Source organism: Streptosporangium sp. NPDC048047, from assembly GCF_040653115.1.
In the GTDB taxonomy this organism is placed as follows: Bacteria; Actinomycetota; Actinomycetes; order Streptosporangiales; family Streptosporangiaceae; genus Streptosporangium.
Genome location: NZ_JBEZNH010000051.1, coordinates 1 through 57671, shown reverse-complemented (window position 1 = coordinate 57671; position 57671 = coordinate 1). Strand labels below are relative to the sequence as shown.

General features: G+C 72.1%; 46 protein-coding genes. 28 read left to right on the top strand and 18 right to left on the bottom strand.

From position 1 onward, the window contains the following. Nucleotides 1–64: 64 nt before the first annotated feature. Entirely contained in the window at nt 65–1099 is a 1035-nt protein-coding gene (gene glpX, locus AB0D67_RS31030) for a class II fructose-bisphosphatase (RefSeq protein ID WP_362943932.1), read from the bottom strand. Nucleotides 1100–1230: 131 nt separating this feature from the next. Between glpX and AB0D67_RS31025 the strand changes: the two genes are divergently transcribed. The 3 genes from AB0D67_RS31025 to AB0D67_RS31015 all read left to right on the top strand — a co-directional run bounded on the left by AB0D67_RS31025 (nt 1231) and on the right by AB0D67_RS31015 (nt 4047). Beyond that, nucleotides 1231–1848: a TetR/AcrR family transcriptional regulator gene (locus AB0D67_RS31025; protein ID WP_362943930.1), complete on the top strand. Its 618-nt coding sequence runs from the start codon at nt 1231–1233 to the stop codon at nt 1846–1848. A 172-nt stretch (nt 1849–2020) separates the two neighbouring features. After that, nucleotides 2021–2554, top strand: coding sequence for a DUF4245 domain-containing protein (locus AB0D67_RS31020; RefSeq protein WP_362943928.1), 534 nt, complete (start codon nt 2021–2023; stop codon nt 2552–2554). 170 nt (nt 2555–2724) lie between these two features. Then, entirely contained in the window at nt 2725–4047 is a 1323-nt protein-coding gene (locus tag AB0D67_RS31015; RefSeq protein WP_362943926.1) for an MFS transporter, read from the top strand. 131 nt (nt 4048–4178) lie between these two features. Here the strand turns inward: AB0D67_RS31015 and AB0D67_RS31010 are convergent, their stop codons facing one another. The 3 genes from AB0D67_RS31010 to AB0D67_RS31000 all read right to left on the bottom strand — a co-directional run bounded on the left by AB0D67_RS31010 (nt 4179) and on the right by AB0D67_RS31000 (nt 6962). After that, nucleotides 4179–4409, bottom strand: coding sequence for an exodeoxyribonuclease VII small subunit (locus AB0D67_RS31010; protein ID WP_179825432.1), 231 nt, complete (start codon nt 4407–4409; stop codon nt 4179–4181). A 133-nt stretch (nt 4410–4542) separates the two neighbouring features. Next, nucleotides 4543–5757, bottom strand: a complete 1215-nt coding sequence (gene xseA, locus AB0D67_RS31005) for an exodeoxyribonuclease VII large subunit (RefSeq protein WP_362943923.1) — start codon at nt 5755–5757, stop codon at nt 4543–4545. Between the two features lie 26 nt (nt 5758–5783). After that, nucleotides 5784–6962: a hypothetical protein gene (locus tag AB0D67_RS31000; RefSeq protein WP_362943921.1), complete on the bottom strand. Its 1179-nt coding sequence runs from the start codon at nt 6960–6962 to the stop codon at nt 5784–5786. Nucleotides 6963–7072: 110 nt separating this feature from the next. On the opposite strand from AB0D67_RS31000, the gene AB0D67_RS30995 reads away from it, so the two are divergent. Further along, nucleotides 7073–8041, top strand: a complete 969-nt coding sequence (locus AB0D67_RS30995; RefSeq protein WP_362943919.1) for a 4-hydroxy-3-methylbut-2-enyl diphosphate reductase — start codon at nt 7073–7075, stop codon at nt 8039–8041. A gap of 170 nt (nt 8042–8211) precedes the next feature. Here AB0D67_RS30995 and AB0D67_RS30990 read toward each other — a convergent pair whose 3' ends face one another. Further along, complete coding sequence (locus AB0D67_RS30990; RefSeq protein WP_362943917.1) at nt 8212–8739, bottom strand: DUF6542 domain-containing protein; 528 nt, start codon at nt 8737–8739, stop codon at nt 8212–8214. Nucleotides 8740–8861: 122 nt separating this feature from the next. After that, entirely contained in the window at nt 8862–10175 is a 1314-nt protein-coding gene (locus AB0D67_RS30985; protein WP_362943915.1) for a DNA recombination protein RmuC, read from the bottom strand. Nucleotides 10176–10304: 129 nt separating this feature from the next. On the opposite strand from AB0D67_RS30985, the gene AB0D67_RS30980 reads away from it, so the two are divergent. The 5 genes from AB0D67_RS30980 (at nt 10305) to AB0D67_RS30960 (ending at nt 13584) form a co-directional block, all read left to right on the top strand. After that, complete coding sequence (locus AB0D67_RS30980; protein WP_362943913.1) at nt 10305–11204, top strand: hypothetical protein; 900 nt, start codon at nt 10305–10307, stop codon at nt 11202–11204. Nucleotides 11205–11215: 11 nt separating this feature from the next. Continuing rightward, the gene (gene ychF, locus AB0D67_RS30975) at nt 11216–12304 is read left to right on the top strand and encodes a redox-regulated ATPase YchF (RefSeq protein ID WP_362943911.1); all 1089 of its coding nucleotides are present in this window, start codon (nt 11216–11218) and stop codon (nt 12302–12304) included. A gap of 231 nt (nt 12305–12535) precedes the next feature. After that, a complete protein-coding gene (locus tag AB0D67_RS30970) occupies nt 12536–12811 on the top strand; it encodes a hypothetical protein (protein ID WP_362943909.1) in 276 nt (91 codons plus the stop codon). A 15-nt stretch (nt 12812–12826) separates the two neighbouring features. After that, nucleotides 12827–13291, top strand: coding sequence for a hypothetical protein (locus AB0D67_RS30965; protein WP_362943907.1), 465 nt, complete (start codon nt 12827–12829; stop codon nt 13289–13291). Beyond that, complete coding sequence (locus AB0D67_RS30960; RefSeq protein ID WP_362943905.1) at nt 13273–13584, top strand: hypothetical protein; 312 nt, start codon at nt 13273–13275, stop codon at nt 13582–13584. Before AB0D67_RS30965 ends, AB0D67_RS30960 begins: the two co-directional genes overlap by 19 nt. A 189-nt stretch (nt 13585–13773) precedes the next feature. On the opposite strand, the gene AB0D67_RS30955 is transcribed toward AB0D67_RS30960, so the two are convergent. Further along, nucleotides 13774–14376, bottom strand: coding sequence for a class I SAM-dependent methyltransferase (locus AB0D67_RS30955; RefSeq protein ID WP_362943903.1), 603 nt, complete (start codon nt 14374–14376; stop codon nt 13774–13776). A gap of 267 nt (nt 14377–14643) precedes the next feature. On the opposite strand from AB0D67_RS30955, the gene AB0D67_RS30950 reads away from it, so the two are divergent. Next, nucleotides 14644–15237, top strand: a complete 594-nt coding sequence (locus AB0D67_RS30950; RefSeq protein ID WP_362943902.1) for an XRE family transcriptional regulator — start codon at nt 14644–14646, stop codon at nt 15235–15237. 128 nt (nt 15238–15365) lie between these two features. Here AB0D67_RS30950 and AB0D67_RS30945 read toward each other — a convergent pair whose 3' ends face one another. Both AB0D67_RS30945 and AB0D67_RS30940 read right to left on the bottom strand, forming a co-directional pair. After that, nucleotides 15366–16346, bottom strand: a complete 981-nt coding sequence (locus AB0D67_RS30945; protein ID WP_362943899.1) for an alpha/beta hydrolase — start codon at nt 16344–16346, stop codon at nt 15366–15368. A gap of 282 nt (nt 16347–16628) precedes the next feature. Next, a complete protein-coding gene (locus AB0D67_RS30940) occupies nt 16629–17219 on the bottom strand; it encodes a TetR family transcriptional regulator (RefSeq protein ID WP_362943897.1) in 591 nt (196 codons plus the stop codon). A 100-nt stretch (nt 17220–17319) separates the two neighbouring features. On the opposite strand from AB0D67_RS30940, the gene AB0D67_RS30935 reads away from it, so the two are divergent. The 12 genes from AB0D67_RS30935 (at nt 17320) to AB0D67_RS30880 (ending at nt 35398) form a co-directional block, all read left to right on the top strand. After that, entirely contained in the window at nt 17320–18123 is an 804-nt protein-coding gene (locus tag AB0D67_RS30935; protein WP_362943894.1) for an SDR family NAD(P)-dependent oxidoreductase, read from the top strand. Between the two features lie 540 nt (nt 18124–18663). Continuing rightward, nucleotides 18664–19701 (top strand): conjugal transfer protein, encoded by a 1038-nt coding sequence (locus AB0D67_RS30930; protein ID WP_362943892.1) that lies wholly within the window; start codon nt 18664–18666, stop codon nt 19699–19701. A 150-nt stretch (nt 19702–19851) separates the two neighbouring features. Further along, nucleotides 19852–20121, top strand: coding sequence for a hypothetical protein (locus AB0D67_RS30925; RefSeq protein WP_362943940.1), 270 nt, complete (start codon nt 19852–19854; stop codon nt 20119–20121). Between the two features lie 46 nt (nt 20122–20167). Then, nucleotides 20168–22450: a TcpE family conjugal transfer membrane protein gene (locus tag AB0D67_RS30920; RefSeq protein ID WP_362943890.1), complete on the top strand. Its 2283-nt coding sequence runs from the start codon at nt 20168–20170 to the stop codon at nt 22448–22450. A 168-nt stretch (nt 22451–22618) separates the two neighbouring features. Continuing rightward, nucleotides 22619–25111, top strand: a complete 2493-nt coding sequence (locus AB0D67_RS30915) for an ATP-binding protein (RefSeq protein WP_362943888.1) — start codon at nt 22619–22621, stop codon at nt 25109–25111. Next, a complete protein-coding gene (locus AB0D67_RS30910) occupies nt 25108–27561 on the top strand; it encodes a type IV secretion system protein (RefSeq protein WP_362943886.1) in 2454 nt (817 codons plus the stop codon). The genes AB0D67_RS30915 and AB0D67_RS30910 overlap by 4 nt, the downstream gene beginning before the upstream one ends. 2 nt (nt 27562–27563) lie before the next feature. Next, complete coding sequence (locus tag AB0D67_RS30905) at nt 27564–28235, top strand: hypothetical protein (RefSeq protein WP_362943883.1); 672 nt, start codon at nt 27564–27566, stop codon at nt 28233–28235. 13 nt (nt 28236–28248) lie between these two features. Beyond that, nucleotides 28249–29337: a bifunctional lytic transglycosylase/C40 family peptidase gene (locus tag AB0D67_RS30900; protein WP_362943881.1), complete on the top strand. Its 1089-nt coding sequence runs from the start codon at nt 28249–28251 to the stop codon at nt 29335–29337. An 11-nt stretch (nt 29338–29348) separates the two neighbouring features. Then, nucleotides 29349–29741, top strand: coding sequence for a (deoxy)nucleoside triphosphate pyrophosphohydrolase (locus tag AB0D67_RS30895; protein WP_362943879.1), 393 nt, complete (start codon nt 29349–29351; stop codon nt 29739–29741). A 77-nt stretch (nt 29742–29818) separates the two neighbouring features. Then, nucleotides 29819–32338, top strand: a complete 2520-nt coding sequence (locus tag AB0D67_RS30890) for a hypothetical protein (RefSeq protein WP_362943877.1) — start codon at nt 29819–29821, stop codon at nt 32336–32338. A gap of 143 nt (nt 32339–32481) precedes the next feature. Then, nucleotides 32482–34086 (top strand): hypothetical protein, encoded by a 1605-nt coding sequence (locus AB0D67_RS30885; RefSeq protein WP_362943875.1) that lies wholly within the window; start codon nt 32482–32484, stop codon nt 34084–34086. Nucleotides 34087–34288: 202 nt separating this feature from the next. Then, entirely contained in the window at nt 34289–35398 is a 1110-nt protein-coding gene (locus tag AB0D67_RS30880; protein WP_362943873.1) for a CU044_5270 family protein, read from the top strand. A 261-nt stretch (nt 35399–35659) separates the two neighbouring features. On the opposite strand, the gene AB0D67_RS30875 is transcribed toward AB0D67_RS30880, so the two are convergent. From AB0D67_RS30875 to AB0D67_RS30845, 7 genes are all read right to left on the bottom strand, one after another. Beyond that, entirely contained in the window at nt 35660–36421 is a 762-nt protein-coding gene (locus AB0D67_RS30875; RefSeq protein ID WP_362943871.1) for a succinate dehydrogenase/fumarate reductase iron-sulfur subunit, read from the bottom strand. Between the two features lies 1 nt (nt 36422). Next, entirely contained in the window at nt 36423–38312 is a 1890-nt protein-coding gene (locus AB0D67_RS30870; protein ID WP_362943869.1) for a fumarate reductase/succinate dehydrogenase flavoprotein subunit, read from the bottom strand. A 9-nt stretch (nt 38313–38321) separates the two neighbouring features. Next, nucleotides 38322–39110, bottom strand: coding sequence for a hypothetical protein (locus AB0D67_RS30865; RefSeq protein WP_362943867.1), 789 nt, complete (start codon nt 39108–39110; stop codon nt 38322–38324). A 537-nt stretch (nt 39111–39647) separates the two neighbouring features. Beyond that, nucleotides 39648–40097, bottom strand: a complete 450-nt coding sequence (locus AB0D67_RS30860) for a response regulator (protein ID WP_362943864.1) — start codon at nt 40095–40097, stop codon at nt 39648–39650. Then, nucleotides 40090–41673: an ATP-binding protein gene (locus AB0D67_RS30855; protein ID WP_362943862.1), complete on the bottom strand. Its 1584-nt coding sequence runs from the start codon at nt 41671–41673 to the stop codon at nt 40090–40092. The genes AB0D67_RS30860 and AB0D67_RS30855 overlap by 8 nt, the downstream gene beginning before the upstream one ends. Continuing rightward, nucleotides 41673–42905 (bottom strand): SpoIIE family protein phosphatase, encoded by a 1233-nt coding sequence (locus tag AB0D67_RS30850; protein ID WP_362943860.1) that lies wholly within the window; start codon nt 42903–42905, stop codon nt 41673–41675. Before AB0D67_RS30850 ends, AB0D67_RS30855 begins: the two co-directional genes overlap by 1 nt. A gap of 357 nt (nt 42906–43262) precedes the next feature. Then, complete coding sequence (locus AB0D67_RS30845; RefSeq protein ID WP_362943858.1) at nt 43263–44195, bottom strand: LysR substrate-binding domain-containing protein; 933 nt, start codon at nt 44193–44195, stop codon at nt 43263–43265. Nucleotides 44196–44517: 322 nt separating this feature from the next. Here AB0D67_RS30845 and AB0D67_RS30840 point away from each other — a divergent pair, with 322 nt between their 5' ends. From AB0D67_RS30840 to AB0D67_RS30830, 3 genes are all read left to right on the top strand, one after another. Next, entirely contained in the window at nt 44518–45153 is a 636-nt protein-coding gene (locus tag AB0D67_RS30840; RefSeq protein WP_362943938.1) for a succinate dehydrogenase cytochrome b subunit, read from the top strand. An 82-nt stretch (nt 45154–45235) separates the two neighbouring features. Continuing rightward, the gene (locus AB0D67_RS30835) at nt 45236–47164 is read left to right on the top strand and encodes a fumarate reductase/succinate dehydrogenase flavoprotein subunit (protein WP_362943856.1); all 1929 of its coding nucleotides are present in this window, start codon (nt 45236–45238) and stop codon (nt 47162–47164) included. A 76-nt stretch (nt 47165–47240) separates the two neighbouring features. Continuing rightward, nucleotides 47241–47978, top strand: coding sequence for a succinate dehydrogenase/fumarate reductase iron-sulfur subunit (locus tag AB0D67_RS30830; RefSeq protein WP_362943854.1), 738 nt, complete (start codon nt 47241–47243; stop codon nt 47976–47978). Between the two features lie 124 nt (nt 47979–48102). On the opposite strand, the gene AB0D67_RS30825 is transcribed toward AB0D67_RS30830, so the two are convergent. Then, nucleotides 48103–48648 carry a Clp protease N-terminal domain-containing protein gene (locus AB0D67_RS30825; RefSeq protein ID WP_362943852.1) on the bottom strand — a complete coding sequence of 182 codons (546 nt, stop codon included), beginning with the start codon at nt 48646–48648 and terminating at the stop codon, nt 48103–48105. After that, a complete protein-coding gene (locus AB0D67_RS30820; RefSeq protein WP_362943850.1) occupies nt 48649–48882 on the bottom strand; it encodes an RNA polymerase subunit sigma-70 in 234 nt (77 codons plus the stop codon). It lies immediately after the preceding gene. A 110-nt stretch (nt 48883–48992) separates the two neighbouring features. Here AB0D67_RS30820 and AB0D67_RS30815 point away from each other — a divergent pair, with 110 nt between their 5' ends. The 3 genes from AB0D67_RS30815 to AB0D67_RS30805 form a co-directional block, all read left to right on the top strand. Next, nucleotides 48993–50681 (top strand): ABC transporter ATP-binding protein, encoded by a 1689-nt coding sequence (locus AB0D67_RS30815; RefSeq protein WP_362943847.1) that lies wholly within the window; start codon nt 48993–48995, stop codon nt 50679–50681. Nucleotides 50682–50790: 109 nt separating this feature from the next. Then, complete coding sequence (locus tag AB0D67_RS30810; RefSeq protein ID WP_362943845.1) at nt 50791–52539, top strand: ABC transporter ATP-binding protein; 1749 nt, start codon at nt 50791–50793, stop codon at nt 52537–52539. Between the two features lie 589 nt (nt 52540–53128). Then, a partial coding sequence (locus AB0D67_RS30805) for a DNRLRE domain-containing protein (RefSeq protein WP_362943843.1) occupies nt 53129–57671 on the top strand: 4543 nt, incomplete at its 3' end.

Here is a 57671-nt window from a genome sequence, read left to right as displayed (position 1 = left end):
CCGGGTCCGCTCCGGCCCGGTCCGTGCGAGGTCCGGCTCACACCGGGCCCGGACGGCGGCGGGCTCAGCTCGCGCTGTCGAAGTTGATCGCGCTGTAGGCGCGCAGCTTCCAGAGCTGGTGCTCGCTCTCGATCCTGCGGATCGTGCCGGACCGGCCCCGCATGACCAGGGAGTTGGTCACGGCGTGCCTGCCGTGGTAGCGGACGCCCTGCATGAGCTCGCCGTCGGTGATCCCGGTGGCCGCGAAGAACACGTCGTCGGACCTGACCAGGTCATCGGTGGTCAGCTTGGCGTCCAGGTCGAGGCCGGCGTCCAGCGCCCGGCGCCGCTCGGCGTCGTCCTGCGGCCACAGCCTGCCCTGGATGACGCCACCCAGGCACTTGATCGCGCAGGCCGCGATGATGCCCTCGGGGGTGCCGCCGATGCCGAGCATCAGGTCCACGCCGGTGCCCCGGCGGACGGCCATGATCGCGCCGGCCACGTCGCCGTCGGTGATCAGCTTGATCCGCGCGCCGGCCTCCCGGACCTCACTGATGATCTTCTCGTGGCGGGGCCGGTCGAGGATGACCACGGTCACGTCCGACGGCTCACCGCCCTTGGCACGTGCCACGGCGGCGATGTTGTCGGCCACGGGCGCGTCGATGTCCACCGCGTCGGCCGCGTCCGGGCCGGTGACGAGCTTGTCCATGTAGAAGACGGCCGAGGGGTCGTACATCGAGCCGCGCTCGCTGACCGCGATCACCGAGATCCCGTTCGGCATGCCGAGGGCGGTCAGGCGGGTGCCGTCGATCGGGTCCACGGCCACGTCGCACTCGGCGCCGCTGCCGTCCCCCACCTCCTCGCCGTTGTAGAGCATCGGCGCGTTGTCCTTCTCGCCCTCGCCGATCACCACCACGCCCCTCATCGACACGGTGTTGATCAACTGGCGCATCGCGTTCACCGCGGCGCCGTCGGCACCGTTCTTGTCGCCGCGCCCGACCCAGCGGGCGGCGGCCATCGCGGCGGCCTCGGTGACCCGGACCAGCTCCAGGGCGAGGTTGCGGTCGGGCGCGTGCTCACCCGTGGCGAGTGCGGCGGGGACGGACATCTGGTCGGACATGGAGAAGGGCCCCTCTCGTCGATTACGACAACGATCGTAGTTGTCCCCCTTTTCTGCCCGGCTGGGGAGGATAATGTGCCGTCCCGACTCCACCTCCCGCCCGAGAGCGGGGGTTCCCACAGAGGTGATCGATGAGCGGCGAAACGGTACGGCCCGCGGCACGGCCGGTGGCCGGCGCGTCCCCGCGGGGCTCCGAGCGGGGCGCCGCCACGCGCGTCGCGCTCCTGGCGGCCGCGCGGGAGACCTTCGTCGAGAGCGGCTTCGCCGAGGCCGGGGTCACCGACGTGGTCGGACGGGCCGGGGCCAGCGTCGGCAGCCTCTACCACCATTTCTCCGGCAAGGCCGACCTCTACCTGACCCTGTTCGAGGAGTTCCAGACCCGCCAGACCCAGCGGACCAGGCAGGCCGTCCAGGAGGCCCGCGCCGGCGGCGAGAGCGACCCGATGCGGCTGTTCATCGCCGGGGCCCGCGCCTACCTGGAGGGGTGCCTGGCCGAACGCGAGCTGTCCGCGCTGTTCCTGCGCGGCGACGGGCCGCCCGGCTTCGAGGTCGTCATGCGCGACCGGCTGCGCCAGTGGGCCAAGCGCAACGCCACCCTCTTCGACGGGGACGAGGGCGCGCTGGTGGTGGTCCTCACCGGGGCGCTGGCCGCCGCAGTGTCGGAGGTCGCCCTCTCGGAGGACGAGGCCGCCTCCCGCGAGCTGGCCGAGAACGTGCTGGCCATCATCGGGCAGATCCGCCGCCCCTGACCCTCCTCGGAGGGCCGTCCCCTCCGGTGGCCCCGGCGGTGCCGGCCACCCGGGAGGACCGGGGCGTCCTCGGCTCGGGGACGCGGACGCGCCTTCCCGGAGGCTCCGGGACGCCTCGCCGTACCCGCCCCGGAGAACGGACCGCCCCGCCGGGCGGCTAGTCTCGACAATCGTGCGACGGTTCACTCAGGGTCTCTACGGCTACGCGTTCGCGATGCTCGTCTGCCTCGCGGCCGTCGGCCTCTTCCTGCTGGTCACGCCGCAGAGCAGGACCGAGCACATCCCCAGGGTCGACTACTCGATGGACGTGGCCAACCTGCGCCGCTCCGCGCCGTACGAGGTGTGGGCGCCGTCCCGGGTGCCGGCCCGCTGGATCCCGAACAGCTCGCGGGCGACCCAGGAGAAGGGCGTGACGACGTGGCGGCTCGGGTTCGCCACCGCCCGCCGCTCCCACGCGATGCTCGCCCAGAGCGACGAGAAGCCCGCCGCCGGCTTCGCCTCCCGGATGGCCGGCACCACCGAGGTCACCGGGAACGTCCAGATCGGCGGCGTGACCTGGGAGCAGCGCTTCCGCGAGGACAAGAACCAGCGCTCCCTCGTCCGGCTCCTGCCCGACGCCACCGTCGTCGTCACCGGCACCGCCCAGTGGGACGAGCTGACCGCCCTGGCCGCCTCCCTCAGGCAGCAGCCGAAGCCGGCCTCCTGACGCGTTCCTGGCCGCCAGGAAGGCGCCGCCGGACCGGTCGCCTGTATTTCCTACATCGACTATTTCCTGCATCGACGTTCGCAGTCGTACCCGGAAGCGTTCTTTGTGGCCGGGGGCCATACTGATGTCCGGTCGTCTTCCGCCGGTCCTCCCAACGAAGGTCAGCCGTCATGACGCCACGATCGCCCGAGCCCGTACGCGCACCCCGCCCGCCCCGCGTCCACCCGGCGTGGTGGGTCGCGGCGGTGGCGTTCCTGGCCCTGCTGGGCGCTGCGGGTTTCCGCGCCGCTCCCGGCGCGTTGATGGTGCCGCTGCACCGTGAGTTCGGCTGGTCGATGAGCGTGATATCGCTGGCCGTGAGCATCAACCTGGTGCTCTACGGGCTGGTCGCGCCCTTCGCCGCCGCGCTGATGGATCGCTTCGGCATGCGCCAGGTCGTCTCGGGCGCCCTGTTCCTGGTGGCCCTCGGCGCCGGTGGCAGCGTCGTCATGACGGTCTCATGGCAGCTGCTGGTCTTCTGGGGTCTGCTGATCGGCACGGGCACCGGGGCGATGGCGCTGGTGTTCGCCGCGACCATCGCCAACCGGTGGTTCGTCGAACGCCGCGGTCTCGTCATGGGCGTGCTGACCGCCGGGTCGGCGACCGGGCAGCTGATCATCCTGCCCCCCGTGGCCGCCCTGGCCGAGAACGTCGGCTGGCGACCGGCCTCCCTGGTCATCGCCGCGGCGGCGCTGGTGGCCGTGCCGCTGGTGTGGCTGGTCATCCGCGATTATCCCGAGGACCGCGGCGTCCTGCCCTACGGCGCCGCCCCGGAGGGCTACCGCACCCAGCCGCGGGCCGTCGGCGGCGCGGTCCGGCGCGCCCTCGAAGGACTGGCCTTCGCCGTCCGGCGCCGGGCGTTCTGGGCGTTGGCGATCGCGTTCGCGATCTGCGGGGCGACCACCAACGGGCTCGTCGGCATCCACTTCATCCCCTCGGCCCACGACCACGGGATGCCCACCACCACCGCGGCGGGCCTGCTGGCCACCGTGGGGATCTTCGACATCGCCGGCACGATCGCCTCGGGCTGGCTGACCGACAAGTTCGACCCGCGCAGGCTCCTGGCCGCCTACTACGCCTTCCGCGGCGTGGGCCTGCTCCTGCTGCCCTGGCTGCTGTCGGACCAGGTGCACCCGAGCATGATCCTGTTCGTCGTCGTCTACGGTCTCGACTGGGTGGCCACCGTTCCCCCCACCGCGGCGCTGTGCCGCGAGATCTTCGGCGAGCGCGGCACCATCGTCTTCGGCTGGGTGTTCACCTCCCACCAGATCGGCGCCGCCGCCGCCGCGTTCGGCGCCGGCGTCATCCGGGACGTCTTCGGCGCCTACACCTACGCCTGGTGGGGCGGAGCGACGATATGCCTCGTCGCCGCCGGGTTGTCGATCATGGCCAAAGGCGCCCACCACGGCCCACGCACCGCGCAGGCCGCCGCTCAGACGCAGCCCTCCCTGTAGGACCTCCCTGGAGGAGGAGCCACCCGAAGCCGTACGGCCGGAGCCACCGAGAACCGGTCAGGCCGGGGGCGGAGGTCCCGGCGGCCGGGCGGCCGGAGATCAGGAGATCCCGGAGGCCGGGTGGCCGGAGATCAGAAGGGCGAGTCGCCCGACAGGTCGGGCTGGCGGCGCTGCGCCATGGCGGCGGCGAGCTTCACCCGCGCGCCCTGCAGCCACTCCTCGCACACGGTCGCGAGCCTCTCGCCGCGCTCCCACAGCTCGATCGACTGCTCCAGCGTCAGCCCGCCCGCCTCGAGGCGGCGGACCACCTCGGTCAGCTCCTCGCGCGCCTGCTCGTACGACGGTGTCTTCTCATCGGCCACGTACCCACCATAGGCCGTACGGCCCGGCTCCCCGGTCCTCCCGCGGCCGTCACGGACACGTCCGCTGCGGAACGACCGCTCCGGCGCCACCGGCCCGCCCCGGGGCCGTCCCCGGAACCGTTCCGTCCGGTGGTCAGCCGGTCGGCTCCGCGTCCCTCCGGACCGCCACCCGGTCGTCGGAGAACCGGACCGTCAGCTCCTCGCCGGGGGCGGTGTCGCGGGCCAGCCGTACGACGTCGCCCGAGGGGCGCTGCACGATCGCGTAACCGCGTTCCAGGGTCGCGGCGGGCGACAGCGCGACCAGGCGGGCCCGCAGGTGCGTCAGCGAGTCTCCCGCCCGGTCCAGGGAGGCGGTCAGGCTGCGCCTGGCGCGTTCCCTGAGCTGCTCGGCCTGCTCGGCCCGGCGCTCCACCTCGCGGACCGGGTCGGCGAGCGAGGGGCGGGAGCGGACCGCGGACAGCCAGGCCGTCTCGCGGTCCAGCCAGCCGGCGGTCACCCGGCGCCCCCGGTCGCGGAGCTGGCGGATGAGGGTGAGCTGCTCTCCCACATCCGGGACGATCTTCTTGGCCGCGTCCGTGGGCGTGGAGGCCCGCACGTCGGCCACCAGGTCGAGCAGCGGGTTGTCCTGCTCGTGGCCGATCGCGCTGACCACCGGGGTCAGGCACGCCGACACCGCCCGGACCAGCGACTCGTCGGAGAAGGGCAGCAGGTCCTCCATGGACCCGCCGCCCCGGGCGATCACGATGACGTCGATCTCGCCGTCCGCGTCGAACTTGCGCAGCGCCTCGGTGACCTCGGTCACCGCGTACGGCCCCTGAACCGCCACCGGCTCGACCTTGAACCGCACGGCCGGCCAGCGGCGCCGGGAGTTCTCCAGCACGTCACGTTCGGCGGCCGAGTCGCGGCCGCAGATCAGCCCGATCGTGCCGGGCAGGAACGGCAGCCTCCGCTTGCGGTCCACCCCGAACAGGCCCTCGGCGGCGAGCACCTGGCGCAGCCGCTCCAGCCGTGCCAGCAGCTCGCCCACGCCCACCGGGCGCATCTCCAGCGCGGTGAACGCGAAGGATCCCCGGTTGACCCAGAAGTCGGGCTTCAGGTTCATGACGACCCGGGCGCCGTCCACCGGCCGGGGGACCGTCGCCTCGTAGACGCCGCGCGGACAGGTGACCCGCGCCGACATGTTGGCCACGGGGTCGCGCAGCGTCAGGAACACGGTGCCGCCGCGCGCGGTCAGCTCGGTGATCTGGCCCTCGACCCAGACGGTGCCGAGCTTGCCGATCCAGCCGCCGACCATCTGCAGGACCGTGCGGACCGGCAGCGGCTGCTCCGGTGTCGTCTTCGAGCTCATGGCCGGAGCCTACGCGTCGCCGGCGCCTACTCGGCGGCCGCCAGCTTGGCCAGGCGGTTCTCGTACATCCGCACGACCTCCGGGCGGGCCGTGGTGGCCCGCTCGTAGTCCAGCAGCAGCCGGATCTGCTCGGCGGACCTGCCGCGCATCCGGGCGCGCAGCGAGGCGACCGTCAGCTGGCCGTACCCGGGCATCGGCTCCTCGGGCAGCTCGACGGCCGCGATCGTCGGCTCGACGCCCTCGGGCCGGGCGGTCTTCGTGCCGGTGACCTCGACCACGGTGGTGTCGGCCTCGCCGGGGGCGGCGACGCGGACCTCGGTGACCTCGACCTCGGCGGCCGGCGGCGCGGCGACAGCGGCCTCGGTGATCCCGGCGGCCTCGGCGGCCGGCTCGACGGACACGGGCTCCGTGGTCGCGGCGGGCTTCTCCCCGGCGTCCGGCGCGGCGGTCGCGGCTCCGGCGGCTTCGGTGGCTCCGGCCTCGGCGGCCTTGGGCTTGGCGGTCTTGGCCGGCTTGGCGGTCTTGTCCTTGGCAGGCTTCGCGGCCTTGGGCTTCGCCGCCTTGGGCTTCGCGGCCTTCGGCGCGTCGGCCTCGGGCGCGGCGGGCTCCGGCTCCGCCACCTCCGCCACCGCGGCCTTCGGCTCGTCGGCCTTCGGCTTCGTGGCCTCGGGTTCGGCGGTCTCGGGCTTCGCGGGCTCCGGCTCCGTGGCCTCGGTCCCGGTGGGCTCAGGCTTCCTGGCCTCGGGCTTCGCGGTCTCGGATCCGGCCGCCTCGGGTTCGGCGGTCCTGGACTTGGCCGGGGCGAAGATGACCGGCTCGGGGCGGGCCTTGGCGCCGTTGGACCCCGCCCTGGCCTCCTCGACGGGGGCGGTCTCCCCGGCCGGGGACGCGGCGGCGTCCTGACGCGGGGCGAAGATGACCGGCGCGCGGCGCGGCTTCTCGCGCGGCTCCTCGTCGGCGTCCCGCGCGGTGTCCAGCCCGGACTGCCCGGCCTGCCCGGTCCGTCCCGCCGGCTCGGCGGCCTCCCCGGCCGGTCCGCGCGCCTCCTCGGCCTCCTCCTGGTTCGTCAGCCGCTTGATCGTGCTCCGTACGCGGTCACCGAGCAGCAGGGCCTGGCCGACCCCGCTCAGCGCCGACTGGAGCATGTGAAGAGGCAGGTCTTTGGCTTTTCTGGTGACATCTCGAATGATGTTGGGGACCGTCATGTCGTCTCCCTGGAGGTCTGTTCCCGGCTACATAGTCTGGCAAGACCTGTGTCGGCTGAGTTCGTCGATGGGTGGGCGGGCCCGGCGGTGGCTCCACGTAGCATGAGAACATGACTTTCGAGACCCCCGCGACTCGGCGCGTCCTCGTGGCCAGGCCGCGCGGTTACTGCGCCGGCGTCGACCGTGCGGTCCAGGCCGTGGAGAAGGCGCTGGAGCTGTACGGCGCGCCGGTCTACGTGCGCAAGCAGATCGTCCACAACACCCACGTGGTCCGGACGCTGGAGAAGCGTGGGGCGATCTTCGTCGAGGAGACCGAGGAGGTGCCCGAGGGCGCCATCGTCGTCTTCTCGGCCCACGGGGTCTCCCCGGCGGTCCACCGGGAGGCCGCCGAGCGCGGCCTGCGGACCATCGACGCCACCTGCCCGCTGGTGACCAAGGTCCACAACGAGGCCAGGCGCTTCGCCTCCCAGGACTACGACATCCTGCTCATCGGCCACGAGGGGCACGAGGAGGTCGAGGGCACCGCCGGTGAGGCGCCCGACCACATCCGGCTGGTCGACGGACTCGACGCCGTCGGCACCGTCGAGGTCAAGGACCCCGACCGGCTCGTGTGGCTGTCGCAGACCACGCTGTCGGTCGACGAGACCACCGAGACGGTCACGCGGCTGAAGGAGCGCTTCCCCAACCTGATCGACCCGCCGAGCGACGACATCTGCTACGCCACCCAGAACCGCCAGGTCGCGGTGAAGGAGATCGCGGCCGCCTCGCAGCTCGTCATCGTCGTCGGCTCCCAGAACTCCTCCAACTCCAAGCGGCTGGTGGAGGTCGCCCTCGACCACGGGGCCGACGCCTCCCACCTCGTCGACGACGCCTCGTTCATCAGGGACGAGTGGCTCGACGGCGTCACCACGGTGGGCGTGACGAGCGGCGCCTCGGTGCCCGACGAGCTCGTGACCGAGGTCCTGGCCCACCTCGCCGAGCGCGGCTTCGCGGACGTCGAGGAGGTCGAGTCGGTGCAGGAGAGCGTCCGCTTCGCGCTCCCGCACGAGCTGCGCAAGGACCTCCGCGCCGGCGTCTGATTCCGCGCCTCACCCGCGCGCCCGCCGTACGGCGGGCGCGCGGCCGCCGGGCCCCGTCCGGGAGAGCCTCGTGGCCACCGGGCGCGCGAACACCCGGGGCACGGAATCGCGGGAACACCCGGACGCGCAGGAGAACGCCCACGCGGAGAACGTCCGCTCGGGGGAGCGGCTCAGGCGTCCTCGCGCGGCGTGCCGTACACCTTCGGCTCGAAGTAGCCCTCGGGCTCGGGTGCGAAGGCGCCGGCCTCACCCCGGCGCGGGCGCGGGACGGCGGCGGGGCCGCCGGCCCGAAGTTCCTCCCGCAGCTCCCGCACGCATCCGGCCAGGCCGCGCCGCCAGGCGACGGCCAGCACCAGCAGTGAGCCGCCGAACAGCCAGGGGGCGCCCGCCGACAGCGTGGTGAACAGGCCCAGGCCGAGCGTCCGGAGCGGCGAGGCCGACCCCAGGGACCTGACCGCCTCGGCGAGCAGCGTCGCCGCGAAGAAGACCAGCGGCGGCGAGACCACCAGGGTGAGCAGGTCGCGCCGGTTCACCAGGGCCACCGCGACGGCGCATCCGGCGACGAACGCCGCCCCGGTCAGGGCGGGCGGCCCGAACAGCGCCTGCAGGAGGCAGCCCAGCAGTGTGAACGCCAGCACGGAGACCACGGCGCCCCGGGCGGTCAGCCGGACGCCGCCGCCCCGCCCCCGCTCGTTCACACGATCACCCCGCCAGGCGGCCGTCCGTCGCCTCGACCGTTCACGCTCGCTCCCTCGACCCCGGGCCCCTCGTCGCCGCGTCCCGCGCCGCGGCACCGGGGCTCGCGGCGATGAGGGAAAGGCTAGGACAGGTCGTTCGCCAACTTACCGTTCAACCGGGACACAAGAGGCGCGCTTGGCCCCTCTTCTCCCAGCAGTTCCGGGGCGGTGAGCGCGCGGGGGAGGTCCTCGACCGGGCGGGGCGCGTCGAGGTCGCCCTCCACCAGCCCCAGGTCGTTCAGCTTCCGCGCGCTCACCAGCACCCGGGTCTCCAGCGAGCCGACGGCCCGGTTGTAGGACTCCACGGCCCGGCTCAGAGACCGGCCCAGCGTCTCCACGTTCCGCCCCATGCTGCCCAGCCGCTCGTACAGCTCCTTGCCGAGGTCGAAGACCGCCCGCGCGTTCTCGCTGAGCGCGGCCTGCTGCCAGGCGTACTGCGCGGTGCGGAGCATGGTGATCAGCGTGGTGGGGGTGGCGATGTGGACGCGCCGCCGCATGGCGTGCTCCAGCAGCTCCGGGTCGCGCTCCAGCGCCGGGGCGAGGAACGCCTCGCCCGGGATGAACAGCACCACGAACTCCGGCGCCGGGCTGAACGCCTGCCAGTAGCTCTTGGCGGCGAGCCGGTCCACGTGCTCGCGCACGTGGCGGGCGTGGGCGTCGAGCCGGGCGGCGCTGCGGCCGGGGTCGCCGGACTCGGCGGCCTCCAGGTAGGCGGCCAGGGAGACCTTGGAGTCGACCACGACGTTCTTGCCGCCGGCGAGCCGTACGACCATGTCGGGGCGGAGCGCGCCGTCGGCGGTGGTGACGCTCGCCTGCTCGTCGAAGTCGCAGAACCGCTGCATGCCCGCGATCTCGGCGACCCGGCGCAGCTGCAGCTCGCCCCACCGGCCCCGGGCCTCCGGCCGCTGCAGGGCGCGGACCAGCGTGTCGGTCTGCAGGCGGAGCCGGTCGTTGCTCTCGCGGACGATGTCGATGTGCCTGGCCAGCTCGGCGTGCGCGGCGCGGCGGCCCGACTCGGCGTCGCGCAGCTGCGCCTCGACGCGGGCGAGGGTGTCCTTCAGCGGCTCGACCAGGTGCTCGACGGCCTGCTTGCGCCGTTCCAGCTCCCCGGCGGCCTCGGCGCGGCCCGCGGCCATCCGGGACTCGGCCATCTCCAGGAACCGCAGGTTGCTGGCGTCGAGGGCGCGGGCCGACAGGGCCTGGAACCGCTCGGCGAGCTGCTCCTCGACGTAGGCGGCCTTCTCCTCGGCGGCCCTGGCGCGCGCCTCGGCGTCGGCCACGCGGGCGCTCGCCTCCGCCGCGCCGGAGGAGGCGCGCGCCCTGCCGAGCAGGAACCCGATCGCGAGTCCCGCGGCGAGGCCCATGGCGAGCTGGAAGACGAGTGCCGTGACATCCACCCCGGAATGATCGCAGGCCCGGCCGTTCCCGGCCTTCCGACACGCCTTTCCGGCCGGTCACGCATTTCACCTGCGAGAGCACGTATCGTCACTCTTGGTACTTGTTCATGCGCGGAAGGTGATGATCCGATGGGCGCGAAAGGCTCGCAGCCGAAGACGGCGCTGGCCCTCGTCGGCGCGATCCTGGCCGTGCTGGCGGCGATCGTCGCCGCGAGCGTGTACGTCTCCGGGCGCACCAGCCCGCGTCCCGCCCCGGGCGCCCTCTCGCTGGCGTGGGAGCGGGGCGCCTGTGTGAGCCGGGACGGCGTCCGCTTCGGCCTGGTGCCGTGCGGGTCGGCCGACGGGCGGGTGCTGTCCGTGGTCGGCGACCGGCCCGAGGACTGCCCGGCCGACACCGACGAGATCGTCGGGCTCATGGTGGTCCCCGCCGGGATCACCCCGGCCCCGCCGTCCCCGCCCTCGGGGTCGTCCGCGCCGCCGATTTCCCAGGTCTCCGGATCGTCCGCGCCGCCGGTCTCCCCGACCCCCGGCTTCTCCTCGCCGCCGGCCTCGTACAGCCGTACGGCGTGCGTCCGCAACCTGGCCGCCCCGCATCCGGGCGACCCCGGCGCGGGAGGCGGGGTGCTGCGCGCCGGCGACTGCGTGACCGCGCGCGGCGGGGAGCGCCCGTGCTCCTCCGGCGGCTGGTACGGCAGGGCGCTGGCCGTGGTGGAGCGGGCCGGGCAGTGTCCGGCGGCCACGCTCGACTCCCTCGCCGCGGGTCCCCGTACGATCGTCTGCCTGGGGCGGGAGGGCAGGATCCCCGCGGTGGGGGACTGCGTGGCCGAGCCGCGCGGCCGGGCCGAGGCCCGGGGCGCGCTCGGCAGGATCCCCTGCGGGTCGGCCCGCGCGTGGGCCAAGGTGACGGCCAGGACCACCGCCGCCGCCCTCTGCCCGCCCGGCTCCGACCGCTATCTGCAGACGAGCGGACAGGCCGTCTACCGCCCCGTGACGTGCCTCCGGCGGATAGCAGTGCGTGATTCACCGTAAACTCGGCTGACGTGAGCCTGAGCATCGGCATCGTCGGACTTCCCAATGTAGGCAAGTCGACGCTTTTCAACGCGCTGACCAAGACCGCCAACGCCCTGGCGGCGAACTATCCGTTCGCCACCATCGAGCCCAACGTGGGCATCGTCGGCGTTCCCGACCCGCGCCTGGAGAAGCTGGCCGAGATCTTCGGCTCCGCGAAGATCCTCCCGGCGAAGGTGGAGTTCGTCGACATCGCCGGCCTCGTCCGGGGCGCCTCCGAAGGGCAGGGGCGCGGCAACCAGTTCCTCGCCAACATCCGCGAGACCGACGCCATCTGCCAGGTCATCCGGGTCTTCGGTGACCCCGATGTGACCCACGTGGACGGCGCCGTCTCGCCCGAGCGCGACATCGAGACGATCAATACCGAGCTGATCCTCGCCGACCTGCAGACCCTGGAGAAGGCGGTCCCGCGTCTTCAGAAGGAGGCCCGGACCAACAAGGACCGCCGGGCCGCGCTGGAGGCGGCCGAGGCTGCGGTCAAGCTCCTCGACGGCGGCACCACCCTGTACGCCGGGGCCAAGGGCGCCGGCATCGACCCGGCCGACCTGCGCGACCTGCACCTGCTGACGGCCAAGCCGTTCCTGTACGTCTTCAACCTGGACGCCGACGAGCTGACCGACGACGAGCTGCGGGCCCGCCTGTCGGCGCTCGTCGCCCCGGCCGAGGCCGTGTTCCTGGACGCCAAGATCGAGTCCGAGCTGGTCGAGCTCTCCGACGACGAGGCGCTGGAGCTCCTGCAGTCGGTCGGGCAGGAGGAGTCGGGTCTGTCGCAGCTCGCCAGGGTCGGGTTCGAGACCCTCGGCCTGCAGACCTACCTGACCGCCGGCCCCAAGGAGACCCGGGCCTGGACGATCCGCAAGGGCGCCACCGCCCCCGAGGCGGCCGGGGTCATCCACACCGACTTCCAGCGGGGCTTCATCAAGGCCGAGATCGTCTCCTTCGACGAGCTGGTCGAGGCGGGCTCCATCGCCGCCGCCCGCCAGGTGGGCAGGGCCCGCATCGAGGGCAAGGACTACGTGATGCGCGACGGCGACGTGGTGGAGTTCCGCTTCAACGTGTGACGCGTGAGCGGCGCGGCTCAGGGTGAGGAATCCTTGATCAGGGGTCAGATCGAAAGATCTGGCCCCTTTCTGTTCCCTTCTGTTGACCCAGGCCGTCTGCGGGCGGTGCTGCCGGTGCCATGCCGCCTCGTCGCCGATGACGGGCCTGCCGGATGCTCCGGCCGCGCTTTTCATCGACTTTGAAAGCAAGGCTTGAGGTACTTGGCTACCATGGTTTCGGAGGTGAGAATCATGGCGGTAGCACCGAAGGCCGTCCGGCAGTCCCCGCTGAAGGTGGATCCGGAGACGGATCGACTGATCAGCCAGGGGGCGCACTTTCTGGGTCTGACGAAGAAGGACCTTGTCGCCGAAGCCGTACGGGTCTACCTGGAGCAACGGCGCGAGGACCTGCGGGCCGGCATGGTCGATGCGTTGCAGGTGCTCGACGGATCGCTCAAATCGGATGTGATGCTGCTGACCGGGCTGACCGCGGAGGAGATAGACGCGGTCGGCGGGATCGACGAGTGACAGAGCTGGAACCCGATGCGCTCAGCACGCCCCACCCTGCGTTGTCTGCGGGATGATCTCGACCTTCCGCTTCCACCGGTCACCGTTCCGCTGGACGAGACCGATCACCCGATCGTCGTCAAAGCGGCGGAACAGTTCACCGATGCCGACGCCAAGCATGACCGCATCCGCGCCATCGATGACCAAGTGTTGTTCAAGGTCAAGGTACGGCGCTGGCGCGGGGCCGTCTGGATAGACGCGGACCTGCCGCGGGTGGTGGCGGCGGGGAAACGGGAGGACGGGTCGGGGGGCGACTTTTACGCCGTGCTGGAGGCGGAGGGCAAGGCGGCCCGTGCGCAGCACAACGCCACACATGCCGAGGCGCTGAGGACCACGACGTTCACGGCACACCTTCTGCCGAAGCGAGAGGACCACATCGGTATCAGGCAGAAGCGGGTGTCCGCTTTGTCCGTTGTCTGCGTGTGGTCCTGCTCGACCTGACCCGTGCCACTCTGCGGGACGGACGCGAGCACGTCGTCGACTTCGACACCTTCACTCTGGGGTTGCAGATCCGCGCCGATGACGGTCATGAGACGTACCTCGCCGTACGGATCATCGGCTCTGTGCCGCCGAACCTCATGACCATCATCTTGCGCAACGTTCCCGGCTGCGAAGCCGAGGGCTGGTACCCCGAGTACGCCCTCCCCGAGAGGGAACTCCTTCCGGCGGAGCAGGCATGGTCCAACATCATGGATCCACGGGCGGCGGCCGAGGTTCTCAACGAGGTGGACTGAGCCAGGGCGTGAGCTCTCGGTACACGGCCGGGGACCGGCCTTCCGGCGGGGCTTCATCAAGGCCGAGATCGTCTCCTTCGACGAGCTGGTCGAGGCGGGCTCCATCGCCACGCCGCCGGTCCGGCGGAGACGCGGGCCGGAAAGGGCCCGGCTCTTCGGGGCCGGGCCCTCAGGCTTTCCGGGGCCGGGTCACGGCAGGCGTCGTGCCCGCAGGACGGTGTCGTGGGCGTGGTGCGTGCCGGCGGGCGGCGGGACGACGCGGGGGCGGGTCTCGTCGACGAGGACGTCCCAGGTGCGGTCGAGGAGTCGGGCGATGTCGTCTGCCTGGTAGTAGTCGGCGGGGTCGAAGTCCCCCTCCGGGCGTGGGAGCAGGTCGGCGAGGGCGTGGGTGACGAAGAGCAGGGTGCCGCCGGGGGCGACGGCGTCCAGCAGGCCGCGCGGCGCGGCCTGGCCCGCCCGGCGCAGGAGCGGGAAGTACTGGACGGACACCAGGTCGAAGGCGCCCGCCGGGGGCGGTGTGGTCATGAGATCGGCCCGCTCCCAGGCCACGCGGTCCTCGACGTCCGCGGCGGAGGCCGCGGCGCGTCGCAGGGCGGTCTCGGATATGTCGATCCCGGTGACCTGCCAGCCGCGCCGGGCCAGCCAGAGCGCGTCGGCGCCCTCACCGCACCCGACGTCGAGCGCCCGGCCCGGCGGCAGGTCGGTGATCTCGGTGACGAGCACGCCGTTGGGGTTGCCGCTGAACAGGCGGTCGCGGCTGCGGTACATCTCGTCCCACTGGTCTGCGTCCATGGGCTTGGTCCTCTCGTCGGTCTCTCTGGTGGCGGCCGGCCCGGCGAGCCGCCGGTCCGGCCGCCGTCGCGGGTCCGCCGTCCCACCGGTCTCGGTCGTGCGTCCCGCCGGTTCCGGCGGCACCGGTCGCCGCCGCCTCGTGCTGATCGCCGTCGCCGCCCGGGAACCCCGGGGCGTCGCGGCCACCTCCGGCGCCAAGGTGCCCCCGTTTTGCCCTCGTGGCAAACTTCTTTGCAGAAAATGCAAAAATGTGGGCACAGTGGTCGTATGAACGATGACCTCGACGCCGTGCTGACCGCGGTCGGGCCCCGGCTGCGCGAACTGCGCCGTCGCCGCGGCGTCACGCTGACCGCCCTGTCCGAGACCACCGGCATCCCGGTCAGCACCCTGTCCCGGCTGGAGTCCGGGCACCGCAGGCCCGGCCTCGAACTCCTGCTGCCCCTGGCCAGGGCCTACCGGATGCCGATCGACGAACTCGTCGGCGCCCCGGCCGATCTCGACCCCCGGGTGTACTCGAAGCCGGTCACCCGCGACGGCGTGACCATCGTCCCCCTGACCCGCAAACCCGGCGGCCTGCAGGCGTTCAAGCACATCCTTCCCGCGGGCCTGACCGACGGCCGCGAGCCCGCCCCCCGATCCCACGAGGGATACCACTGGCTGTACGTCCTCAACGGCCGCCTGCGCATCGTGCTCGGCGACAGGGACTTCGTCCTCGCGGACGGCGAGGTCGCCGAGTTCGACACCCATCTCCCGCACTGGTTCGGCAACGCCGACGAGCGCCCGGTGGAGTTCCTCAGCATCTTCGGCCCCCAGGGGGAACGCGTCCACATCCGGGCCCGCTACCGCCCCGACGGCCTCTGACCGGTGCGGAAGCGGACCCCGGCCGGCTCCACCCGTGAACAGGGCGCGACGGTCCGGACGGTGCCGCCCCGTCATCCGGCCGGGTGTCCACCTCACCGGGTGGCGCGCGGGCACGTCAGGCGGATCCGTCAGGTGGGCAGGGCGGCGAGCCAGTCGGTCAGGAGCCGGTTGACCTCGGCGGGACGCTCCTGCTGGACCCAGTGGCCGCAGCCGTCGAGGAGGTGGCAGGAGAGCAGGCCGGGCAGCGTGACCGGGTACGCCTCGATCGCGTCGGCCAGCCACGTCGTGGAGACGTCCAGCGTGCCGCCGACGAACAGGGACGGCTGGGTGACGGGGGCGCCCTCGAAGGCGGCGAGGTCCTCCCAGTCGCGGTCCATGTTCCGGTAGCGGTTGAGCGCCCCGGTCATGCCCGTGCGTTCGAACTCTCCGGCGTAGACGTCGAGGTCCCGCTCACCGAGCCACGCGGGCAGCCGTCCGGCGGGGAAACGGTCGCGCAGCGTCCCCCCTCTGCCGACGAAGTGCGGATCGGGGGCGCCGGGCGCGGGCATGGTGTCGGCGGACAGGGCCGCGTAGAAGCCCGCGAGCCAGCCGCGTACGTCGGGTTCGATCTCCGCCTCGGCGCGGCCCGGCTCCTGGAAGTACGAGACGTAGAACTCCTCGTCCCCGCCCAGCTGCGCGAAGACGTCGCTGGGGCGGGGCCCGCCGGGCGGGGTGTAGGGAACGCTCAGCAGTCCCACCGCCCGGAAGATCTCCGGCCTGAGCAGGGCGGACGTCGCGGCGATGGTGGCGCCCCAGTCGTGGCCGACGACGACCGCGGTCTCCTCGCCCAGGGCGTGCACCACCGAGACGCCGTCCTCCACCAGGTCGAGCATCCGGTACGCGTCCGTCGCGGCCGGTGCGGAGGAGCGGCCGTAGCCGCGTACGTCGATGGCGACCGCACGATATCCCGCTGCCGCGAGCGCCGGCATCTGGTGGCGCCAGGAGTACCAGGTTTCCGGGAAGCCGTGGACGAGCAGCACCAGCGGCCCGGTTCCCTGCTCCGCGATGTGGATCCGGCCCCCCGGTGAGGACACCGATCGGTGTGTGATCTCCATGGCCTGTCGCGACATGCGCCCTCCTTCGGGACCGCCGGCCTTCAACGCCCCGGCGGCTCCGTCCGTCGTTCCGTTTCCCCGACTGCCTCGGCGCCGAACATGCCGAGCACGCCCGGTACGTCGGGCACGCCGAGCATGCGGCGGATTCCGCCCGGATGGCGAATTCGTTTGCGGATTCAGCAAATCCGTTCCACCGTGGTGGAACGCGCCGCCGCCGAGGGCGCCGGTTCCTGCCGGCCGTCTCATCGGCCCCGGCGGACCGCCGGAGGCCATGGACGCCCGCGGAGCCGGGGCGGTTCAGCCCTCCCCGTCGACGAGTCGCTGGATGGCGGCGCCGTACCAGGCGGCCAGGCTCGCCCGGTCGGCGCGGCCGAGCACCGGGTCCCGCACGACGTGCAGGGAGGTGAGCAGGCCCCCGATCTGGGCCGCGATCAGATGGGCCCGCAGCTCGGCGTCGCCGCCGCGGAGCCGACCGGCCAGTGGGACGGCGAAGGCCCTCTCGATGGTCTCGCGCAGGGTCCGCTGGACCGGCGCCCGCTCCGAGGCGCGGAAGAGCGCGGACAGCGAGGTCACCGCCAGGGTTCCCGCGGGGGAGGAGGACAGGTCGAGCACATGCTCCACGAGGGCCGGTCCGAGGTTCTCCAGCGGCCCCTCCATGATCGCGGTCATCGGCAGGTCGACGGCCATGACCTCCAGGAAGAGCCGCTCCTTGGAGCCGAAGTAACGGATGACCAGCGCCGCGTCCACGCCGGCGCGGGCGGCGATGACCCGGATGCCCACCGCCTCGAAGCCGTTGTCCGCGAAGAGCTCGCGCGCCGCCTCGGAGATCGCCTGCCGGGTCGCCGCCGCCGACCGGCGGCGTGCCCGGCCCTGCGGTCCCACCGTCATGGACGGCCCCTTTCCGTTTTCGCCGAAGAGGCTGGTCATCATAGATGACATACGATGTCATCACTGTTGACATGCCGATGGGGGAGCGAGGGACCGTTCGATGAACCGCCTGAAGGAGAAGGTCGCGCTGATCACCGGAGCCGGCGGCGGCATCGGCCGCGCCGCCGCGCGGCTGATGAGCGCACAGGGCGCCCTGGTCGCCGTGGCCGACCGCGACGGGGAGGCCGCGCTGGAGACGGCCCGGCTGGTCGATGCCGCCGGCGGCCGCTCGCTCCCGCTGACGGTGGACGTCATGGACGAGGACTCCGTGGCGGGCATGGTGGGCGCCGCCGTCGGCGAGTTCGGCCGCCTGGACGTCCTCTGCAACCACGTCGGCGGCACGGACCCGCGCGCGGACCTGGACCTGCTGCGGCTGGACATGGCCGAGTTCGACCGCGCCGTCGCCCTCAACGTGCGCAGCACGCTCCTGGGCTCCCGGCACGCCATCCCCCACATGATCCGGGCCGGCGGTGGTTCGATCATCAACACCGCCTCCGTGGCCGGCCTGGTCGGGGACGTCGTGCAGATCTCCTACGGCGCGGTGAAGGCCGCCGTCATCAACCTCACGAAGTCGATCGCCGTGCAGTACGGCCCGCACCGCGTGCGCTGCAACGCCGTGGCGCCGGGCGCGGTGGTCACCCCCGCTCTGCTGGACAACCTGCCCCCGGACGTCGTCGAAGACCTCAAGCGCACGAACGCCCTGCCCTACCTCGGCGACCCGGAGGACATCGGCCACACCATGGTCTTCCTCGCCTCCGACGAGTCGCGCTACCTCACCGGGCAGCTCCTCGTCGTCGACGGCGGCATGACCGTCCGGTCTCCCGCCGCTCCGGGACGCCGGGCCATGCTCCCGCCCGGAGACTGAACTTCGCGCGTCCGCGCGTCCGCGCGTCCGCGAGAAAGGATCGGGGCACGGCCGGGCCGCCGGTGGCGCTGTCCGTACGCCCGCGCGCCCGGGGGAGAGCATGTCCCGGGGCGGGCGGCCGGTCCCCCGGGGGCACGCGGCCCGGCGCCTCGCGGGTGCCTGCCGCGCCGCGACCTCCCGGCGGGCCTGATGGGCTGAGCAGGTCCGATTCGTCATTCAGTGACGCTGAGTAATGCTTTCCGGGATAAATGCGCAGGTCGGGACAGTCTCGGTGCTGTTTGGTGAGCAATGCGTGGCGTTTCAGTAATCGAGGCATGCGCCGACCTGGAGGAATATGTTTTCTCTCCGCGAACGGCGCAGGTCACCGTGCCGTCGGCGTCCCAGACCCGGTTTGCTCGGTAAGGACGATGCCTGCAGCATAGGCGTGGCTTTCCTGGAACAATCGGCGAGGCGGTTAGAGTAAGTCCTTGACCATGGTTAACGGGGTCGCGGGTAATACGAAACCGCGCCGGCCGGGGGATCGGCGCGAGCGGAGGAATGATGGCTCGAAGGGCAGCGCTCCAGCGTGATCCTCGGATCACCGGCGACGCCGAGCTGTCGGCGTACCCGGGTTCCCTCGACGATCAGGAGCTCGACCCGGCCCCGGCGCGCGGGCGCGGCGCCTCGCGGGGCCGCTGGTCCGGCGGAGGCGGCCGGTGGCTGGTCTGGGTCGGCCGGATCGTCATCTGGGCGCTGATCGTCGTCATCGTGGTGAACGGCGTGCGCGCCATCTTCGAGCGTGCCACCGGGCAGAACGCCGTGAGCGGCCCGTCCGCCGTCTCCGCCGACTCCGGGTTCCCGGTCGGCCGGGCCACCTCCTTCGCCAGCCAGTTCGCGGCGGTCTATCTGAACTTCGACGCGGTCCGGGCCTCGGAGAGGGCCGCCAGGCTGGCCCCCTATCTTCCCGACGCCGCCGAGCCGCAGCTCGGCTGGGACGGGCTGGGGCGAATGGCAGCCGGAGCGGTCCAGCCGTACGACACCGAGATCGTCGACGACCGGAACGCCGTCGTGACCATGGCGTTCCAGGCGGGCAACCGGCGCCAGCTCCTGTCGGTGCCGGTCTACTACGACGCCGAGAAGGGCAGGCTCGTCGTCTCCGGCCGCCCCGGCATCCTCCCCGCCCCGGCCCCGGCCAACCTGCCCCCGGTCGCCGCGCCGGAGAGCGACGAGGCCGCCGAGCAGGAGCTGCGCACCCCGCTGGCCGACTTCTTCAAGGCGTACGCCGCGGGCGACACCGTCTCCCTGCAGCGGTACGCCGCCGCCGGCGTGACCCTGGACGGGTTCGGCGGCGCCTTCACCTTCGCGGAGCTCAAGGACCTCGACGTCCCGCTCGTCGGCGGCGCCACCCGCGAGGTGACGGCCACGGTCGTGTGGGGCGTGCCCTCGGGCTCCGGCTCCTCCACAGACTCCACCACGTCCGACCCCGGGGAGATGAACGGCAAGCTGGAGCAGTCCTACCGGCTCACCGTGGTCAAACAGGGCGACAAGTGGTTCGTCAAGGACATCCGAGGCGCGAAGCGGTCTGTGGGGAGCTCATGATCGAACGGTGCCGGAGCACAGTGAACAGACCCCCCCTGATCGGCGAGCCGGCGGCAGGCGGGTCCCGGCGCGCGTGTCACGCCCCCGTGACCGCCCGGCGAGCGCGATCATGAGCACGGAGGACGAGAAGTGACCCTGAAGACCATCCTGCTGAGCACGATCGACCTCGCTCAGCCGACCGCTCCTCCGACCGGCGTCAACACCCAGGGCCTGGCCGACTTCCTTCGCAGGTTCTTCGCCCCGCTCTTCCTCGTCGTCGTCTCCGTCGTCGCCCTCTTCTTCCTCTTCACCAGGGAGATCACCAGGTTCGTGCAGTTCATCATCCTGGCCATCGCCATCGGAGTGATCTTCTACGTGCCGAACATCATCGAGGTGACGGCCAAGGCGATCGCGGGCGCACTGGGCATCACGGGGGGTTGAGACCGCGTCAGGCGGTCAGAGAACGAGAGGCGGAAAGGAGGAGCGCGTGGATCTGCCCACGTATACCAATATCTGGCGGATTGAGAAGCGGCTCTACAAGCTGTACGACCTACGGCTGCCGATGCCGCTTCCCATTGTCTGGATCGGTGTGTTCGTGGGTGTGGCGGTTCCCTGGTCGCTGCTGCTCGCGCTTCTCGGCCTGCCCTTCGACGCCCCCTGGCACGTGCTCTACATCGTGCCGCCCGGGGTGGTGACCTGGCTGTCCACCCGCCCGGTCATCGAGAGCAAGCGGCTCACCGAGCTGCTGCAGTCGCAGACCCGCTACATGGGGGAGCCGCGCACCTGGTGCCGGATGGCGCCGGTCGCCGAGCCCGCCGAGATCACCCTGACCGGGAAGGTCTGGCGGGCCGCCCCCCGGCGGGCCGCCGACGTCCGCGTGAAGTCCGCGCGCAAGGCCCGGCACACCCAGGCCGGGCGCGCCGCCTCCCCCCGCGAGGTCCGTCCCGCGGTGGCGGCCGCCGCCGCGGCGGCCCTGGAGGCCACCCAGGACGCGACCGCCCGCGGGTACGCCGCGGAGACGACCGGCGGGGAGCAGACGAGCCGGGGCCGCGCCGCGTGGGGTGCGGTCCGGGCCGCGCGCCGGGGCACCGCTCCGGCCCTCGGGAGCCCCGCCGAGCCCGCTCCGCCCCTCGGAGATCCCGCAGTGTCCGCAGCGCCCTCGCGCACCGAGCCGCCTGCCGCGCGCCCGCCCGCCGCGGCCGGAACCGCGCCGGTGCGGGCGATGAGCCCTGCGGCGGGCCCGGCGGACCCGGCGCGCGCCGTACCGGCGGCCCGGGAGGCCCCCGCCACCGCGGAGACGCGCACGGTCTTCACCGGGAAGCGGCCCGCCGCTCCCGAAGCACGGCCCGCGGCTTCCGGGGGGTCGTCCGCCGCGACACCGCCGATCGACACCGAGGCGCTGCGACGGCTGCGCAGGCTCGCCGCCTCCGCGGAGGCCGGCCGCGCCGACGAGGCAGGCCGCGCGGGCCGGGCCGAGGAGGTCCTGAACCCGAGAGCCGGCCGTGCCGACGGCGCCGACCGGGACGGGGAGCAGGCGCCCGCGTCGCTGGAGCGGTTCGCCGAGCGGCGGCGGACGCGGTCCCCGGAGCGCCCCGCGGAACCCCTCTCCGGGCACCCGGCGGAGCACCCCTCTGAACACTCCACCGGGCATCCGGCCGGGCATCCTTCCGGACGTCCTGCGGAACAGCGGCCCGCGGAGCGTCCCCCGGCGCGCTCCGGCGGGGTCCCGATCCGCGCGGTCCCCTCGGCGACCGGCCCCGCGGCCGACCCGGTGGCGCCCGCGGTGCCGGTGCCCCGCACCACCCGCGGCGACGAGCCCGTCCCCGGCGCGGCCCGGATCCGCCGGGTGGAGTCGGTCGTCGGCCGTGACTCCTCCGGCGGGTGGCGGCGGCTGGCCCAGGTGGTCGTCGGGCCCGGCGGCGGAGGCCGTACGGACGGTTCGGAGATCGACGAGGCGCGGGCCACCGCGCCGTTCCCCGGCAGCCGCCGGGTGGTCGTGCTGGGCTGCACCGGCGGCGCGGGGCAGACCACGACCGCGCTCATGCTGGGGCACACCCTCGCGAGGCACCGCGAGGACCGGGTGCTCGCGGTCGACGCCGGCGTGGGCCGCCACAACCTCTCCAGCCGGGTCAGGGGCGAGTCGCCCGAGACGCTGACCTCGCTGCTGGCCGGCCTCGACACCGTCCACGGCTACCTCGGCATGCGCGCCTACACCAGCCGCTGCGCCTCCGGCCTGGAGGTGCTGGCCGGCGACAGCGACGCCGGGGCCGAACAGCGCCTGGCGGACCGCACGCTCTTCTCCGACCGGCGGCTCGGCCAGGCCATGGACACGCTGGAGCAGCACTACAAGCTCGTGGTCGTCGACCCCGCGGCGGCGCTGGCCGCCCGGGTGCTGCCCTACGCCGACCAGCTCGTCCTGGTCGTCCCGGCCAGCGAGGACGGCCCGGACGCGGTGGCCATGACCTACGAGTGGCTCGACGGGCACGGCTGCGCCGACCTGCGGCGCCGCGCGGTCCTGGTGGTCAACGGCGTCAGCCGCCGCAGCATGGGCGACGTCGAGCAGGCCGAGGCGGTCGCGCGCGGCAGGTGCCGGGCGATCGTGCGGGTGCCGTGGGAGGACGAGCTGGCCCCGGGCAGGTCCGAGCTGGTCGAGCCGTCCCACCTGCGGACTGCCGGCCGCCGGGCGTACCTCGCGCTGGCCGGGGTCGTGGTCGCGGGACTCGGAACGGCACAGACGGTCCGATCGAGCGAGGAGGAGCTGGCCAAGTGATCCCCCGGGCGGGACGAGACGTGGTGTACGGGCATGACGAGGTGACGTGGTGAACGGCCGCGCAGGGCGGACGGGCGGGCGGACCGGCGCCGTACGCCTGACGGGTGGCCGGGCGGGCCGCGCCGTACGGCCGGCGGGTCACGCCGGGGACCGGACGGGGGGGATCAGGTGAGCCGCGCGTCACGGGCGCACAGCCGTCTCGCGGTCCGGTACTTCGACGACCGGATCCTGCTGACCGACTCGGCGGTCTGGGCCTACTTCAGGCTGCCGACGGTGAGCTACGAGTTCGTCACCCCCGAGGAGCGGGAGGCGCTGGCCACCAACATCACCATCGCGCTGGCGGCGATCCGGATGCCGGACGCCGAGGTGCACCTGCGGGTGGCGCACCGCACCTACCCGGCGGCCGAGTGGGCGATGGCGCTGAACGCCACCTCCGACGAGGGGCCGGGCTGGCGCGACTACCTGGAGGACATGTACCGCCACGTCTGGGCCAAGGACTTCTGGTCCAAGGAGGTCTACCTCGGCGTGCGGCTCGGGCCGCGCGGCAGGCAGGTCGGCGACGGCGTGCTCTCCCAGATCTTCGGCTTCTACCAGCGCGGCGAGAAGGCCCTCGGCATCGACGACGACCACGTCCCCAGGACCGAGGTCGCCCGGTGGACCGAGCAGGCCGAGCGGCTGGGCCGGGCGCTGTCGGCCAGCGCCCTGTACGCCCGGCACGCCACCTCCACCGAGATCGCCTGGCTGTTCCAGCACGCCGCGACCGGCTCCCTCGGCGACCCGCCGGCCTCGGCCAGCCCCAAGCGCAGGTGGGGGCAGGGCGAGATCGAGTCGCTGGTCGAGGGGCAGATCCACAACGGCAGGTCGCTGCTGCGGATCGAGCAGCCGTACGGCGACTCCTACGTGGCGCACCTGTCGTTCGCCCGCTTCCCCGACCTGATGCCGTTCCCCGACGGCGAGCCGTGGACGCACTTCGCCGACCAGCTGCCGTTCCCGGTGGAGGTCTCGTCGCGGATGCGGCTGATCTCGCCGGTCAAGGCCAGCAAGGACGTCGCGCGCAAGCTCGCCCACGCCCGCGACATGGACATCCACATCCGCGAGGCGGGCGCCGAGGCGCCGCTGGCGCTGGCCGAGCAGATCGACGCGGCCCGGATGCTGGAGCACGGCATCACCAAGGAACGCCTGCCGTTCGTGTACGGCTGGCACCGGCTGATCGTGTCGGCCCCGACCGAGGAGATCTGCGTGCAGCGGGTCGAGGCCGTCGTGGAGCACTACCGCGACATGGGCATCGACATCGTCAACTCCACCGGCGACCAGTTCTCGCTGTTCTGCGAGGCGCTGCCGGGCGAGCGGGTCCGGGTCAACGCCTACGCCCAGAGGCAGCCGCTGCGCACCATCGCGGGCGGCATGCCGACCGCGACCGTGGACCTCGGCGACCGGGTGGACGAGTCGGGCGCCGGGTGGATGGGACCGTACATCGGGGAGACCCTCGGCCGGGCGCGCAGCATCGTGCACTTCGACCCGCTGGTGGCGGCCACCCGCAACCGCCCGACGGCCATCGCGATCACCGGCGAGCCCGGCGGCGGCAAGACCACGCTGGCGCTGCTGATGATCTACCAGATGGCGCTGCGCGGCGTGACGGTCGCGGTCATCGACCCCAAGGGCGACGCCGAGTCGCTGGTGCAGCTGCTGCGCAACCGGGGCCGCAGGGCGCGGATCATCCCGCTCGGCTCGGCGGCCCCCGGCCTGCTGGACCCGTTCTCCTTCGGCGACGACATCGCCGCCAAGAAGACGATGGCGAGCGAGACGCTGCGCCTGCTGCTGCCGCGCATGTCGGAGGAGCGGGAGTCGGCGATGATCCAGGCGGTCGCGGCGGTCGCCAACGGCGAGGACCCCTCGCTGGCGAAGGTCGTGGAGTTCCTGGAGCAGACCGACGACGCCGCCTCCAAGAACCTGGGCGCGGTGCTGCGCTCCATGTCGGAGATGCACCTGGCCCGGCTCTGCTTCGACCCCTCCGGCGGCGAGCAGATCGACACCGAGGGCTGGACCACGGTCTTCACCCTCGGCGGCCTGACCCTCCCGGACGCCGCCACCGGCCGCGACGACTACTCCTACGAGCAGCGGCTGTCGGTGGCGCTGCTCTACCTCGTCGCGCAGTTCGCCCGGGGCCTGATGAACGGCCTCGACCGGCGGACCCCCAAGGCGATCTTCCTGGACGAGGCGTGGGCGATCACCTCCACCCCCGAGGGCGCCAAGCTGGTGCCCGAGGTGAGCCGGATGGGCCGCTCCCGCAACACCGCGCTGGTCCTGGTCTCGCAGAACGCGGGCGACCTGCTGAGCGAGCAGGTGACCAACTGCCTGTCGTCGGTGTTCGCGTTCCGGTCCACCGAGCGGGTGGAGGTCGGCCACGTGATGGCGCTCCTCGGGGTCGAGCCCTCCGAGGAGCACAAGGCGGTCCTGCGCTCGCTCGGCAACGGAGAGTGCGTCTTCCGCGACCTGGACGGCCGCGCAGGCCGCATCGGGGTGGACCTCATCTCCGACGAGCTGCTGCGCTGGCTCGACACGAACCCGACCCACGAGAGGCCCCCGGCCGACCCCCAGGGTCAGCCCGGGGGAGACCGAGTCAGCAGGCAGGGCGCCGTGGCGGTGGAGGTGCGCTCATGAAGGGCTCCGGCAAGGGGCACGGGAAGTCCCGCGGCGGGCACGGGGGCTCCCGGAAGGGAAAGAGAAGTCCCCGCAGCCGGCTACGCAGGCGGATCGCCATCGCGCTGGTGGCGCTGACCGCCTTCCTCGCGCTGCCCCTGGTGTTCCCCGGGGAGGGGTCCGTCGCCGTCGCCGCACCCTGCGACCTGTCGCCGGACCTCACCCCCGAGGTCGTCGGCTCGGGCGTGGACGGCCTGGTCAAGCCCCCGGACCCGGACCGGCCCGCGGCGTCGGGCGCGTCGATCACGCCGACGCCCGCCCCGGCCGCGCCCGGGACGGCCGCGGCGGCGCAGGGCAACTACGCCACCTACGGCATGAGCGGCCAGTTCTGGCACACCTACAACCTGGGCTGCGACGACGTCGCGGCGGTGCTGGGCAACGCCTGGGCCAACACGGTCTTCTCCTGGGCCAAGTCGCTCGACCGGCTGACCATCACCACCTACCAGGCGGCCGCGACCGAGGGCCCGCTGGAGTCGATCAAGGATGTCGTCGACGACATCGTGACCAACCTGGCGAACGCCATGTACTGGCCGTACCTGCGGCCGGTCGTGATCCTCGGCGCCATCTGGCTCGCCTGGTACGGCCTCATCCGCAAACGCGCGACCACCACCGCCGAGGGCGTCATCTGGATGGTCCTCGCGGTCACCGTGGCGGTCTGGTTCTTCAGCCGCCCCGGCGACTTCACCTCGCTGGGGAAGGTCGTCACCGACAAGACCGGCGAGGTCGTCAACTCGGCCTTCTCCGGCCTGCCCGGCGCGGGCGGCACCTCCTGCGTGCCCGCCAAGGACGATCCCGCCCCCCAGGTCAGGTCCGGCGGCTACGGCCAGGCCGGCGTCCCCGGGGTCGAGCAGAACGCCGACGCGCTCTGGTCGGTGCTGGTCTGCAAGCCGTGGCTGATGGGCGAGTTCGGCACCGCCGACGCGACCGCCCCGGTCGTGCAGAAGCTCGCTCCCAGGCTGCTGGACATCCAGGCCATCGACGCCGCCGAGATGCGGGCCGCGCAGCTGCCCGCGACCAACTCCCACCAGCTACGGTACGAGGAGGAGATCGCCAAGCCTCTGGAGAACACGCCGATCTTCTTCCTGTTCCAGGGAAAGGATTGGACGAGCCGGCTCGGCATCGCGATCGGCGCCCTGCTGGCCGCGATGGTCGCGGGCGTGCTGATCTTCCTGGTGGCGGTCTCGCTGCTGGTGCTCAAGGTCGGGTTCCTGCTGCTGCTCATCCTCGGGCCGATCTTCCTGCTGCTCGGCGTGCATCCCGGCTCCGGCCGCATCATCGCGATGCGCTGGGTGGAGATGCTGGTCGGCACGCTGCTGCGGCAGGCGGTGCTCGCCCTGGTCCTCGGCGTCCTGGTGTACGGCTACGCCCTGATCATCTCCACCGCCATGCCGTGGGGCATGCAGGTGATGTTCATGGCCCTGCTGACGATCGCGGTGTTCTTCTACCGGCGGCCGTTCCAGCACCTGTTCGCCTCCATGGACGGCCACACGCTCGCCACCCGCGTGCTCGGCGACGCCGCCACCGCGCCGACCCTGCAGCGGGCGGCGGGTGTGCTGCCGCCCGTCGCGGCGGCCCGGGTCGGCCGCTGGGGCATGCGCAAGGCCGAACCCGCGCTGCAGGCCGCGGCGCTCGCCACCGGCGCGTCCGCGGCGACGGCGGCCGCGGCGGTCGCCCAGGGCAGGGTCCGCGGCGAGGACGGCGGCGCGGCGGCGGGCACGCCCTCCGGCACCCGGGTCCCGGCGGGCGCGCAGCCCGCGCCGCTGGACACCGACGCCCAGGGGGGCGGGCGGCGCAAGGCCGGGGGCCGTCCGGTCACCGCGGCCCGTCCGGGCGCGGCGCCGCCGCTCAACCTCTCCGGCGCGGCCGGCGGCGCGGTGGGCGGCGGGTCCGGCCGTACGGCGGGCGGATCCGGCGGGTCCGGCGGATCAACCGTCAGGTCCGGCGGCTCCTCCGGGGGCCGCGGCGGAAACGGCTGGTTCGGCGGGCGGTCCGGCGGCGGCTGGGCCCCGCGGGGCGGCTCCTCCCCGGGCGGCGGGTCCGGTTCGACGGCGGGCCGGTCTGCGGCGCCGTCCTCCTCGGGCGGCGGCCGGAGCGGTGCGAGCCTCTTCGGCGGCGGTGGCGGTGGCGGCGGCGGATCCCGGCGTTCCGATCCGCCCTCACGCGGGTCCTCCGGCGGCTCGTCGCGCTCCTCCTCCGGCGGGTCGTCGGGCGGCTCGCGCGGCTCCTCGGGGTCCGGTGGCAGCCTGTTCGGCTCCGGCGGCTCCTCCGGCTCCAGGCGCGATCCCGGCAGGTCCGAGCGGCGGTCCGAGGCGCCCCCGCTCTGGCTGCCCAGCCGTTCCGAGCGGGACAGGCAGGCCGATGATGCGCCCGCGCCGTTCTGGCTGCGCGCCTCGAAGCCGGAGGCGGACTGACGATGGCAGAAGGCGGCAACCGCCGGGGACTCGTCTTCGCGGTGCTGGTCGCGATGCTCGCCGGCGTCGGGGTCTACCTGACGATGATGTCGGGGCAGCCGGGCGGGGAACCGGCCGGACAGGACCCGGCGCGGGCGGACCGGGCGACGGCGCAGGCGCGGGCGCGGGTGAGCGCCGAACCGCCCCGCCCCGCGGCCACGGCCAGCGACGCGCCCTTCGACGTCTACTCCTACCTGCCGATGACCAAGCAGGAGCTCGCCGCGGCCGCGGACTACGCCCGGCGGTTCACCGCCGCGTACGGCACCTACCGCTACGACGAGGACCCGGCGGCCTACGGCGACCGGGTCGGCGGCTACACCACGACCGAGTTCGCCGACGTCCTGCTGCGCACCTTCTCCTCGCCCGGCACGATCGAGGCCAACAAGGCCGACCAGGTCGTCTCGGTCGGCAGCGCCGAGGTCAAGGCGATCCGGCAGGTGCAGGACACCTCGGTGACCTTCGTGGTCACCGGCACCCAGAAGATCACCACCAAGGCCGGGCCCCGGGACCTGACCGACGACTACGCCGTCACGCTCATCGAGGTCGGCACCGAGTGGCGGGTCCACAACCTGGAGCCGGCCGACGCGGGCCAGGAGGGGGACGACCGCACCTCGCCGCCAGGGGAGGACGGATGAACGGCGGCCCGCGGTGAGGGCCGGGCGCAGGACGCGGATCCCGCTGATCCTCGGCGTCGCCGGGGTCTGCCTGCTCACGCTGATCATGGCGCCGATGATGATGGTCAGCACGTTCCCGTCGATCGTCGGCGGCGGGCTGCCCGACTGCGAGGCGGCCGTGAAGAACGTCAGCGCCGAGTCCAAGGCCGCCGCCTCGGACATCCCCGCGGACTACCTGAAGCTGTACCGCAAGTACGGCAAGCAGGTCGGCGTGCAGTGGAACGTGCTCGCCGGGGTGGGCAAGCGCGAGACCGACCACGGCCGCTCCACCCTGCCCGGGGTGCGCAGCGGCACCAACTACGCCGGCGCCGCCGGGCCGATGCAGTTCCTGATCGGCACGTGGGGCGGCAAGGCGAAGATCAAGATTCCGTCGAAGTTCAACGGCTACGCCTCCGACGGCGACGGCGACGGCTGGGCCGACGTGTACAACCCCGCCGACGCCATCCTGGGCGCGGCGAAGATGCTCAAGCGCAACGGCGCGCCGGAGGACGTGCGGCGGTCGCTGTTCGTCTACAACCGGGCCTGGTGGTACGTCGACCAGGTCATGGAGATCGCGCGGAGATACGCCGAGGACGGCGCGGTCGCGGTGCCGCCGCAGGCCGAGCCCGCCTGCGACGAGCCGCTGGTGCAGGCGGCGCCCAGCGAGGCGGTGGCCCAGATCCTGCAGTACGCGCTCGCCCAGCGCGGCAAGCCGTACGTGTGGGGCGGCACCGGGCCGGACGCCTTCGACTGCTCGGGGATCATCTACATGGCCTACCGCAGCGCCGGCCTGACGATCCCGCGCACCACCTTCGGTCAGTGGCCCTTCGGGGTGCGGGTCGACGCGGGCGAGGAGCAACCCGGTGACCTGGTCTTCTTCAACGCTGGGCCAGGAACGAGCGCCAACAACCCGGGACACGTCGGCATGGTCGTCTCGCCGGGCAAGATGGTGGAGGCACGGTGCACGCTGTGCGGGCCGATCAAGGTGACCACCTACCGCGACCGCACCGGCATCGTCGGGTACACCCGCCCGCTGCAGAACCCGCAGGTCCTCGAACAGCTCAGACTGAAGGAGCAAGGCTGAAGGAGTTCCGCGTGAAGAAGGTCGTCGTCGGGGCCGCGATCCTCGACGGCGACGGCAGACTGCTCGCCGCCCAGCGCGCCGAGCCGCCCGAGCTGGCCGGCGGCTGGGAGCTGCCCGGAGGGAAGGTCGATCCGGGGGAGGACGACCAGACGGCCCTGGTCCGCGAGTGCCTGGAGGAGCTGGGGGTCATCGTCGCGGCCGGGGCCCAGGTCGGCGGCGACTGGCCGCTGACCGGCGACTACGTGCTCAGGGTCTGGATGGCGCGGATCACCGAGGGGGAGCCGGAGGCCAAGGAGCACCTGGAACTGCGCTGGCTGGCCGCCCATGAGCTGTTCGACGTGGAGTGGCTGCCCGCGGACCTGCCGATCGTGCGCGCCGTGCATGGTCATCTTGGCGGTATCTGACCCGCTACTCACGGTAGGGTTGTCGTTGCTCAACGTGCTGATGACGCGCGTTCGTAACGGGGGATCGGAGAGATGCGGTGACCGAGTGGTTGCAGCGTGCCCGGGTCGTGTCCGCGGTGGGGGCGGGGGCCCTCATCCTGGGCGGCGTCCCGGCCGCGTACGCGGACGTGACACCGGGGTCGGCCGGGTCGATGCCGGGGGAGGTCGCGGCGGACGCCTCGGCGGTGACGGCGGGCGACTCCGCCGCGTCGTCCGGGGCCGCCGCCGACGAGTTCCGGTTCCGGCTCTGGTTGCAGGGGGCCGGTGACGAGGCGTGGCTGGCCGTCTCCTCGGAGCCCGCGGAGGCGCTCAAGGACGTCGAATGCCCGCCGCACGGGGCCGCGGCGGAGGGGGCCCCGGTGGCCGAGGGGCCCGGCCGGGACGTCCCGGCCGCCGGCACGCGGGGCGCGCCGGACGTGCAGGGGGTGCAGGAAGCGGGGGCTCCCGCGGCGGGAGGCGCCCGCGCGGCGGCCTTCCACCCGGCCCACCCGGCGGGCGGACCCGGCGGAGGCCCGCTCGCGGCAGGACCCGCGGCGGACGCCCCACCGGCGGGCGGTACGGCGGACGCCGCCGGGTTCCGGGGCGCCGGCGCGGTTCCGGCGTCCGGTCCGGTGGAGAGGACCGCGGAGGCTCCGGGCGCCACCGGGGCCCGGGACGTCGCGGCCGGTCCGATGGCCGGTCAGGCGGCCGGCCCGATGGCCGGTTCGGAGACCGGTTCGGCCGTGGAGGCCGCGGAGGCCGCGGAGACTCCGGCGGACGCCCAGGCGGAGAACGGCCGGGCGGCGGGGGGTGCGCTGACCTGCTCGATGGAGAGGGCCGGCGCTCACGTGCCCGTCGACGTGGTGCTGCGCGCACCGGAGGAGGCCGGCCAGGTCCAGCTGACCGCGGTGGCGCGGATCCGCGACGCCCGGGGCGAGTGGGTCACCCGGACCGCGCGGACCACGATGCGGATCCCGGCGGCGCGGACCGCGCAGCGCTCCGGTGCCGCGGGCGACGTCACGGACGGGACCTCGGACGGCACCTCGAACGGGGCCTCGGACGGCGCCTCGGCCGGTGCTTCGGACGGCGCCGCGGCGGCGGGTGCCTCCGCTGCCGGTGGGCGCATCCCGGTTCCGGGCAGCGCACGGAGCGCCGGTGCGGCCGGAGCCGTCCCGCGCTCGGAAGGCTCCGGTGACGTCACGACCTCCGGAGCCGGGACGGGCACCGGAGAGGTCCGAGGAACCGGCGCTCAGGGCACAGGTCTCCAGGAGGCCGGCGTCCGGGGCACGGGCACCCGGGGTACAGGCGCGGCAGGGCTCACCGGGAACGCCGCGGGCACCGCGGTGACCGGGAGCGCCGGAGACGCGGTGCGCCCCGGAACGGAAGCCGCCGGAGCCGCGGGCGCCGGAGACGTGGCGACGGGTTCCGCCGGGACCGCCCGGACGCCGCTGACCGGTGGTTCCGCCCTCACCGGGGCGGTCCCCGAGACGATGCCCGGCATGTTCGGGGAGCGCGTGCAGGACGCCGGCCAGGCCACCGGGGCGCTCCCGGACGAGCCGACGACCCTGCTCTCCCGGCCCGGTACGGCCCTCACACCCGGTACTGCCGCCCTCACGCCCGGCGGGCCGGCCGCGCAGAACGGCGCGGTGCGGCCCGAGACCCGGGTCCTCGCCGCCGACCCCGGTTCGAGCCCCCGGCAGGCGGGTTCGGAGGAGCGGGGCATGCCGATGGTCCTGGAGGACATCCCGGCGTCCCGGCGCAACCTCCCGGTCTACGAGGACCCCGCATCGCAGGCGCCCGTCGTGCAGGAGCCCGGCGTCGCACCGGGGCAGGGGAGCGCTTCTCGCGGTTCCGCCGAGGGCCCGCGGGTGCCGCGGACGGCGATGGCGACCCAGCCGCAGGCCGTCCCGAGGCTTCATGGCCCGAGGGCGACGCTCAGAAACAGCGCGGCCCAGCGGGGGGCCCGGAGGCAGGGGGCCGTCGGCATGCGGTTGTCCCCGGTCCAGCAGATGCCTCAGCAGATGGGGCAGTTCCCGGTGATGCCGCCGATGCCCCAGCAGATGCCGCCGATGCCTCGCCAGATGGCGCCGGTGCCCCAGCGGATGCCGGTTCTTCCCCAGGTGCCGCCGCAGATGGGGCCTCCGCCCATGTTCCCGCAGGGGCAGATGCCGCCGGGCCAGATGCCGGTGCTGCCACAGCAGCCTGGCCAGATGGGTCAGCCCGGCCAGATGGGGCAGCCGGGTCAGATGGGGCAGCCGCCCGTCCAGCAGGGCTATCCGCAGCAGGGCTACCCGCAGCAGGGCGGTCCCGGAGCGCCGATGACCCCCGGTGTCCCGGGGGCCCCGCTCGCGCCGGGCGTGCCCGGGGCTCCGTCGCCGCTGGCGATGCCGCCGGGAGCACCGCTTCCCCGGGAGCTCGACGGGTCGAGCGCGAAGATCGAGGCCGCGACCAGTTCGAGCTCGGTGCTGTCCGACGTGCGAGGACTGCCCGCGGTCGGGGCGGCGGTCGGCGGTCTGCTGCTCCTGCTCTGGCTCCGGATGAGGATCCAGCGCCGGCGTAACTGGCGGCCCGCATCGTAGAAAATCGGCGGCCCGTATCGTAGAAAGCGGTTTACTGTTACTTTTGCCCAACTAGTATTTCCTTGGCGGGTTTAAGGCTGGGAAATTCGCGGAGGGCAGGGTTGGCGCGATCGCGACGGACGGCGGCTTTATCTGCCGTCGCCATGTCTCTCGGACTGAGCGGGGCGGTGCTTCTGGCTGCCGCGCCGCTCACCGCTCCGATCTCCGATCCGGCGACCATGCTGGTGGCGGACACCCCCGGTGAGATCCCGGGGTGTGACACCGACCCCTCCGCCCCGTGCGCCGACGAGCCCACGCCGATCGTCACGGTCACGGTCACCGCGCCCCCCGAGGAGGAGCCCCCCGCTCCTCCGAAGCCGGCTCCCCGGACGGTGCACACCACGGTCATCGTCCCCCCGAAGAAGCCCAAGGCGCCGAAGCCGACGAAGACCGTGCACGAGACCGTGACGGTGCCGCCTCCGCAGCAGACCTCCGCGGCTCCCGTCGTGCCTCCTCCCACCACCCCCGCCAACGATCCGGTGGCGCCGCCGAGCAGCGATCCGGATCCGTCCTTCCCCAGCACCGAGACGCAGCCGCAGACGCAGCCGACCGCGGTCCCCACCGCCACGCCGCCGCCGAGCGAGACCCCGTTCGAGGAGCCCGCCTCCGCGCCGGTCCGCCATGAGATCCGCAACGCGGGTTCGGAGTTCGACAGCGCCACGCTGAGCGGCCAGCTCGCCATCCCGGCGCTGATCCTGGTGCTGCTGGTGCTGTTCGCCGTACTGATCTTCGAGGGCAGGCTGCGCCGCCTCGCCCACGCGGCGGCCGTCCGCCGGGCGGGTCCCCGCTCCGCGGACTACTGGGGCCCGATCGACCCCGTGGCCTATCCCGCCGGCCCCGCGGGCTACCCCGCCGGTCCGGGTTACGCGGCCGCACCGGGCTTCCCGCCGGCCTACCAGGGCGGCACGGCCTACGCCCCGATCGTCAGCCTGGTGCCCATGCACATGTATCCGCAGGGGTACCCCGAGGGCTACGCCCCCGAGGCGTACGGCCGGCCGTACGAGCACCCGTACGGCGGGCAGCCGTACGAGACGGCCTACCTGCCGCCGGGACACCCGGGCTACCCGGGCCATGAGCACGCACCCGCCGGTTACCCGCCGCAGGGCCACGAGCAGCACGCGTCCGCCGGATACCCGCCGTACGCGGAGCCGTACGGTCCGGCGGGGCACGACGGGATGTACGTCGTGCACGACGAGGCGATGGCGCCCGACGTGCCGGGCACCTTCCACGCCCTGGACGAGGACGCCTTCCCCGGCCAGGCCGCCCGCTCTGCCGGTCCCGGTGATCTCCCCCCGTACGCGACGGACGACGAACTGTTCCGCGGGGCGGACGACCGCCTCGGCTTCTCCGGTGAGGACGGGGCCGAGCACGACGGCACGCCGTCCTTCCCCGAGCAGGACGAGTCCGGCGACCGGACCCGGGGTTTCTTCGAGCCGGTCCGGGAGCCCGGCTCCGCCGAGGCCGCCGCCGGTCCGGAGGCCGTTCCCGGAACACCCTCCGGCGAGGAGGCCGTTTCCGGAGTTCCCTCCGGCCAGGAGCCCGTTCCTGGAACATCTTCCGGCCAGGAGGCCCTTCCCGGAGCTCCCGTCGGCCAGGGGTCCGTTCCCGGAACACCCTCCGACATCGGGCCCACGGGTACGGTGACCCATCCTCTGCCGGAGGGTGCCGAGGGCAGGAAGAAGCGCGGGCTCTTCCGCCGCTCGTCCTGACGCGTTCCCGTCCAGCCGTCTGCTGACAGCCGTCCGCTGACGGCGCGGACGGGCACCTCTCGTTCCCTGCCCGTTCCCCATCGGCGCGTCCCGGCGTGGACGGCGGTGCCGCGGTCACCGGTGAAACGCTTTTCCGTGCATCGGCGAAGGAGTGCGACCACCCGAACCACGGAAGGCCGCCGATGACACGAGAGACCCGAATATGACCGCGGCGCCCCAGGCGTCCACCGCCGAAGAGCTCAGCGACGCGGCGATCATCGAGCGATCCCGGAACGACCCGGAATGCTTCGCCGCCGTCTTCGACCGCTACTACTTCCAGATCCACGGCTTCGCCGCACAGCGGCTGGGTCCGAGCCTGGCCGACGACGTGGCCGCGGAGACCTTCCTGATCGCGTTCGACCACCGGGCCAGGCCGCAGACCGACGCCCCCTCGCACGCCGCCTACACCGCCGCCCGCGAGGCCCTGGTACGGCATGCCGTCGCCTCGGCCGCGCCGGCGCGACGCGACCGCCGGTTCCTGCCGTCGAGGACGCGCATACTGCTGGCCGCGTCGGCGGCCCTGGCCGCGGGCGCCGCGGCGGTCACGGTCGTGGTCGCCGGGCCCGCGGGGGCGCCCGCCGTCACTTCCGCCGTCTCCGCCGGCCCGACGACCGTCGTGCAGAGGTCGGGGCGGCAGATCCTGCTCGCCGCGGCGACCGCCGCGGCGGCCGCTCCCGAGGAATCGGGTGCCTACTGGTACGTCAAGACCGTGTACACGGACACCAAGGCCGAGCACGAAGCGGAGACGGTGTCCGTGGAGACCTGGACCCGGCGTGACGGCAGGTCCTGGGTCCGGCGGAGCTGGACAGGCGAGGTCGAGAAGAACGACGGTGACCACGGGCACTGGACCGACGGGTTCGACCTGGAGGGCACCAGGCTGAGCTATGAGCAGATCCAGGCGCTCCCCACGGATCCGGACGACCTGATGGCGTGGCTCACCGAGCACGCGACGGGGGTGCTCAGCGAGGAGGCCGCCCGTTACGTCCCGATGCTCGATGTCCTGTCCCGCATGCCCGCACCGCCGGAGGTCCGCGAGGCCGCCTTCCGGGCGCTCGCCGCGCTGCCCAACGTCCGGAGTCTCGGTACCGCCGACGGTGGAGAGAGCCTGGTGGTCAGCCTTTCGGACGGTCAACTCAGGCTGGTGGTGGACGTCGAAGCGGCGCGGCTACGCGAGTCGGCCTTCACCTCGGCTGCCACGAAGCCGGGGAAGAACGGCGCCTCCCTCGTGGAGAAGGCCGAGTGGACGGACGACCTGCCGGAGACGGCTCACTGACGGGACCCGGCGCGCACGCCGGCCGCACGGGTCTCCCGGCGGAAGGCGCCGGCCGTACGGTCTCCTCCGAGCGGAAGGCGCCGGCCGTACGGTCTTCTCCCGGCGGAAGGCGACGGCATCGGCCGTACGGTCCCCTCCGGATGAAAAGTGACGGCGTCGGCCGGGTCCTCCCGGTGAAAAGCGACGGCGCCGGCCACGCGGGGGCGTGGTCGGCGCCGTCAGCGGACGCCGCCGTCAGCGGTCATCCGCCGGAAGAGGCGGTCACCGCTTCGTGTCGGAACGCCGGAAGATCTTGTTGCCGAGCCAGACCAGCGGGTCGTACTTCCGGTCGACGACGCGCTCCTTCATCGGGATCAGCGCGTTGTCGGTGATCTTGATGTGCTCCGGGCAGACCTCGGTGCAGCACTTGGTGATGTTGCAGTAGCCGAGGCCGTGCTCCTCCTGTGCGGAGTCCTTGCGGTCCGCCACGTCGTAGGGGTGCATGTCCAGCTCGGCGATCCGCATGAGGAAGCGCGGACCGGCGAAGGCCGGCTTGTTCTCCTCGTGGTCACGGATCACGTGGCAGACGTTGTTGCACATGAAGCACTCGATGCACTTGCGGAACTCCTGGGACCGCTCGACGTCGATCTGCTGCATGCGGTACTCGCCCGGCTTCACGTCCGCAGGCGGGGTGAAGGACGGGATCTCCCGGGCCTTCTGGTAGTTGAACGAGACGTCGGTGACCAGGTCCTTGATCACCGGGAACGTCCGCATGGGCGTCACGGTGATCGTCTCGTCCTCCGTGAAGGTGGACATCCGGGTCATGCAGCCGAGCTTGGGCTTGCCGTTGATCTCCATGGAGCAGGAGCCGCACTTGCCGGCCTTGCAGTTCCACCGGACCGCGAGGTCGGGCGCCTGGGTGGCCTGGAGTCGGTGGATGATGTCGAGGACGACCTCGCCCTCGTTCACCTCGACGGTGAAGTCCTCCAGCCGTCCCTCGCCGCCCTCGCCCCGCCACACGCGGAACTTCGCCTTGTAGCTCATGTCACTCCTTGGCCGACGTGTCGAGACCGGCCAGCTCTTCGTCCGTCATGTACTTCTTCAGCTCGTCGAGTTCGAAGAGCCTGATCAGGTCGTCACGCATGGACGGCTGGACCTTCTCCTCCACCGTGACCGAGCCGTCCGGGGCCAGGGCGCAGGACAGGAGCCTGCGGCGCCAGTCCGGCGACATACCCGGGAAGTCGTCACGGGTGTGGCCGCCGCGGCTCTCCTCGCGGAGCAGGGCCGCCTTGGCCACGCACTCGGAGACCAGCAGCATGTTGCGCAGGTCGAGGGCGAGGTGCCAGCCGGGGTTGTAGATCCGGCTCCCGGTCGCCCCGACGTGCTGGGCCCGCTCCTTGAGCTTGCCCACCGCCTCCAGCGCCTCGGTGATCTCCTCGGACTTGCGGATGATGCCGACCAGCTCGTTCATCGTCCGCTGCAGCTCCTGGTGGACCACGTAGGGGTTCTCCCCCGACCGCTCCAGCGGCTCCAGCGCCTCGGTCCTGGCCGCCTCCACCGCGTCCTCGGCGACCTTGGGCCGCGCCCGGAGGGCGTCGACGTAGGCGGCGGCCCCGGCGCCCGCGCGGCGGCCGAACACCAGCAGGTCGGACAGCGAGTTGCCGCCGAGCCGGTTGGAGCCGTGCATGCCGCCGGAGACCTCGCCGGCCGCGAAGAGACCGGGGACGGACGCCTGGCCGGTGTCGGCGTCCACCTCGACGCCGCCCATGATGTAGTGACAGGTCGGGCCGACCTGCATGGGCTCCTTCGTGATGTCGACGTCGGCCAGCTCCTTGAACTGGTGGTGCATCGACGGCAGCCGCCGGGTGATCTCGGCGGCGGGCAGCCGGCTGGAGACGTCCAGGAAGACGCCGCCCTGGGGCGATCCGCGACCGGCCTTGACCTCGGAGTTGATGGCGCGGGCCACCTCGTCACGGGGCAGCAGCTCCGGGGGACGGCGGTTGTTCGCCTGGTCGCCGTACCAGCGGTCGGCCTCCTCCTCGGTGGTGGCGTACTTGTCCTTGAACACCTCGGGGATGTAGTCGAACATGAAGCGCCTGCCCTCGGAGTTCCTCAGCACCCCGCCGTCACCGCGGACGGACTCGGTGACGAGGATGCCGCGGACCGACGGAGGCCAGACCATCCCGGTGGGGTGGAACTGGATGAACTCCATGTTGATCAGCTTGGCCCCGGCCAGCAGCGCCAGCGCGTGGCCGTCCCCGGTGTACTCCCAGGAGTTGGAGGTCACCACGTAGGACTTGCCGATGCCGCCGGTGGCCAGCACGACCGCCGGGGCGTCGAAGAGGACGAACCTGCCGTTCTCCCGCCAGTAGCCGAAGGCGCCGGAGATCGCGTCGCCGTCCTTGAGCAGGCGGGTCACCGTGCACTCGGCGAAGACCTTGATGTACGCCTCGGCGTCCCCGTGCCGCCGCTCGTCCTCCTGCTGGAGGGCGACGACCCGCTGCTGCAGGGTGCGGATCATCTCCAGGCCGGTACGGTCGCCGACGTGGGCCAGCCGGGGGTACTCGTGCCCGCCGAAGTTACGCTGGCTGATCTTGCCGTCCTTGGTGCGGTCGAACAGCGCGCCCCACGCCTCCAGCTCCCAGACCCGGTCGGGGGCCTCCTTGGCGTGCAGCTCGGCCATCCTCCAGTTGTTGAGGAACTTGCCGCCGCGCATGGTGTCGCGGAAGTGCACCATCCAGTTGTCGTCGCTGTTGACGTTGCCCATGGCGGCGGCGGCGCCGCCCTCGGCCATGACGGTGTGCGCCTTGCCGAACAACGACTTGCAGATGATCGCGGTCCGCTTGCCCTGCTGGCGGGCCTCGATGGCCGCCCGCAGTCCCGCGCCGCCGGCGCCGATGACGACGACGTCGTATTCGTGACGCTCGATTTCCACAGCAGATCCTTATGCGAACGGGAAGTTGACGATGCCCTTGGCGACCAGCCGGACGTACAGGTCGGCTCCCATGACCGTGAACATCGAGATCAGCGCCAGCTCCTGGTGCTTGGCGTTGAGCTTGGAGACGAAGCCCCAGGCGCGGTAGCGGAGCGGGTGCCGGGAGAAGTGGTTCAGGCGGCCCGCCGTGATGTGCCGGCAGGAGTGACACGACAGCGTGTACAGGTTGATGAAGACCGCGTTGACGATCAGGATCCACGTGCCGAGGCCGAACGGGTTTCCGATGAGGGCCTTCACCGCGTCGATGGCGAGGATCAGGCCGATCACGATCGCCGCGTAGAAGAAGTAGCGGTGGATGTTCTGCAGGATCAGCGGGAAGCGGGACTCGCCGGTGTAGCGGCCGTGCGGCTCGCCCACCCCGCACGCCGGGGGCGAGAGCCAGAAGCCGCGGTAGTAGGCCTTGCGGTAGTAGTAGCAGGTGAAGCGGAACCCGGCGGGCAGGCCGAGGATCAGCAGGCCCGGCGGCAGGGTGTACCAGTCGCCGAACGGCGCGAAGCCGAACAGTCGCGCCTCCTCCGGGCAGGTCGCCTGCGCCAGGCACGGGGAGGCGAACGGCGCGTGGTACGGGGAGACGAAGAAGCTCTTATCGAAGATCGCCCATGTGGCGTAGATCAGGAACGCCATGAAGATGATGAAGGTGACCAGTGGGTAGCGCCACCACCGGTCCGTCCGCAGGGTGCGTTCCTTGATCTGCGCACGTTGCCTTCTGGCCGTGTTCTCGGCCGTTGTCTGGGTCATCGTCGACCTTCCACCTCCCGCGAACCCTGCTGCCGGGGGTCCGGGTGATCTAAGTTGTGCGGCGCACCGCGGGTCGTCGTCGCGCCGGCTCAGCGTGCGCGCGCGTATTGGTGGGGGATACGTTACGACGCGGCCCGGGGGTTGTGTGAGAAAGGTCACTCACATTTTCCCACTCTCGGTGTGATTCCTGTCACGTTGGTCAGGAAGGAGTCACCGGCCAGTCAAGGCCGCCCGCGAGGGCGGGACGTGGGGAGATCGTCGGTCACGGCGGACGGCGGCTGAGAGGCCCGCAGAGCGGCGGAGCGGGACCGGTGAAGATCAGCAGGTGGGCGTCCGGCGGAGGGACCGGAGGGGCACGGGAGGCGGTGCCGGAAGCGGACCGGAGGCGGCGCCGGAAGGCCGCGTGGGGGCACGGGAGGCGGCACCCGAAGGGCCGTACGGGAGGGCCGCCCGGGGGGGACGGCGGGCGGGCCGCGGGGCCGCGACGCGTGGCGGCCCCGCGCCGGCCGGGCGCGACAGAAGCAGAGAGGAGAGAGGTCAGTACCGCTGGTTGCTGCCGGGCAGCTTGACCACGGTCACGAAGAAGTCGTCGATGCGCCGGACCACGCTGATGAACTGGTCGAAGTCGACGGGCTTGGAGACGTAGGCGTTGGCGTGCAGGTTGTAGCTGCGCAGGATGTCCTCCTCGGACTCCGACGTCGTCAGCACGACCACGGGGATGCCCCGCAGCTTCTCGTCGGACTTTATGTCCTGCAGCACCTCCCGGCCGTCCTTGCGGGGGAGGTTGAGGTCGAGCAGGATCAGGTCGGGCCGGGGGGCGTCGGCGTACTCGCCCTCCTGGCGCAGGAACGCCATGGCCTGCTCGCCGTCGTTGACGACGTGCAGCTTGTTCCGGACCTTGTTGAGCTCGAACGCCTCCTTGGTCAGCAGGACGTCACCCGGGTCGTCCTCGACCAGGAGCACGTCGATCCAGCGCAGGTCATTCATCGGTCTCTCCAGTAGGAAGGGTCCACTTGAAGGTCGTCCCCGTCGTACCGGGCTCCGGCTGTTCCACCCAGATCCGGCCGCCGTGGTACTCGACGATCTTCTTGCACAGGGCCAGCCCGATGCCGGTGCCGGCGTAGGCGTCCCGGCCGTGCAGGCGCTGGAAGATCAGGAAGATGCGTTCAGTGTATTTGCCGTCGATGCCTATGCCGTTGTCGGCGCAGGAGAACTCCCACATCTCCCCGTCGCGCCGTACGCCGATGCGGACCTTCGGCGGCTCCTCCGAGCGGAACTTCACCGCGTTGCCGATGAGGTTCTGGAAGAGCTGGGTGAGCTGGGACCGGTTGCCGTGCACCACGGGCAGCTCGTCGCAGGTCACGGTCGCGCCGGCCTCCTCGATGGGCGCGGCGAGGTTCTTCAGCGCGGCCTGCAGGGGCACGTTGGCGTCGAGCATGGTCATCTCCCCGCCGATCCTGCCCACCCGGGAGAAGTCGAGCAGGTCGTTGATGAGGAGCTGCATGCGCTTGGCGCCGTCCACGGCGAAGGTGATGTACTGCTTGGCGCGGGCGTCGAGCTGGTCGCCGTAGCGCTGGTCGAGCATCTGGGTGAAGCTGGCCACCTTGCGCAGCGGTTCCTGCAGGTCGTGGCTGGCGACGTAGGCGAACTGCTCCAGCTCGCTGTTGGAGCGCCGCAGCTCGGCGGCCTGTTCCTCCAGCTTGGTCTGCGCCTCGGAGGCACGCCGCCACTCCGCCAGCATGCGGCGGCGCATGGCGTCCACGTGACCGGACAGCTCCGACAGCTCCGACGGCCGCTCGACCTTGAGGCGGTGGTCGAAGTCTCCCTGGCCGACCGCGCGGACCTGCTCGGTCAGCTCGGCCAGCGGGCGCAGTACGGCGAAGCGCACGATCAGCACCGCGCCGACCCCGGCCAGGGCCAGGACGGCGACGATCACGCCGAGCGCCACGTAGAGCGCGGACCAGCCCTGGTTCAGCCGGACGCTCCCCTCGTCGTGCAGCCGGTTCAGGTGCGTCTGGAGGGTGGACAGCGACCGGCGGACCTCGGTGAACCGCTCGCCGTTGACCGGCGCCATCCGCTGGGCGGACTCGGTCTTGTAGGTCGGCACCGAGGCGATGAGCGGCTCGGCGTAGTCGCGCCGCCAGGCGTCCCCGGTGTCCTTGAGCCGCTGGACCTCGGCGCGGACCGCGTCGCTCTCCGGGATGCGGGGCATGAGCCGTTCGAGCTCGGCCATCGCCCTGCGCTCGTCGGCGACGGCGGAGCGATAGGCCAGCAGGGAACGCTCCTCGTTCGTCCTGCCGTACGTCCGGGCGGCGCTCTCCTGCGCGGACAGCGCGTTGGAGATCTCCAGGGTGCGCAGCGCCGCGGGATCGACGACGTCGACCACGGCGCCCCGCAGCCGGGTGAAGTCCTTCATCGAGGCGACCGCGAAGAGGCCGGTGATCGCCAGGGCCACCGCGATCAGCACGCCGGTGAGCAGGAACCACTGGCCGACCCGGAGCTTGCCGAAGCCCGTCGCGGGCTCGGGGACGGGCAGCGGGCGCAGGCGTCCGCGGTCGCTCATCACGCCTCTTCCCGCTCCCGCCCGCCGGGCCGGGAGACTCCGCCGGGCCGGGAGACTCCGCCGGGCCGGGAGATGAGGACGGTGGCCAGGTCGTCGCTGAGCGCGTCGCGGTTCAGCTCGATCACCCGCTCGATGAGCCGGTCGAGGTGGATGCCGCCCTGCTCGTGGACCAGCCGGAGCAGCCCCTCGGTGCCGAGCAGGTCGGGGCCGCCGCCCACGGTGGCCTCGATCAGGCCGTCGGTGTAGAGGAGCATCGACCACTCGTCGCCCAGCGGCACCTCGATCTCCGACCAGTCGACGCCCTGGAAGATCCCCAGCGGGGGCCCGGAGGGGGTGCCCTGCAGCACGCCGATCGCTCCGTCGCGGATCAGCAGGGGCGGGGGGTGGCCGACCACGTGCATCCGGGCGTGGTCCAGGGAGGCGTCGATCGTGGCGATGCAGAGCGTCGTGAAGATCTCCGGGGACTTGCGTTCGAGGCGCAGCACCGAGTCGAGGGTGCGCAGCAGCTCGTTACCGGTGTGCCCGGCCAGGACCAGGGTCCGCCAGGCGATCCGCAGCGCCACGCCCAGGGCCGCCTCGTCCGGGCCGTGCCCGCACACGTCGCCGACGACCACGTGCACGGCGCCGTCGGGGCCCTGAACTGTGTCCCAGAAGTCGCCGGCGAGCAGGGCGCGGCGGCGGCCGGGGAGGTAGCGGGCCTGGTGGTCCAGGCCGTCGGACTCCAGCAGCGGGACCGGCAGCAGCCTGCGTTCGAGGCGGGCGTTCTCCTTGGCCGTCAGCTGGGCCTCGACGAGGCTGCGCTGCGCCAGGTCGGCGCGCTTGCGCTCCATCGCGTAGCTGATCGCGCGGGCCAGCAGCCTGGCCTCCACGTCCTGCTTGACGAGGTAGTCCTGGGCGCCCGCGGCGACGGCCTCGACGCCGACGTGGGTGTCGTTGAGGCCGGTCAGCACGAGCACCGCGGTGTCGGGCGCCATCGACAGCACCTGTTCCAGCGCCTCCAGGCCGCTGGCGTCGGGCAGGGAGAGGTCCACGAGCACGCACTGGACGTCGGGGGTGAGCCGCTCCCTGGTCTCGGCCAGGCTGCGCGCCCAAATGATCTTATGAGGGTTCTCCGACTCGCCGAGCAGCTCCTCCACGAGGAAGGCGTCGCCCGCGTCGTCCTCGATGAGGAGGATCGTGAGCGTGTCGTTGGAGGGGGCGGTCACGGACGCCTCTTCATGGATTGGGGGCACCTTGTCAACGTATGAAGAATAGTGTGACATCAGGACTCAACGTGCGATGATCAGGCCCGCGGCCTCGCGGCCCTCTCGCAACCGCCCGGTGGCCCCCTCACGGTCCGGCCGGGCGGCGGCGATCCGGCGCGCCCGTCGTCGCCCCGCATCCATCCTGCCTGGATCCCATCCTGTACGGCCCGCCCGCCTCGCGCGCGCCGATCGGGAAACCGTTGCGCCGTTGTGAGACTTCCGTTGCGCCGGCCGGGGTGACGGCGCCTCGGGAGGTGCGGCGCCGGTTCCCGGCAGGGGCGGCGCCGCGCCGATCCCGCGCCCGGGAGGGCTCCGGCCGCTCCGGGCCACGCCGGACGGTGCCGCTCAGCCGGTGATGATCAGCTCCAGCCCCTCGGGCAGACTGCCGTCGTGCGCGGCCTCGGCGAGGAAGAACAGCAGCGTGTCGTGGAAGGCGCGGGCCGCCCGGGTGGGCTCGACGTCCTTGCGGTGGGCGATGGCGATGGTGCGCTGCAGCCCCGGGGGCGCCAGCGGGGTGCCGGTCAGCCCGGGACGGCCGTCCAGGACCATCGACGGGACCAGCGCGATGCCCAGCCCGGCCTCCACGAACCGCAGCACGGCGTCCATCTCGCCGCCCTCCACCGACAGCCGCGGCTCGAACCCGGCCTGGCGGCACGCGCTGAGCGTGGCCTCCCGCAGGTCGTAGCCGCGGCGGAACATCACCATCGGCCGCCCGCGCAGCTCCTCCATCCGCAGGTACGGCCGGCGCACCGGCGCGTCGGTGGGGGAGACGACGACGAGGTTCTCCCGCAGCACCTCCTCGGTGGCCAGCGCCGGGTCGTCGCTCTGCAGCGGCATGATGATCAGCGCCAGGTCGAGCTGGCCGCGGGCCAGGGCACGGACCAGGTCGCGGGAGCCGCCCTCCTCCACCAGCAGTTCGATGCCGGGGTAGTCGCGGTGGAACCGCGCCAGGGCGTCGGCCATCAGCCCGGCGCACAGCGAGGGCGTGGCGCCGAGCCGTACCCTTCCCCGGCGCAGCCCCGCCAGCTCGGCGACCTCCCGCCGCGCGGTGTCGGCGTCGGCCAGTATCCGCCGGGCCAGCGGCAGCAGGGCCTCGCCCGCGGCGGTGAGCGTGACGTTCCCCCGGGCACGGCTGAACAGCGGCGCCCCGAGGTCGGCCTCCAGCGCCTTGATCTGCTTGCTCAGCGAGGGCTGGGCGACGCGCATCCGCTCGGCGGCGTGGGTGAAGTGCCGTGCCTCGGCGACCGCCACGAAGTAGGCGAGTTGCTGGAGCTGCACGCATTTAGCGTACGGATGCCCCGGGGGCGGATCCGGGGTGGCCCCCTGGGAGGGGGACGATGTGAGATTGCTCGCACCCCGCCGCCGGACGCGCGCTCTCAACCTGCGCCGACGCAGAGCCGATAGCCGCGGGCTATGGAAACGAGACTCACGATGACTTGGACGGCGGAAAGGCCCCGTGCCTAGCGTCACATCCGTGACTGCCACCATTGAGCGCGGTTCCGCCACCGCGTCGATCAATCCCCCCGGCGACGCCGCCGCCAAGAAGACGGCCAGGAGGCGCGGCGGGTTCCTGAGCTCCTCCAACGGCAAGAAAGCCGTGATGGCCGTCACGGGCGCCATCATGGTGCTCTTCCTCGTCGTTCACATGATCGGGAACCTCAAGAGCTTCCTCGGCGCCGAGGAGTTCAACTCCTACGCCGCCTCCCTGCGGACCCTCGGCGAGCCGATCCTCCCGCACCGCGTCCTGCTGACCGGGCTGGAGGTCGTGCTGGTCGTCGCGCTGGCGCTGCACGTGTGGGCGGCGGTCTCCCTGGCGCGGCGCGCGGGCCGGGCCCGCCCGGTCAAGTACGCCGTCCGGCGGAGGCCCCAGGCCGGCGGCTACGCCATCCACTTCATGCGCTACGGCGGCGCCGCGATCTTCTTCTTCCTGATCTGGCACCTGCTGGACCTCACCTTCGGCACGGTCAACCCGGCCGGTGGCGCGGGCACGCCGTTCGAGCGGCTGGTGGAGGGCTTCGCCCCCTCGCGCTGGTGGGTGACGCTGTTCTACGTGCTCGCCGTCCTCGCGGTCGGCCAGCACCTGCGCCACGGCCTGTGGAGCGCCTTCCAGACCCTCGGCCGGGCCGGTCGCCGCAGCTACCGGGCGCTGAACGCGGTCGCCGTCACGATCGCCGTGGTGATGGTCCTCGGCTTCCTCGCGGTCCCCGCCGGCGTCATGGCCGGGATCGTCAAGTGAGCGGGACCCGTACGGCGGGCGCGGCGCGGGCCGCACGGCAGGACTGTCTCCAGCGCGGTGAACGAGGAACGGTGGGCGAGAGATGACCATGAACTACACCGAGGGCGCGCCGATCCGCGACACCAAGGCTCCCGAGGGTCCCATCGAGGACCGCTGGGAGAAGCGGAAGTTCAGCGCCAAGCTGGTCAACCCGGCCAACAAGCGCAAGCTGCACGTCATCGTGGTCGGCACCGGCCTCGCGGGCGGCTCGGCCGCCGCGACGCTCGGCGAGCTCGGCTACAACGTCACGTCGTTCTGCTACCAGGACTCGCCCCGGCGGGCGCACTCCATCGCGGCGCAGGGCGGCATCAACGCGGCCAAGAACTACCGCGGCGACGGCGACTCGATCTACCGGCTCTTCTACGACACGGTCAAGGGCGGCGACTTCCGCGCCCGCGAGTCGAACGTCTACCGCCTGGCCCAGGTCAGCGTGAACATCATCGACCAGGCCGTGGCCCAGGGCGTGCCGTTCGCCCGCGAGTACGGCGGCCTGCTGGACACCCGCTCCTTCGGCGGCGCCCAGGTGTCGCGCACCTTCTACGCCCGCGGCCAGACGGGCCAGCAGCTCCTGCTCGGCGCCTACCAGGCGCTGGAGCGGCAGATCGCGGCTGGCACCGTCAAGATGCACACCCGCCACGAGATGCTCGACCTGATCGTCGCCGACGGCCGGGCGCGCGGCGTGATCGTCCGCGACATGGTGACCGGCGAGATCGAGCGGCACACCGCCGACGCGGTCGTGCTGGCCAGCGGCGGCTACGGCAACGTGTTCTTCCTGTCCACCAACGCCAAGGGCTGCAACACCACGGCGATCTGGCGGGCGCACCGGCGCGGCGCCTACTTCGCCAACCCGTGCTACACCCAGATCCACCCGACCTGCATCCCGGTCAGCGGCGACTACCAGTCCAAGCTGACGCTGATGTCGGAGTCGCTGCGCAACGACGGACGCGTGTGGGTGCCGCTCCAGAAGGGCGACGCCCGCCCGGCCTCGGAGATCCCCGAGAACGAGCGCGACTACTACCTGGAGCGCATCTACCCGGCGTTCGGCAACCTGGTCCCGCGTGACATCGCCTCCCGCGCGGCCAAGAACGTCTGCGACGAGGGCCGCGGCGTCGGCCCCGGCGGGCTGGGCGTCTACCTCGACTTCGCCGACGCGATCCGGCGGCTCGGCCGCGACGCGGTGGAGAAGAAGTACGGCAACCTCTTCGAGATGTACGAGCGCATCACCGGCGAGGACCCGTACACCCAGCCGATGCGCATCTACCCGGCCGTGCACTACACCATGGGCGGCCTGTGGGTGGACTACGACCTGCAGTCCACCATCCCGGGCCTGTTCGTGATCGGTGAGGCCAACTTCTCCGACCACGGCGCCAACCGCCTGGGCGCCTCGGCGCTGATGCAGGGCCTGGCCGACGGCTACTTCGTGCTGCCGACGACCATCGGCGACTACCTCGCGAACGGTCCCTACGGGGAGGTCGACGAGGACGCGGTGGCGGAGGCCGAGACCGCGGTGCGCCGGAAGATCGAGCGGCTGCTGACCAACGAGGGCACCCGTACGGCCGACTCCTACCACCGCGAGCTGGGCAAGCTCATGTGGGACTACTGCGGCATGGAGCGCACCGAGGAGTCGCTGCGCAAGGCGCTGGAGCGGATCCCCGAGCTGCGCGAGGAGTTCTGGAAGAACGTCAAGGTCTCCGGCACCGCCGAGGAGCTCAACCAGGCGCTGGAGCGGGCCGGCCGGGTGGCCGACTTCTTCGACCTGGCCGAGCTGATGTGCCTCGACGCCCTGCACCGCACCGAGTCGTGCGGCGGCCACTTCCGCGCCGAGTCGCAGGACGCCGACGGCGAGGCGCTGCGCGACGACGAGAACTTCGCCTACGTCGCGGCCTGGGAGCACGGCGAGGAGGGTCCCGTCCTGCACAGGGAGGCCCTCGAGTACGAGTACGTCAAGATGACCCAGCGGAGCTACAAGTGATTCGGCGGGCCGGCGAGCACGGCGACGTCGTCCACGCCCGCGCCGGGCGAGTGAGCGAAAACGAGGAGCCGCGGGCATGAACCTCACCCTGAAGATCTGGCGCCAGAAGGACGCCCAGGACAAGGGCCGCATGGTCACCTACCGGGTGGAGGACGTCTCCCCGGACATGTCCTTCCTGGAGATGCTCGACGTGCTCAACGAGCGTCTCATCCTGGAGGGCGACGAGCCGGTCGCCTTCGACCACGACTGCCGCGAGGGCATCTGCGGCATGTGCGGAATGGTCATCAACGGTGTCGCGCACGGCGAGCAGGTGGCCACCACCACCTGCCAGCTCCACATGCGGCACTTCGAGGACGACGCGGTCATCACCATCGAGCCGTGGCGGGCCGCGCCGTTCCCGGTGATCAAGGACCTGGTCGTGGACCGCTCGTCGTTCGACCGGATCATCCAGGCCGGCGGCTTCATCTCCGTCCCGGCGGGGTCCGCGCCCGACGCGCACAGCGTCCCGGTGAAGAAGGAGGACGCCGACGACGCCTTCGACGCGGCCACCTGCATCGCCTGCGGCGCGTGCGTGGCGGCCTGCCCGAACGGCTCGGCCTCCCTCTTCACCGCCGCCAAGATCACTCACCTCAGCCTCCTGCCGCAGGGCCAGCCCGAGCGCGAGTCCCGCGCCAAGGCCATGGTCGAGCAGATGGACGCCGAGGGCTTCGGCGGCTGCACCAACACCGGCGAGTGCACCGCGGTCTGCCCCAAGGGCATCCCGCTGGACACCATCGCCCGGATGAACCGCGACTACCTGCGGGCCTCGAAGTAGGTTCCCGCGACAGGGCGGGCCCCGGCCGTCGTCACGAAGGCCGGGGCCCGCTTCGCCACGTCCGGCCCTGTCGTGCCTGGGGTCCGGCGCCGCGGGGAGGCGCCTCCCGCGCAGTGGTCGTCCGTCAGCCGAGTTCGGCGGCGATCTCCCGGCGGAGGGTCTCGGTGTCGATGCCCGCGCCGGTGATGACGCGAGCGCCCACGCCCTGGCCCTCGCGCAGGATACCCAGCAGGACGTGGCCGTCGGAGATGTGTCCGTGCTTGAGGCGTACGGCCTCGCGCAGTGACAGCTCCAGCGTCTTCTTCGCCCGGGGGCTGAACGGGATGTGCCCGCCGGGCCGCCGGCCCCGCGCGGATCCGCGGTCCAGGGCCCCGGGGCCGAAGACGGCCTCGACCCGTTCCCGGACGGCCGAGAGGTCGATGCCGATGGTCTCCAGCGCCTCGGCGTCGAGGCCGCCGCCCGGCGGCGGGGCCAGGCGGGCGACCTCCCGGTAGGCCTGGTCGTGGTCGAGCCCGTGGCGGGCGAGCACCCGCGCGGCGAGGCTCTGGGGCCGGTCGAGCAGGCCGAGCAGGATGTGCTCGGGACCGATGACGCGGTGGTTCAGCCTGCGGGCGTTCTCCTGGGCGAGGACCACCGCCTGCCGGGCGTCCCCCTGGAACCGTTCGAACATCTACCTCTCCCTCCTCAGCAGCCCGCGGCCGCCCGCGTACTTCTTGTGCACCGCCTGCCGGCTGACCTCCAGGCAGTGCGCGATCTCCTGCCAGGACCAGCCCTGTTCGCGGGCGTTGTCCACCTGTAGGGCCTCCAGTCGGTCGACGAGCATCCGCAGCGCCCGCACGGCCCGGAGGCCGACGGCGGGGTCGCGGCTGCCGGCGTCGGAGGCCAGCTGCGCCGTGTCGCTCATGTCTGTCAATTTAGGTTGACGCGGTGATCGTGTCAACCAGGGTTGACGTGATCGTTTCGCCGGAAAATGATTTGCCTGGTGAGAGGGGATCTTGTCAGGCTATGAGAGCCATGCGCTCCCTACCTGTCGCCGATCCCGGCACTCCTGACGCCCGCAGTCCGTTCCGGTACCTGTGCTGGGTCGCCCGCAACCAGGCGGGTCCCCTGCTCCTCGGCGCCGGGTACTCCACCCTGTGGTGGCTGGCGATGGCGTTCGTGCCCATGGTGATGGGCAGCGGCATCGACGCCGTCCGGACCCGGGACACCTCCGCCCTGCTCACCTGGGGTCTCGTGCTGCTGGGCCTCGGCGCCCTGCAGTCGGCCGCCGGGATCCTGCGCCACCGGATGGCCGTCTACAACTGGCTGGCCGGGGCCTACCGCACCGTCCAGGTCACCGTACGGCAGGCCACCCGGCTGGGCGCGACCCTGCCCAAGCGCATGTCCACCGGCGAGGTCGTCAGCGTCGGCAACTCCGACATCGCCCACATCGGCAACGCGATGGACATCCTGCTGCGTGCCAGCGGCTCGGTCGTCGCCGTCGTCGCGGTGACGGTCATCCTGATCGGCACCTCGCTGCCGCTCGGCCTGACGGTGCTCGTCGGCGTCCCGGCCATGGCCCTCGCCGTCACGCCGCTGCTGCGCCCGCTGAACCGGCGTCAGCACGCCCACCGCGACCTGACGGGCGAGCTGTCCACCCGCGCCGCCGACATCGTCGCCGGTCTGCGGGTGCTGCGCGGCATCGGCGGCGAGCAGGTCTTCGCCGACCGCTACGTCACCGACTCCCAGCGGGTACGGCGGGCCGGCGTGAGGGTCGCCTCGGTCGAGTCGCTGCTGGAGGGCGCGCAGATCCTGCTGCCCGGCCTGCTGATCGCCGCGGTCACCTGGCTGGGCGCGACCTTCGCGACGCGGGGCGAGATCACCGTCGGTCAGCTCGTCGCCTTCTACGGCTACGCCGCCTTCCTGATCACCCCCCTGCGGACGCTCATCGAGGCGGCCGACAAGTTCACCAAGGGACACGTCGCCGCCCGCCGGGTGGTGCGCATCCTCTCCCTGGAACCCGAGGTGGACGGCGGCGCCGCGACCTCCCCGGGAGGACTGCTGCGCGACGTGGCCTCCGGCGTCGCCGTACGGCCCGGCACGTTCACCGCCCTCGCCGCGGCCACGCCGGAGGAGGCCGCCGCGATCGCCGACCGGCTCGGCCGCTACCGCGACGGCGACGTGGACTTCGGCGACGTGCGGCTCGACACCCTGCCGATCGCCGAGGTGCGCCGCCGCATCCTGGTCGCCGACAACGACGCCGCGCTCTTCGCCGGAACCCTCCGCGACGAGCTGGACGTCGCCGGCACGGCCTCCGACGACGACCTCGCCGACGCGCTGTACGCCGCGTGCGCCACCGACATCGTCGACGCGCTGCCCGACGGCCTCGACGGGCACGTCGCCGAGTCGGGCCGGGAGTTCTCCGGCGGCCAGCGTCAGCGGCTCCGCCTGGTCCGGGCGCTGCTCGCCGACCCGGAGGTGCTGATCCTCGTCGAGCCCACCAGCGCGGTGGACGCCCACACCGAGGCCCGCGTCGCCGACCGGCTGGCCAAGGCCCGCGCGGGCCGTACCACGCTGGTCTGCACGACCAGCCCGCTGGTGCTCGACCGCACCGACCACGTGATCTACGTCGAGGGCGGCGTGGTGCGCGCCCAGGGCGCCCACCGCGACCTCCTCGCCACCGCCCCCGCCTACGCCGCCGTCGTGACCCGAGGAGAATCATGAGCCGCGAGGGGGCGCCGGTGTCTGGACTGAGGAGAGAGCGAGCGAAGCGAGTGAACGACGAGGGAAGACACCGGGTCTCAGCCCCCGAGCCGCGACACGAAGTGTCGCCATGAGCAGAGAGATTCTCCCGGTCGCGGGGGAGGCGCAGGTCCGCGCCTACGCCCGCCGGCTCACCCTGAAGTACCCGCGCGCCCTGTCGCTGGCGCTCGGCCTGCACGCGCTGGCCGCCGTCGCGGGACTGGCCGTGCCGTGGCTGCTGGGCCGGCTGGTCCAGGACGTGCAGGACGGCACCGGGGTGAACGTCACGGCGGTCGCGCTGGGCATCGCCGGGTTCCTGGCCGCCCAGGCGGTGCTGATCAGGTACGCCGTCTACGCCTCCTCCGCGCTCGGCGAGAAGGTCCTCGCCGAGCTGCGCGAGGAGTTCGTCGGCCGGGTGCTCGACCTGCCGCTGTCCACCGTCGAGCGGGCCGGCTCGGGAGACCTGATCTCCCGTACCTCCCGCGACGTCGACTCGCTGTCGCGCACCGTACGGCGCGCCGTGCCCGAGACGCTGATCGCGCTGGTCACCTGCGTGATCACCATCGGCGCGCTGCTGGTCGCCGGGCCGCTGCTGGTGCTGCCCTCGCTGCTGGCCGTACCGGTCCTGTGGTTCACCACCCGGTGGTACCTCAAGCGGGCGCGCGACGGCTACCTGCGCGAGAGCGCCGCCTACGCGGACATGACCGACGGCCTGGCCGAGACGGTCAACGGCGCCCGCGCCGTGGAGGCCCTCGGCCTGCAGGAGCGCAGGCACCGCCGTACCGACGACGACATCGCCCGCTCCTGGGCGGCCGAGCGCTACACCCTGGGCCTGCGCACGGTCTGGTTCCCCGCGGTGGAGATGGGCTATGTCATCCCGATCGCGGCGACCCTGGTCATCGGCGGCCTGTTCCACGCGAACGGCTGGGTCACGCTGGCCCAGGTCACCACCGCCACCCTCTACGTCCAGCAGCTCATCGACCCGCTGGACCGGCTGCTCATGTGGATCGACGAACTCCAGGTCGGCGGCGCCTCCATGGCCCGCCTGCTGGGCGTCGCCGAGGTGCCCGACGACCGCGCGCCCGGCGCGCGCGTCCCGGACGGCGAGGAGATGCGGGCCGACGGCGTCCGCTACGCCTACCGCGAGGGCCACGACGTCCTGCACGGCATCGACCTGGTGGTCCGGCCGGGGGAGCGGCTGGCCATGGTCGGCCCCTCCGGCGCGGGCAAGTCCACGCTGGGCCGGCTGCTGGCGGGCGTCCATGGCCCGCGCGACGGCGAGGTCACCGTCGGCGGCGTCCCGCTGGTCGAGCTCCCGCTGGACGGCCTGCGCGGCCACGTCGCCCTGGTGACCCAGGAGCACCACGTCTTCCGGGGCACCTTGCGCGACAATCTGCTGATCGCCCGCCCGGACGCCGGCGACGACGCCGTCCACGCGGCCCTCGCCGCGGTGGACGCCGCCGAGTGGGTCGCGGCCCTGCCCGACGGCCTGGACACGGTCGTCGGCTCCGGCGGCCACGCGGTCCCGCCCGCCCACGCCCAGCAGATCGCCCTCGCCCGGCTGGTCCTGGCCGACCCGCATACCCTGGTCCTGGACGAGGCGACCTCGCTGATCGACCCCAGGGCCGCCCGCCACCTGGAGCGGTCGCTGGCCGCGGTCCTCGACGGCCGTACGGTGATCGCCATCGCCCACCGCCTCTACACGGCGCACGACGCCGACCGGGTCGCGGTGGTCGAGGACGGCCGGATCAGCGAACTGGGCTCCCACGACGAGCTGGTCGCGGCGGGCGGGTCCTACGCGGCCCTGTGGAGCAGCTGGCACGGCACCCCGCGGCGGTGAGGTGATCTCAGCGACCTCCATGTCAGGTGCAATGCTCGAAATGGGGAAAAGCTCAAACCTCGAAAGCCGAGACCTCCGTATAGACGCCGCATGCGGCTTGATGCCTCAACAGGTTTGACAGTTACTGCGGTGCGTACATCGGGCGATATCTCACGAGCACGTCAGCCTATCGATCGGGCGACCTTTGGCATACGGCAGCAAAGGATCTAACACCCTTTCAGAGGCCAGGTGTCCACCCGATAGGGGCAGTTCCAAACCCTCTGCCTACCCCAGAGATCCGACAGTGACGGAATCCATCTTTCCCGTTACTGAAAAGGATCTTTACACAAGATCGCAACATATGTGATGATCACTCCGTTTTGCCACGCCTGTTCGAAAGGCTCGAGTGAACCCATCACGAACAGCGTCCGGCTCATCCAGCCGGACGCGCCGTCGCGCTGCCCTGATCGCGGTCCTGACCATGCCGCTTTCACTGATGAGCGCGCCCGCGATCGCCCAGGGCCCCACGCCACCCCCCACCACTACCCCCGCTCCTACGCCCACTCCCACGACGCCGCCGAGTGCCCCCGCCACGCCGACGAGTAAGGCGTTGGCGCAGGCTAAGAAGGACAACCGGCGCATCGAGATCGAGGCACTGCGCTCGGAGACCGCCACTTACTACGCCAACCCCGACGGCAAGACCCTGCGGATGGAGCAGTACCTGGAGCCCATCCGAGTCAAGAACGCCAATGGCGACGGCTTCACCCCGATCGACACCACTCTCGTCAAGGCAGACGGGGTCATCAAGCCCAAGGCGGCCAAAGGCGGCCTGACGCTGTCCGCCGGCGGCGACACCGAAGCGATCAAGAGCAGGAACGGCGACATCGCCGCCCGGATCGACGCTCCGCGCACGTTGCCCAAGCCCACGCTCAACGGCAGCACCGCCACCTACTCCTCCGCGTACGGCAAGGGCGTCGACCTGGTCGTCACCGCCACCCCGACCGGGTTCCGCCAGCAGATCGTCATCCGGGAGCGCCCCGCCGGACCGGTGACCTTCCGCGTCCCGGTTGATCTGCCCACGGGCGTCTCCTTCGGCAGGAACGCCAAGGGGCAACCGGCACTGAAGAGTGCCGACGGCAAGCAGAGCCTCGACATCCGGCCCGCGGCGCTGCTGGATGCGGCCGCGGCTGACGCGAACGCCGACCTGGGCTCCGTCCGGGTCGGCAGGGCGCAGGTGAGTCTGGACGGCTCGGCGCTGGTGTACAGCCCCGACCCGGCCTTCCTCGCCGACCCGGCGACGACGTTCCCGGTGACCATGGCCGTCGTCGACGACGACTGGTACGAGTGCACCCTCGGTACGCCTTGCCCTCCCGGCGATCCCATGGACACGTACATCAACGACGTGGACCTCACCGACAGCTGGGACATGCACTACCGCGACCAGATGTGGGTCGGCAAGTCCTACTCCAGTAACATCGCCAAGCGCTGGCGCGCCTACATCCAGTTCCCGCTTCCCCAGGCCGGCGACCCGTTCTGGGGCTCCAGGATCCAGAACGCCGACCTGGAGTTGTGGAACTACCTGTCCAACGACTGCGGCGGATCCGTCGGATCCGGAATCACCGCGCGGCGGATCACGTCCGATTGGGACCACCTGACCCTGCAGTGGAACGCCCAGCCATCGGTCACCAACGTGGGTGCGGACACCGAGTACGGGGCCTACAGCCCCGACTGCTCCGGTTCGCTGAACTACGAGCACGACCTCATCCACTCGGTTGACACCATTGTCCAGGCCTGGGCGGACGGGGAGCCGAACTACGGATTCCGGCTCACCGCGGGTGACGAATCCGAACTGCGGAACTGGCGCCGCTACCGTAGCCGGGAACAGACTCAGGGTTATCCCGCCCACGGCCCCCGGCTCACAGTTGACTTTGCCCCAACGAGGAATGTCGCTTCGGTGTACCTCCTTGAGATGGACGAGACTCCCCCCGCGACGACATATGAACTTGATCAATGGGCGGCGAATGGCCGAGTCTCCACTTCTCTGCCACAGCCGGAGCCGATCACCAACGCGCAGGACGGGGAGTATCGGGCCGCAAGCGATCAGGACTACGCCGCCTCTACGGATGATCTCGAGCTGACGCCGGTCGAGGCACCGGACACGGGAATCGCTGCCCGCTGGCCCTTCAGTGAAGCCTCCGGCACGAGGGCCGCCGACGTTTCAGGGAAGAACCATTCAGCCACCGTCAACACAGGTGTCGCATGGACTCCTGGAGTCAGCAATTCTGCCCTCACCAACGTTGGCGTTGGCGACGCAGCTCGAAACGCCCCTGCCTCGGAGAGCCTCCTCCCGGCACGGATTGCCGCCGCACAGCGGGCTGCGACGCAGAACATCAAGGTAGAAGTGACCGAAGAAACATCGGCGACCAGCATCACCTACGCCCAGCCGGACGGGAAGACGTTCACAACTGAGGTCACGACCGGTCCAGTGCGAGCCAGCCGGGGCAGCAGCTGGGTGCCGATCGACATCGCCCTAGCCGAGCAAGGTAACAAGCTGCGACCCAAGGCCATCGCCGAGGGCGTGGTCGTGGAGATCTCCGCCGGTGGCGAGGATCCGTTCGTGAAGATGACCGCCGACGGTAAGTCGTACGCGCTGCGCTGGCCGACGCCGCTGCCCAAGCCGACCGTCAAAGGCAGCGTGGCCACCTACACCGACGCCGCCGGAGCCGGGGCCGACCTGGTGGTGGCGGCGTTGCCAGCGGGGTTCCGGTATGAGGTGGTGCTGCGGCAACGGCCCACCACGCCGTTGAAACTGCGCATCGGCGTCGACGACGACGGGCTGACCCTGACCGAGGACAAGAACGGCCGCCTCCTGCTGAAGGGCAAGGGCAACAAGCCGGTCGTCTCGGCGGCGCAGCCGGTCATGTGGGACGGCAGCGCCAAGGGTCGGCCCGTGTCGGCCAAGCGCGGCAAGGCCGGTACGGACGTGGTCACCAAGGACGGCCGCACCGAGCTGCTGCTCATGCCGGATCAGGCGTTCCTGGCGGACGCCGGCACCGCCTATCCGGTGCGCCTGACGGCGGCGGTCACGCTGCCACTCGGCGCTGACGTGGACGTCAGCACGTACGACGTCGACCTGCCCTCCATACCGGGCAGCGAGTACCTCACGGCCGGCACCATGACGGGCGGGTTCAAGGCACGGGCGCACCTGAAGTTCGACACCACGGGCTTGCGGGGTAGCACGGTGACCGATGCCCGGTTGTCGATGAACACCATCGACGCTCACAACTGTGGTCCCGCGCTCACCAACGGCATTCAGGTCGCCCGCCTGACCGGTGCCTGGGGCCTGGACGGCATGTACTGGGCCGGCAAGCCCGCCTTCACCACCGAGGACGCCTCCACCAACTTCAAGGGTGTCAATGCCGACTGCGCCACCTGGCCCGACAGCATGGAGTGGAACGTCACCGGCATCGCCCAGGACTGGGCCGCCGGCGCCGCCGACCATGGCTTGGTGCTCAAGTCGCCCGGTGAGACGAACATCAACAACTACCGGACGTTCACCTCGGCGGAGAACGCCGAGGAGTTCGGCCGCCCGCCGCTGCTGACCATCACCACCAGCGGCCCCTCCTCCGCGCCCACCGCCACCAACCCGGCTATCACCCCGACGCAGGCCGGCGGCGGCACCACCACGGTCACCTCGCTCACCCCGCAGCTCGCCGCCACCGTCGCCGACACCGCGAGCGGCAGCCTCACCGGCCAGTTCGAGGTCGAGCACGACCCGGCCGCGACCGGGCAGGGCACCGGGCAGATCTGGACCGGCGCCTCTCAGGCGGTCACGTCCGGCGGGCAGGCCACCGTCAGCGTTCCCGCTGGGAAGCTGACCGACGGCTGGAAGATCCGCTGGCGGGTCCGCGCGGCCAACGCCACTGCCTCGACCACCTCGGCGTGGTCGGCCTGGCAGACGGCCACGGTCGACGTGCCCAACCCCACGGTCGGTGCCTTCCAGGTCACCCCCTCCCAGGTGGTGAACGGCGTCGTCACGGCCACCAGCATCACCCCGACCCTGCACACCACCGTCACCGACCCGGCCGCCCAGCCGGTGCGGGCCGAGTTCGAACTCGAGCACGACCCGGCCGCGACCGGGCAGGGCAGCGGCCAGATCTGGGCCGAGGCCGTGAACAACGTCGCCTCCGCCACCCAGGCCAGCGTCATCGTCCCCGACGGAAAACTGACCGACGGGTGGAAGGTGCGCTGGCGCGCTCGGGCGGTCAACACCGCCACCACCGTCGGCTCACCATGGTCACCCTGGCAGGCACTAACCATCGATGTGCCAGACCCGGTCTCTGAACCAGCGGTGGGGGCGCTGCAGGTCAACCCGTCGCAGCAGGTAGACGGGACGACCGTCACCAGCAGCCTGACGCCGACGCTTCTCGTCCAGGTGAGCAATCCCGTGGGAGGCACGCTCAGGGCGGAGTTCGAAGTCGAGCACGACCCCGTCGCGGCCGGGCAGGGCAGCGGCCAGATCTGGGCCAGCGCCGTCGACAATGTCCCCTCCGGCACCCAGGCCAGCCTTGCCATCCCTGACAGCAAGCTGACAGACGGATGGAAGATCCGCTGGCGCGCCCGCGCAGTAGCTGGCGAATTGGCCTCAGGCTGGGCCGACTGGCAGGTCCTCACCGTCGCCTTGCCAAAGCCCAGCGTGCATGATCTGACGGTTACGCCGTCTTCTGTCGTGGATGGCACCACGGTGACGACAGTGACCACGCCGATGCTGAAGGCAACCGTGACTGATCCTCAAGGGCGGACACTGCGGGCAGAGTTCGAGGTCGAGCATGACCCTGCTGCAGAGGAGGGGCAGGGCACAGGCTCTATTTGGGCTGCCGCGGTAGACAATATCGCCTCTGGTACCGCAGCGACTGTCACGGTACCGGACGGCAAGCTCACCGATGGATGGAAGATCCGCTGGCGTGCCCGCGCCATTTCCGGAGAAATGGTTTCGCCATGGGTGGACTGGCAGCAAGCCACAGTAGATGTGAGCGAATCAGGTAATGGACCTTTCGCTCAGACTACGGGCCCGGTTCTTCGGACCGATCAGGCTTTCACTGAGGCTTTTTCATCCTCGCGCGATCTCGTAGTTCTGCAGGACGGCGATGGCC

Excerpts from the sequence above, each read along its gene's own strand:
- AB0D67_RS30930 (WP_362943892.1), top strand. The coding sequence starts at position 18,664 with ATGGCTCGAAGGGCAGCGCTCCAGCGTGATCCTCGGATCACCGGCGAC.
- AB0D67_RS30905 (WP_362943883.1), top strand. The coding sequence starts at position 27,564 with ATGGCAGAAGGCGGCAACCGCCGGGGACTCGTCTTCGCGGTGCTGGTC.
- AB0D67_RS30970 (WP_362943909.1), top strand. The coding sequence starts at position 12,536 with ATGGCGGTAGCACCGAAGGCCGTCCGGCAGTCCCCGCTGAAGGTGGAT.
- AB0D67_RS30840 (WP_362943938.1), top strand. The coding sequence starts at position 44,518 with ATGGCCGTCACGGGCGCCATCATGGTGCTCTTCCTCGTCGTTCACATG.
- AB0D67_RS30825 (WP_362943852.1), bottom strand. The coding sequence starts at position 48,648 with ATGTTCGAACGGTTCCAGGGGGACGCCCGGCAGGCGGTGGTCCTCGCC.
- AB0D67_RS30865 (WP_362943867.1), bottom strand. The coding sequence starts at position 39,110 with ATGACCCAGACAACGGCCGAGAACACGGCCAGAAGGCAACGTGCGCAG.
- AB0D67_RS30955 (WP_362943903.1), bottom strand. The coding sequence starts at position 14,376 with ATGGACGCAGACCAGTGGGACGAGATGTACCGCAGCCGCGACCGCCTG.
- AB0D67_RS30835 (WP_362943856.1), top strand. The coding sequence starts at position 45,236 with ATGACCATGAACTACACCGAGGGCGCGCCGATCCGCGACACCAAGGCT.
- AB0D67_RS30885 (WP_362943875.1), top strand. The coding sequence starts at position 32,482 with ATGTCTCTCGGACTGAGCGGGGCGGTGCTTCTGGCTGCCGCGCCGCTC.
- AB0D67_RS31015 (WP_362943926.1), top strand. The coding sequence starts at position 2,725 with ATGACGCCACGATCGCCCGAGCCCGTACGCGCACCCCGCCCGCCCCGC.
- AB0D67_RS30875 (WP_362943871.1), bottom strand. The coding sequence starts at position 36,421 with ATGAGCTACAAGGCGAAGTTCCGCGTGTGGCGGGGCGAGGGCGGCGAG.
- AB0D67_RS30995 (WP_362943919.1), top strand. The coding sequence starts at position 7,073 with ATGACTTTCGAGACCCCCGCGACTCGGCGCGTCCTCGTGGCCAGGCCG.
- AB0D67_RS30945 (WP_362943899.1), bottom strand. The coding sequence starts at position 16,346 with ATGTCGCGACAGGCCATGGAGATCACACACCGATCGGTGTCCTCACCG.
- AB0D67_RS30950 (WP_362943902.1), top strand. The coding sequence starts at position 14,644 with ATGAACGATGACCTCGACGCCGTGCTGACCGCGGTCGGGCCCCGGCTG.
- AB0D67_RS30910 (WP_362943886.1), top strand. The coding sequence starts at position 25,108 with ATGAAGGGCTCCGGCAAGGGGCACGGGAAGTCCCGCGGCGGGCACGGG.
- xseA (WP_362943923.1), bottom strand. The coding sequence starts at position 5,757 with ATGAGCTCGAAGACGACACCGGAGCAGCCGCTGCCGGTCCGCACGGTC.
- AB0D67_RS30820 (WP_362943850.1), bottom strand. The coding sequence starts at position 48,882 with ATGAGCGACACGGCGCAGCTGGCCTCCGACGCCGGCAGCCGCGACCCC.
- AB0D67_RS30880 (WP_362943873.1), top strand. The coding sequence starts at position 34,289 with ATGACCGCGGCGCCCCAGGCGTCCACCGCCGAAGAGCTCAGCGACGCG.
- AB0D67_RS30965 (WP_362943907.1), top strand. The coding sequence starts at position 12,827 with ATGCGCTCAGCACGCCCCACCCTGCGTTGTCTGCGGGATGATCTCGAC.
- AB0D67_RS30855 (WP_362943862.1), bottom strand. The coding sequence starts at position 41,673 with ATGAGCGACCGCGGACGCCTGCGCCCGCTGCCCGTCCCCGAGCCCGCG.
- AB0D67_RS30810 (WP_362943845.1), top strand. The coding sequence starts at position 50,791 with ATGAGCAGAGAGATTCTCCCGGTCGCGGGGGAGGCGCAGGTCCGCGCC.
- AB0D67_RS30980 (WP_362943913.1), top strand. The coding sequence starts at position 10,305 with ATGGGCGCGAAAGGCTCGCAGCCGAAGACGGCGCTGGCCCTCGTCGGC.
- AB0D67_RS30940 (WP_362943897.1), bottom strand. The coding sequence starts at position 17,219 with ATGACGGTGGGACCGCAGGGCCGGGCACGCCGCCGGTCGGCGGCGGCG.
- AB0D67_RS30860 (WP_362943864.1), bottom strand. The coding sequence starts at position 40,097 with ATGAATGACCTGCGCTGGATCGACGTGCTCCTGGTCGAGGACGACCCG.
- AB0D67_RS30830 (WP_362943854.1), top strand. The coding sequence starts at position 47,241 with ATGAACCTCACCCTGAAGATCTGGCGCCAGAAGGACGCCCAGGACAAG.
- AB0D67_RS31000 (WP_362943921.1), bottom strand. The coding sequence starts at position 6,962 with ATGACGGTCCCCAACATCATTCGAGATGTCACCAGAAAAGCCAAAGAC.
- AB0D67_RS30935 (WP_362943894.1), top strand. The coding sequence starts at position 17,320 with ATGAACCGCCTGAAGGAGAAGGTCGCGCTGATCACCGGAGCCGGCGGC.
- AB0D67_RS31025 (WP_362943930.1), top strand. The coding sequence starts at position 1,231 with ATGAGCGGCGAAACGGTACGGCCCGCGGCACGGCCGGTGGCCGGCGCG.
- glpX (WP_362943932.1), bottom strand. The coding sequence starts at position 1,099 with ATGTCCGACCAGATGTCCGTCCCCGCCGCACTCGCCACGGGTGAGCAC.
- AB0D67_RS30815 (WP_362943847.1), top strand. The coding sequence starts at position 48,993 with ATGCGCTCCCTACCTGTCGCCGATCCCGGCACTCCTGACGCCCGCAGT.